56 protein-coding genes and 2 pseudogenes (2 of these 58 cut by a window edge) are annotated in these 57671 nt (G+C 39.6%); 2 read left to right on the plus strand and 56 right to left on the minus strand.

Features of this window, described 5'->3' with window-relative positions:
* The 23 genes and pseudogenes from DXA60_RS05410 to DXA60_RS05545 form a co-directional block, all read right to left on the minus strand.
* Nucleotides 1-1429 carry the 5' portion of a methyl-accepting chemotaxis protein gene (locus DXA60_RS05410; RefSeq protein WP_117920194.1) on the minus strand. 293 nt of this gene lie to the left of the window's left edge, so 1429 of the gene's 1722 nt are visible here — the first part of the coding sequence; the start codon lies at nt 1427-1429; the stop codon falls past the left edge of the window.
* A 210-nt stretch (nt 1430-1639) separates the two neighbouring features.
* The gene (locus DXA60_RS05420) at nt 1640-2575 is read right to left on the minus strand and encodes an ABC transporter ATP-binding protein (protein ID WP_117920196.1); all 936 of its coding nucleotides are present in this window, start codon (nt 2573-2575) and stop codon (nt 1640-1642) included.
* Entirely contained in the window at nt 2562-3653 is a 1092-nt protein-coding gene (locus DXA60_RS05425) for an ABC transporter ATP-binding protein (RefSeq protein WP_117920198.1), read from the minus strand. Before DXA60_RS05425 ends, DXA60_RS05420 begins: the two co-directional genes overlap by 14 nt.
* Nucleotides 3654-3669: 16 nt before the next feature.
* Nucleotides 3670-4740, minus strand: coding sequence for an ABC transporter permease (locus DXA60_RS05430; RefSeq protein WP_117920200.1), 1071 nt, complete (start codon nt 4738-4740; stop codon nt 3670-3672).
* A 1-nt stretch (nt 4741) separates the two neighbouring features.
* Nucleotides 4742-5677, minus strand: coding sequence for an ABC transporter permease (locus DXA60_RS05435; RefSeq protein ID WP_006857403.1), 936 nt, complete (start codon nt 5675-5677; stop codon nt 4742-4744).
* A gap of 217 nt (nt 5678-5894) precedes the next feature.
* Entirely contained in the window at nt 5895-7625 is a 1731-nt protein-coding gene (locus DXA60_RS05445; RefSeq protein ID WP_117920204.1) for a peptide ABC transporter substrate-binding protein, read from the minus strand.
* 398 nt (nt 7626-8023) lie between these two features.
* Complete coding sequence (locus DXA60_RS05455; RefSeq protein WP_117920208.1) at nt 8024-8776, minus strand: tRNA threonylcarbamoyladenosine dehydratase; 753 nt, start codon at nt 8774-8776, stop codon at nt 8024-8026.
* 37 nt (nt 8777-8813) lie between these two features.
* Nucleotides 8814-9623, minus strand: coding sequence for an ATP-dependent sacrificial sulfur transferase LarE (larE, locus tag DXA60_RS05460; protein WP_117920306.1), 810 nt, complete (start codon nt 9621-9623; stop codon nt 8814-8816).
* Between the two features lie 160 nt (nt 9624-9783).
* Nucleotides 9784-10686, minus strand: a complete 903-nt coding sequence (locus DXA60_RS05465; RefSeq protein WP_117920211.1) for a PdaC/SigV domain-containing protein — start codon at nt 10684-10686, stop codon at nt 9784-9786.
* Between the two features lie 42 nt (nt 10687-10728).
* On the minus strand, nt 10729-11382 hold the full coding sequence (locus tag DXA60_RS05470; protein WP_117920213.1) for an HAD family hydrolase: 654 nt from the start codon (nt 11380-11382) through the stop codon (nt 10729-10731).
* A gap of 139 nt (nt 11383-11521) precedes the next feature.
* Nucleotides 11522-12550: an aldo/keto reductase gene (locus DXA60_RS05475; RefSeq protein WP_117920215.1), complete on the minus strand. Its 1029-nt coding sequence runs from the start codon at nt 12548-12550 to the stop codon at nt 11522-11524.
* A 68-nt stretch (nt 12551-12618) separates the two neighbouring features.
* Nucleotides 12619-14559, minus strand: coding sequence for an LTA synthase family protein (locus tag DXA60_RS05480; protein WP_117920217.1), 1941 nt, complete (start codon nt 14557-14559; stop codon nt 12619-12621).
* 219 nt (nt 14560-14778) lie between these two features.
* Complete coding sequence (locus DXA60_RS05485; protein WP_243006768.1) at nt 14779-15543, minus strand: response regulator; 765 nt, start codon at nt 15541-15543, stop codon at nt 14779-14781.
* A gap of 12 nt (nt 15544-15555) precedes the next feature.
* Nucleotides 15556-18414, minus strand: a complete 2859-nt coding sequence (locus DXA60_RS05490; RefSeq protein ID WP_117920219.1) for a response regulator — start codon at nt 18412-18414, stop codon at nt 15556-15558.
* A 217-nt stretch (nt 18415-18631) separates the two neighbouring features.
* Complete coding sequence (locus DXA60_RS05495; protein WP_117920220.1) at nt 18632-18865, minus strand: purine biosynthesis protein PurH; 234 nt, start codon at nt 18863-18865, stop codon at nt 18632-18634.
* Nucleotides 18825-19115 carry an ATP-binding cassette domain-containing protein gene (locus DXA60_RS19530; RefSeq protein ID WP_330418381.1) on the minus strand — a complete coding sequence of 97 codons (291 nt, stop codon included), beginning with the start codon at nt 19113-19115 and terminating at the stop codon, nt 18825-18827. Before DXA60_RS19530 ends, DXA60_RS05495 begins: the two co-directional genes overlap by 41 nt.
* Before the next feature lie 106 nt (nt 19116-19221).
* Nucleotides 19222-20415: an HNH endonuclease domain-containing protein gene (locus tag DXA60_RS05505; protein WP_243006769.1), complete on the minus strand. Its 1194-nt coding sequence runs from the start codon at nt 20413-20415 to the stop codon at nt 19222-19224.
* A gap of 768 nt (nt 20416-21183) precedes the next feature.
* Nucleotides 21184-21999, minus strand: coding sequence for an alpha/beta fold hydrolase (locus DXA60_RS05515; RefSeq protein ID WP_117920222.1), 816 nt, complete (start codon nt 21997-21999; stop codon nt 21184-21186).
* Nucleotides 21980-22612 (minus strand): TetR/AcrR family transcriptional regulator, encoded by a 633-nt coding sequence (locus tag DXA60_RS19115; RefSeq protein WP_243006770.1) that lies wholly within the window; start codon nt 22610-22612, stop codon nt 21980-21982. Before DXA60_RS19115 ends, DXA60_RS05515 begins: the two co-directional genes overlap by 20 nt.
* 99 nt (nt 22613-22711) lie before the next feature.
* Nucleotides 22712-23611 carry an ABC transporter permease gene (locus DXA60_RS05525; protein ID WP_117920224.1) on the minus strand — a complete coding sequence of 300 codons (900 nt, stop codon included), beginning with the start codon at nt 23609-23611 and terminating at the stop codon, nt 22712-22714.
* A gap of 309 nt (nt 23612-23920) precedes the next feature.
* Nucleotides 23921-24736, minus strand: coding sequence for a class I SAM-dependent methyltransferase (locus DXA60_RS05535; protein ID WP_117920226.1), 816 nt, complete (start codon nt 24734-24736; stop codon nt 23921-23923).
* 126 nt (nt 24737-24862) lie between these two features.
* A pseudogene (locus tag DXA60_RS05540) lies at nt 24863-25273 on the minus strand (TIGR04076 family protein).
* Between the two features lie 52 nt (nt 25274-25325).
* Nucleotides 25326-25658, minus strand: a complete 333-nt coding sequence (locus DXA60_RS05545) for a winged helix-turn-helix transcriptional regulator (RefSeq protein ID WP_072522465.1) — start codon at nt 25656-25658, stop codon at nt 25326-25328.
* Between the two features lie 142 nt (nt 25659-25800).
* Here DXA60_RS05545 and DXA60_RS05550 point away from each other — a divergent pair, with 142 nt between their 5' ends.
* Entirely contained in the window at nt 25801-26154 is a 354-nt protein-coding gene (locus tag DXA60_RS05550; protein WP_117920229.1) for a cupin domain-containing protein, read from the plus strand.
* A gap of 166 nt (nt 26155-26320) precedes the next feature.
* On the opposite strand, the gene DXA60_RS05555 is transcribed toward DXA60_RS05550, so the two are convergent.
* The 7 genes from DXA60_RS05555 to DXA60_RS05585 form a co-directional block, all read right to left on the minus strand.
* Nucleotides 26321-27229, minus strand: a complete 909-nt coding sequence (locus DXA60_RS05555; RefSeq protein ID WP_117920231.1) for a radical SAM mobile pair protein B — start codon at nt 27227-27229, stop codon at nt 26321-26323.
* Nucleotides 27217-27906 (minus strand): radical SAM mobile pair protein A, encoded by a 690-nt coding sequence (locus tag DXA60_RS05560; RefSeq protein ID WP_117920234.1) that lies wholly within the window; start codon nt 27904-27906, stop codon nt 27217-27219. The genes DXA60_RS05555 and DXA60_RS05560 overlap by 13 nt, the downstream gene beginning before the upstream one ends.
* Nucleotides 27903-28334, minus strand: a complete 432-nt coding sequence (locus DXA60_RS05565) for a radical SAM mobile pair system MarR family transcriptional regulator (RefSeq protein WP_117920236.1) — start codon at nt 28332-28334, stop codon at nt 27903-27905. The genes DXA60_RS05560 and DXA60_RS05565 overlap by 4 nt, the downstream gene beginning before the upstream one ends.
* Before the next feature lie 121 nt (nt 28335-28455).
* Complete coding sequence (locus DXA60_RS05570) at nt 28456-28899, minus strand: GNAT family N-acetyltransferase (protein WP_117920238.1); 444 nt, start codon at nt 28897-28899, stop codon at nt 28456-28458.
* Nucleotides 28900-29150: 251 nt separating this feature from the next.
* Nucleotides 29151-31085, minus strand: a complete 1935-nt coding sequence (gene bilR, locus DXA60_RS05575) for a bilirubin reductase, long form (RefSeq protein WP_117920240.1) — start codon at nt 31083-31085, stop codon at nt 29151-29153.
* 29 nt (nt 31086-31114) lie between these two features.
* Nucleotides 31115-31867 carry an alpha/beta hydrolase gene (locus DXA60_RS05580; RefSeq protein ID WP_006858440.1) on the minus strand — a complete coding sequence of 251 codons (753 nt, stop codon included), beginning with the start codon at nt 31865-31867 and terminating at the stop codon, nt 31115-31117.
* Between the two features lie 24 nt (nt 31868-31891).
* The gene (locus tag DXA60_RS05585; RefSeq protein ID WP_006858441.1) at nt 31892-33271 is read right to left on the minus strand and encodes an MFS transporter; all 1380 of its coding nucleotides are present in this window, start codon (nt 33269-33271) and stop codon (nt 31892-31894) included.
* A gap of 170 nt (nt 33272-33441) precedes the next feature.
* Here DXA60_RS05585 and DXA60_RS05590 point away from each other — a divergent pair, with 170 nt between their 5' ends.
* Nucleotides 33442-34284: a helix-turn-helix domain-containing protein gene (locus DXA60_RS05590; protein WP_117920242.1), complete on the plus strand. Its 843-nt coding sequence runs from the start codon at nt 33442-33444 to the stop codon at nt 34282-34284.
* Between the two features lie 77 nt (nt 34285-34361).
* Here DXA60_RS05590 and DXA60_RS05595 read toward each other — a convergent pair whose 3' ends face one another.
* The 26 genes and pseudogenes from DXA60_RS05595 to greA all read right to left on the minus strand — a co-directional run.
* Nucleotides 34362-34676: a hypothetical protein gene (locus DXA60_RS05595; protein ID WP_117920244.1), complete on the minus strand. Its 315-nt coding sequence runs from the start codon at nt 34674-34676 to the stop codon at nt 34362-34364.
* A gap of 107 nt (nt 34677-34783) precedes the next feature.
* Nucleotides 34784-36160, minus strand: a complete 1377-nt coding sequence (locus DXA60_RS05600) for a sensor histidine kinase (RefSeq protein ID WP_117920247.1) — start codon at nt 36158-36160, stop codon at nt 34784-34786.
* Nucleotides 36148-36810, minus strand: a complete 663-nt coding sequence (locus DXA60_RS05605) for a response regulator transcription factor (RefSeq protein WP_015559641.1) — start codon at nt 36808-36810, stop codon at nt 36148-36150. Before DXA60_RS05605 ends, DXA60_RS05600 begins: the two co-directional genes overlap by 13 nt.
* Before the next feature lie 14 nt (nt 36811-36824).
* Complete coding sequence (locus DXA60_RS05610) at nt 36825-37565, minus strand: lantibiotic immunity ABC transporter MutG family permease subunit (RefSeq protein ID WP_117510124.1); 741 nt, start codon at nt 37563-37565, stop codon at nt 36825-36827.
* A gap of 1 nt (nt 37566) precedes the next feature.
* A complete protein-coding gene (locus DXA60_RS05615; protein ID WP_117920249.1) occupies nt 37567-38298 on the minus strand; it encodes a lantibiotic immunity ABC transporter MutE/EpiE family permease subunit in 732 nt (243 codons plus the stop codon).
* Entirely contained in the window at nt 38291-39004 is a 714-nt protein-coding gene (locus DXA60_RS05620; protein ID WP_055225704.1) for a lantibiotic protection ABC transporter ATP-binding protein, read from the minus strand. Before DXA60_RS05620 ends, DXA60_RS05615 begins: the two co-directional genes overlap by 8 nt.
* Before the next feature lie 78 nt (nt 39005-39082).
* Entirely contained in the window at nt 39083-39271 is a 189-nt protein-coding gene (locus DXA60_RS05625) for a hypothetical protein (RefSeq protein ID WP_117920250.1), read from the minus strand.
* A gap of 143 nt (nt 39272-39414) precedes the next feature.
* Nucleotides 39415-39642: a DUF6462 family protein gene (locus DXA60_RS05630; protein ID WP_117920252.1), complete on the minus strand. Its 228-nt coding sequence runs from the start codon at nt 39640-39642 to the stop codon at nt 39415-39417.
* 218 nt (nt 39643-39860) lie between these two features.
* Nucleotides 39861-40993, minus strand: a protein-coding gene (locus DXA60_RS05635) for an IS3 family transposase (protein WP_117920255.1) whose coding sequence is annotated in 2 segments (ribosomal slippage) — nt 39861-40726 and nt 40726-40993 — 1134 coding nt in all. Because the reading frame shifts where the segments join, the coding sequence is not laid out codon by codon here.
* A gap of 96 nt (nt 40994-41089) precedes the next feature.
* Nucleotides 41090-41464 (minus strand): annotated as a pseudogene (locus tag DXA60_RS05640) (lysine--tRNA ligase); the annotation flags it as partial.
* A gap of 204 nt (nt 41465-41668) precedes the next feature.
* Nucleotides 41669-42058 (minus strand): hypothetical protein, encoded by a 390-nt coding sequence (locus DXA60_RS05645; protein WP_243006771.1) that lies wholly within the window; start codon nt 42056-42058, stop codon nt 41669-41671.
* Nucleotides 42059-42188: 130 nt separating this feature from the next.
* Nucleotides 42189-42764: a transcriptional repressor LexA gene (lexA, locus tag DXA60_RS05650; RefSeq protein WP_230324266.1), complete on the minus strand. Its 576-nt coding sequence runs from the start codon at nt 42762-42764 to the stop codon at nt 42189-42191.
* A gap of 213 nt (nt 42765-42977) precedes the next feature.
* Entirely contained in the window at nt 42978-43961 is a 984-nt protein-coding gene (locus DXA60_RS05655) for a helix-turn-helix transcriptional regulator (protein ID WP_117920257.1), read from the minus strand.
* A 46-nt stretch (nt 43962-44007) separates the two neighbouring features.
* A complete protein-coding gene (srtB, locus tag DXA60_RS05660) occupies nt 44008-44781 on the minus strand; it encodes a class B sortase (RefSeq protein WP_117920259.1) in 774 nt (257 codons plus the stop codon).
* A gap of 15 nt (nt 44782-44796) precedes the next feature.
* A complete protein-coding gene (locus DXA60_RS05665; protein ID WP_199536191.1) occupies nt 44797-45150 on the minus strand; it encodes a DUF5640 domain-containing protein in 354 nt (117 codons plus the stop codon).
* A 455-nt stretch (nt 45151-45605) separates the two neighbouring features.
* Nucleotides 45606-45860, minus strand: coding sequence for an InlB B-repeat-containing protein (locus DXA60_RS19900; protein ID WP_082241386.1), 255 nt, complete (start codon nt 45858-45860; stop codon nt 45606-45608).
* On the minus strand, nt 45817-49461 hold the full coding sequence (locus tag DXA60_RS05680) for a M64 family metallopeptidase (protein ID WP_070103150.1): 3645 nt from the start codon (nt 49459-49461) through the stop codon (nt 45817-45819). Before DXA60_RS05680 ends, DXA60_RS19900 begins: the two co-directional genes overlap by 44 nt.
* Before the next feature lie 81 nt (nt 49462-49542).
* Nucleotides 49543-50478, minus strand: coding sequence for an IS701 family transposase (locus DXA60_RS05685; RefSeq protein ID WP_117920261.1), 936 nt, complete (start codon nt 50476-50478; stop codon nt 49543-49545).
* A 253-nt stretch (nt 50479-50731) separates the two neighbouring features.
* Nucleotides 50732-51016, minus strand: coding sequence for a DUF6462 family protein (locus DXA60_RS05690; RefSeq protein WP_173022899.1), 285 nt, complete (start codon nt 51014-51016; stop codon nt 50732-50734).
* A 3-nt stretch (nt 51017-51019) separates the two neighbouring features.
* Nucleotides 51020-51478, minus strand: coding sequence for a DUF6462 family protein (locus tag DXA60_RS05695; protein ID WP_117920263.1), 459 nt, complete (start codon nt 51476-51478; stop codon nt 51020-51022).
* 8 nt (nt 51479-51486) lie between these two features.
* Nucleotides 51487-51981: a DUF6462 family protein gene (locus DXA60_RS19905; RefSeq protein WP_370776941.1), complete on the minus strand. Its 495-nt coding sequence runs from the start codon at nt 51979-51981 to the stop codon at nt 51487-51489.
* A gap of 279 nt (nt 51982-52260) precedes the next feature.
* Complete coding sequence (locus DXA60_RS05705) at nt 52261-52887, minus strand: hypothetical protein (protein ID WP_117920265.1); 627 nt, start codon at nt 52885-52887, stop codon at nt 52261-52263.
* Nucleotides 52887-54050 (minus strand): GmrSD restriction endonuclease domain-containing protein, encoded by a 1164-nt coding sequence (locus tag DXA60_RS05710; protein ID WP_117920267.1) that lies wholly within the window; start codon nt 54048-54050, stop codon nt 52887-52889. Before DXA60_RS05710 ends, DXA60_RS05705 begins: the two co-directional genes overlap by 1 nt.
* Entirely contained in the window at nt 54047-55117 is a 1071-nt protein-coding gene (locus tag DXA60_RS05715; RefSeq protein WP_117920269.1) for an adenine-specific methyltransferase EcoRI family protein, read from the minus strand. Before DXA60_RS05715 ends, DXA60_RS05710 begins: the two co-directional genes overlap by 4 nt.
* 179 nt (nt 55118-55296) lie before the next feature.
* On the minus strand, nt 55297-57240 hold the full coding sequence (gene lysS / locus DXA60_RS05720; protein ID WP_117920271.1) for a lysine--tRNA ligase: 1944 nt from the start codon (nt 57238-57240) through the stop codon (nt 55297-55299).
* 58 nt (nt 57241-57298) lie between these two features.
* Nucleotides 57299-57671, minus strand: partial view of a transcription elongation factor GreA gene (gene greA, locus DXA60_RS05725; RefSeq protein WP_015521908.1) — the 3' portion only. It continues 107 nt past the right edge of the window; the window shows 373 of its 480 coding nt (coding positions 108-480); the start codon falls outside the window, past its right edge — the gene reads right to left on this strand; its stop codon occupies nt 57299-57301.

Raw genomic sequence — 57671 nt, forward strand, 5'->3', positions numbered from 1 at the left:
CTACCGCATTCACAGATGTTTCGATCAGTGATGCTGATTCTTTTGCCGCCTGGGCACTCTGTTCAGCTAATAAATTTACCTGATTCGCTACAACTGCAAATCCTTTTCCTGCCTCTCCGGCCCTTGCCGCTTCAATAGAAGCATTCAACGCCAGCAGATTTGTCTGGGAAGCAATTTCATTAATTGTTGCAATAATCTTATCAATCTCTTTTGATGCCTCATTAATCTCATGCATAGAAGCAACCATTTCATGCATCTTACCATTGCTGCCTGAAATGGCATTTCCAAGTTCATCCACTCTTCCACTGATTGCTTTTGCAGATTGTGAATTTTTTTCTACCTGTTCAGAAACTCCGGCAACTGTAGCCGTCAGTTCTTCTACAACCGCTGCCTGATTCGTAGCTCCATCTGCAAGATCATTGGAACTTGATGCCACCTGGTCTGCTGCACTTGAAACCTCACTCGAAACATTTTTAATTCCTTTGATCGTTTCTGCCATACTCTTCTCAAATGACATGAAAGAATTTAAAATACCGACAAAATCTCCCTTCCACTCTACTTCCGGCTGAACATCAAAATTTCCTTCTGAGAACAGTTTCATTGCACGATCAATATCATCTACATAAGTTCCCAAAATACGAATTGATTTGCGCATACTGTGCGCCAGTCTTCCAATCTCATCCTCCGAATGATATTCCAGCGTACTGTGTAAATTTCCTTCTGTCAGTTCCTTTGCAACGTCTTCCACTGCACGTAACGGATCCAGAATTGTTTCAAGTACCTTTTTACTTGTTACCTTAGCCAGTGTGCATGCATAAACCAGACAGATAATAATACACACAATTCCTGCAACAGCAAAAATAATTGTAGTTCTTGCAGACTGCTCACTTACTTCATCTGTGATCTCATCTAATCTTATGGCAATTTCCACAAGTTTATTTAATGCAGGTGTACAACTATTAAAAATTTCATCAATCGCTTTCTCTTTTTCGCCATTTTTAATTTCTTCTATAATCGAATAACCAATGTTTCCCCAATCAGAAAGAGCAGATGCATACTCATTATATTCCTCATCCGGTAAGACTTTGGTTTTCTTTAATATTTCCAGCTGCGAATCCACTTCTGTAAGCTGCTTTTTTACAGTCTGCTCATAACTGTCATAAGCAGATGTATCATTATTTAATGCCATTTCCCTGATATTTCTCGCTGACGCATTCACATTGATCCTGCAGATTTTTACCGCCTGATCCGCAGCATTGACATCATCTATATAATGTAACATATTAGCAAATAACACACCTATGACCACGATAGAAAACAGCCCCGAAATCAACATCATAATAATGACTTTTCTGTAGCCATAGTTTATCCTTTCCTTCAAACGCATATTTTCCAATTTGTTTTTCATTGTACTCTTTTGTGACAACATAGATTGTTATTTCCTTTCTCTTTGAATTTTTTGAATTTTTACTCTTATATACCAAAATCCATTTTCAAAGTCAATAAGGTTTCGGTTTAAATTTTATATTCTATTTTTCACATAATATTCAGTACTCCCATCCCCAAAAAATTCAGCACTTTTACCAAAAAAGGAAACCACCACACCCCGGCTCCCGGTTTGTGATGGTTTCCTATTATATTATTCTGTCCATTTCTTAAATTCTTCATCCGTACATTTCACATAATGTGTCCCGGACACCAGATGATCCGTTCCTTTATTGTAATCAATGCCGGAAGTCTTGTAATCGTAGCTCAATGCCACACGATTCTTTTCCACGACCGGATTCGGTGCAGGTATCGCAGAAAGAAGGCTCTTCGTATATGGGTGGATTGGATTCTCAAAGATTTCCTCCGTTGTTCCGGTCTCTAAAAGATGTCCCAGATGAAGTACCCCGATGCGATCCGAAATATATTTGACCATGGAAAGGTCATGTGCGATAAACAGATAAGCAGTTCCGGTCTCCTGCTGGATATCCTTCATCAGGTTTACAACCTGTGCCTGAATGGAAACGTCCAGCGCAGAGATACACTCATCTGCAATGATCAGTTTCGGGTTCATGATCAGCGCTCTCGCAATTCCGACACGCTGTCTCTGTCCACCGGAAAACTGATGCGGATAACGGCCCGCATGCTCCGGCGCAAGTCCAACCTTTGCCAGAATATTTTTGATCTTTTCCTCACGCTCCGCGCGTGTCTTGTACATGTGATGGATATCTAAGCCCTCGCCAATGATGTCGCGCACTTTTTTTCTTGGATTTAAAGATGCCATCGGGTCCTGGAAGATCATCTGCATCTGTGTGCGCAGTGCCTGGCTGTTTGCCTTATTGATCTTTCCGCTGATGTCCATTCCATTGAAATTGATCTCGCCGGCAGTCGGATCATATAGTCTTATGATGCTTCTTCCGATCGTTGATTTTCCGGAACCGGATTCGCCGACCAGACCATATGTCTCACCCGGATAGATCTGGAAACTTACGTTTTCTACCGCATGCACGGTATATGTATTACTTACCTTAAAATATTGTTTCAAGCCTTTCACGGTAAGAAGAGGCTTACTGTTTTCATTCACCGTCATCGATCTTAGCCTCCTTCTTCATTCGCGCAATACGCTCTTTTAATTCAAGCGGCATCTCTGCCTTCGGTGCCCGCGGATCTAACAGCCAGGTTGCCGCATAATGCGTATCTGTGATCTGGAACATTGGCGGCTCAGCCTTGTCATCGATCTCAAGCGCAAACTGGTTACGCGGTGCAAACGCATCGCCCGGTTTCTCGTTTAACAGGTTTGGCGGCGAACCAGGGATCGTGTAAAGCCTCTCGTCCGCGGTATCAAGATCAGGCATTGCGGAGAGCAGTCCCCATGTATACGGATGCTTCGGATCATAGAATATCTCATTGATCGTACCTTTCTCGACGATTTTTCCGGCATACATGACATTGACGTAATCTGCAACTTTGGCAACCACGCCGAGGTCATGTGTGATGTAAATAACGGAAATGCCTCTCTCTTTCTGTACTCTGCGGATCAGCTCGATGATCTTTGCCTGAATCGTAACATCCAGTGCAGTCGTCGGCTCATCACAGATCAGAAGATCCGGGTTACAGGCAAGCGCGATGGCAATGACCACACGCTGTCTCATACCACCGGAGAGCTGATGCGGATAGTTTTTCATACGTTTTTCTGCATCCTCGATGCCAACCTCTTTTAAAAGTTCTACTGCCTTATCCCAGGCTTCTTTCTTCGGTGTCTTAAAATGCCAGATCATACCTTCCATGATCTGTTTTCCGATCGTCATGGTCGGATCAAGACTTGTCATCGGATCCTGGAATACCATGGCAATTCTTTTTCCATTGATATGGCGTCTGATCCACTTTTTATCTTTTGTTAAAATGTCTACCGTCTGCGGCGTTCCATCCGCATGATGATAGGAAAATTCTATGGTACCGCCTGTTACTTTTGCATTGGATGCCAAAATACCCATGGCAGCTTTCATTGTTACGGATTTACCGGAGCCGGACTCACCAACGATCGCAACTGTCTCACCCTTCATCAGGTCAATATTGACTCCACGGATAGCGTGCACGCTTCCTGCAGTTGTCTGAAACGTAATATCCAGGTCCCGTATTTTTAAAATCTGTTCTTTCGTCTCTGACATATACGAATCCCCTTTCTTACATTTCTTTCAGCTTCGGATCTAATGCTTCACGTAAACCATCTGCTACAAGGTTAAAGCTTAACATCAGAAGCGCCATTACAACGATCGGCGGAATGATCTGGTACGGATGTGTGGTAAAACTGTTAAATCCTTCGGAGATCAGTGAACCAAGTGAACACTGCGGCACCGGAATACCAAGACCTACGAAACTTAAGAACGCCTCGGTAAAGATCGCTGTCGGGATGGAGAACATTACCTGTGTAATGATCGGTCCAATGATATTTGGCAGAACTTCTTTAAAGATAATAAAGAAATTTCCTGCTCCAAGTGTCCGTGATGCAAGTACAAATTCCTGCTCCTTTAATTTGAGCATCTCAGCTCTTGCGATACGGCTCATGCCGACCCACTCTGTCAGCATCAATGCAAAAATAATGGTAAGCATACCCGGCTGCAGTACTAATAATAAAAGAGTTACGATAACAAGACGCGGAATACCGTTCGCGACCTCCAGAAACCGCTGCATGAACATATCGACTTTCCCGCCAAAATATCCGGAGATCAGTCCATAGCTCATACCGATCACCATATCGATGATAGCGGCTGCTACGGCGATAATCAGGGAAACGCGTGCGCCGGACCAGGTACGTGTCCAGATATCACGTCCGAAGTTATCACTTCCGAACCAGTAGTAAAGATCATCTAAGCCTTTTTCTTCATAGTAATTGATCTTTTTTGTTCCGGTCGTTGTTTTCATGCCCTCACTGCCATCGAAGATGCCAATTTTTTCCAGACCTTTTACCCTCGGTGCAAAGTTTTTCTGTGTCAGTGACTGTTCGGAGTAACTGAAATCATTCATCCCCGGGCCAATAATTGCAAATACCGTAATGATAATGATCAGGATCAGACCGATCACTGCACTGATTTTTTTGAAATAGCGGATCAATACGTCTTTCCAGAAACTCTGTGCTGCAAAGTTGTCATCTAACGCAAGTTCGCCATCCGTATGTTTAAATTTAAAATCCGCCTCGACCGGTATGTAGCCGGCAGCATCATTTCCCACATTCATGGTATTTTCCTGTGACACCATATCAGTCTCCTTTCTTTGCCAGACGAATTCTCGGGTCAATGATTCCGTAAAGGATATCTACCACAAGCATGATGGCAATGTACATTGCAGAATAAATAAAGCTTAATGCGATAACCACGTTGTAGTCGTTCGACTGAATGGCATTTACCAGAAGACTTCCGACACCCGGTATTGCAAATATTTTTTCAACAACCAGAGAACCGGTCATCAGATCGACAATCAGCGGTGCAAGCACGGTGATGATCGGGATCAGTGCATTTCGCAGTGCATGTTTAAAAATCAGCGCTGAACCCGAAATTCCTTTGCTCTCCGCAAGCAGCATATAATCGCTGCCGAGTACCTCAAGCATTTCACTTCGTGTAAAACGCGCAATCGACGCCATCGTAAACATCGAAAGTGATATACTAGGCAGCACGCTCGATCCGAAGATATCGCTCTCCGAAAACAGCATCGGGAACCACCCTAATTTAAATCCGAAGTTATAGCTGAGTGCCAGCGCGAACACATACGACGGTACCGACACACCGATAACTGAAATGATCGTCGCTAACGAATCCCATATCGTGTCATGTTTTAATGCAGCGAGAAGTCCAAGCAAAAGCCCGACCACGGCACCAATCAACACCGCATATCCTCCGATACTGATGGAGATCGGAAGTCTTGTCTTTATCAACTGGGAAATTGGTGTATTCTTTGAGATATTGTAACTTACGCCGAGATCTCCCTTTAACATATTGCCTACATATTTCACAAACTGTACCGGCAATGGCTGATCCAGTCCATATTTCGTATACAGCGCTGCTCTCTGGTCTGCATTTAACTTTTCATCGTTGAATGGAGAACCTGGCATCAGCTGCATTAAAATAAACAGAACGAGCAAAATTGCAAGCAACGTAAACAAAGACGTTACAATTCTCTTAAGTGCATATTTTTTCACGTTCTAATCCTCCTTTAGTTTTGCGGAGCAAAATGCGACTGCCTTTGCAGGAGCAGAGGATTTTCCTCCTTGTTTTTCCGTTCACGACATAGGAAATTCCTGCCTCATTTCCTATAGCGTCAACAATATGATGAAATTGCCGCACCAAAGTTTTGCACTTTAGTGCGGCTATATTCATTTTCCTGCAAAACAGAATATTTACTGTTTCAACACTTTTTTATTCGGTCTTTACAGCATCTTTGTATACACGGTTGATAGCTACCGGATGATACTCAACGCCTGTTACTTTAGAAGAAAGCATCTCTGCGTTGCACTGTGTGTAAAGCGGATAAATAACTGCCTCATCCATAACGATCTTCTCAGCATCGTAAAGTCTTGCCCAGCGTCCCTCTGCATCTGTGCAAAGATCACCGGTTGTACACTCATCAATGATTGCATCGTAATCTGCGTTGCTCCACAGACCGTAGTTGTTAGAGTTATCTGTTACCCACATTCCAAGATATGTCATTGGATCTGCGTAGTCCGGTCCCCAACGTGTTAAACCTAACTGGAAGTTACCGTTCTGCATGTCTTCCACACGCTGTTTCTTCGGCTCAACAACCAGGTTTACGGTCAGTCCCGGAAGAGCTGTCTCCCACTGCTCTTTTAATACCTGCGCTACTTTCTGAGGTGCGTCATCTGCATCTACTACCATGTCTAAAGTGATCTCAGATTCACCAAGTTCCTCTAAACCTTTTGCCCAGTAATCTGCTGCTTTTGCAGTATCATAAGCACATACATCAGAGAATTTTGTCTGATCTTCGGAGAAGTCAGATCCGTCCGGACCTGCTGCGAACTGCATTGGAACTGCTGTGTATGTAGAAGCAGAACCATCTTTTAATACATCTGCTGTGATGGAATCACGGTCGATTGCCATTGTCATTGCAAGACGTATATTTAAGTTTGCGAGTTCAGGAACAGAATTCATATTCGGGCTGACATACCATAAGTAGCCTGCACCAACAGTTGTGAATTCAGGATCGTCTTTTACCTGGTCAACCTGCTCACCGTTTACTAATGTTGTATCAAGTGCACCTGTCTGGTAGCTCATTAATGCCTGCTGTGAATCCTGGATTACCTGATAACTTAATCCGGAAAGTTTTACTCTGTCGGTATCATAGTAGTCTGCATTTTTTGTTAAATGGAATGCAGTTGCTGCCGGCTGATAAGAATCCAACACAAATGCACCGTTTGATAATACTGTCTCAGGACTTGTTGCAAATGTATCTCCACAGGAAGTAAAGAACTCCTCATTTACCGGATAGAAAGTCGGGAAATACATCAGAGAAGTGAAATAGCTGACTGGTACATTCAGTTCGACCTGAAGTGTATTGTCGTCTACTGCTGTCACACCAAGTTCACTCTTGTCTTTCTCACCTGCGATGATCTCTGCTGCATTTTTAATCTGACCGATATCGCTTAACATATATGCATACTCAGATGCGACATCCGGATCAACAGCTCTCTGCCATCCGAATACGAAATCTGCTGCGGTAACCGGTGTGCCGTTGCTCCATTTTGCATCGGTACGAAGATGGAATGTATAAGTTAAACCATCGTCTGATAAATCATAGCTTTCTGCGATTGCCGGAACTGCCTGTCCGTCTGCATCCATCTGCATCAGACCGTCGGTGTAATCAGCGATTACCTCAAAGGATGTTCCGTCGGTAGCCTGCTGCGGATCGAGTGACTCGACCGGAGTTTCAAGCATAACATTCATGTCTGATGCGCTTGCTGCGGCATCTGTTCCTGCAGCATCTGTTCCTGCAGCATCACCTGCTGCACTGCCTGTCTCTGTGCCTGTGGTTGTTCCCTGTGTTGCAGAAGAACTGTTCCCGCCACAGCCTGCAAGACCAAGCATCATTGTTCCGGCCATCAAAATAGCCAAAACTGCTTTGGTTTTTTTCATAATAGTAATCCTCCTTGTTTTGCGGAGCAAAATGCGACTGCCTTTGCAGGAGCAGAGGATTTTCCTCCTTGTTTTTGCGAAGCAAAAATCCGAGTCCTCTGACGAGGAGAGGATTTTCCTCCTTAATAAAAATGCGCAAAGATGGCTCTTTTTCTCTGCGCCCCTTTACGCTGATAACACTTTATCACATTGCATTGTAAAATGCAAGTATTATGTTATACATTTTGTACTTTTGTACTAATTTTTTTTATTATATTCTGTTTTGTCTATTTTTTTCTAAAAACAGGCAAATTCACACACAAAAAAATAGGTGAAATACCTTTTCATGTATTTCACCCATAATTTTTTTCATCTTCCTCATGTTCCCTGCATCAATATTTTAAATATTTTTGTAAGAATTATTTTGTAAGGTCTTTTATAACTTCCCCTGCAAGGATCAGACCTGCCACAGACGGTACAAATGCGATACTTCCCGGAATATCACGGCGTTCTGTACATTTATGGACTGTTCCAGGCGGGCAGACACAATGTGAACGGCAGCTGATACTCATATCTTCGATCGGTCTTGTCGGCTGTTCCTTAGAATATACAACTTTTAATTTTTTGACGCCACGTTTTTTTAACTCACGGCGCATGACGCGGGCAAGCGGACAGACTGTCGTCTTATAAATATCTGCTACTTCAAATTTGGTCGGATCTAATTTATTGCCGGCTCCCATACAGCTGATCACCGGTACGTTACACTCTTTTGCCCGCATGATGATCTCTAATTTGGCTGTAACTGTATCTACTGCATCCACGACATAATCATATTCGGAAAAATCAAACTCATGTGCATTTTCCGGCAGATAAAAACATTTTCTTGCTTCCACCTTCGCATCCGGATTGATCTCTAAGATGCGCTCTGTCATCACATCAACTTTATATTTTCCAACTGTCTTTCTGGTTGCAATGATCTGACGGTTAATATTGGTCAGGCAGACCTTGTCGTCATCCACGATCACAAAAGATCCGACTCCGCTTCTTGCAAGTGCCTCCACAACATAGCCGCCAACTCCGCCGATCCCAAAGACCGCAACTTTCGCATTGGCAAGCCGTTCCATATTATCCGCCCCAAGTAATAACTGGGTTCTCGAAAATTGATTTAACATATCCTGTATATCTCCTGTTATCTCTATTGCTATTTCACTATAGTGTCTCATTCATACTTCCCATACGGTATCCACCAAGATCAAGTGTCACATAGGAAAATCCCAGTTGTTTCAGGTAAGAATAAATCTTTTCCCGGTTTTCCCCGGAAACCAGTCTCTCAATCTCATCCGGCAGCACTTCAATACGCGCAATATCCCCATGGATTCTTACGCGCACCTGATGAAATCCCAGATCAAGCAATAACTGTTCTGCCTTATCTACCATACCAAGTTTTTCTTCAGAGATCGTCTCTCCATAAACAAACCGGGAGGAAAGGCACGCAAATGACTGCTTGTCCCATGTCGGCAATCCCATTTCTTTGGAAAGTGTGCGGATCTCTTTTTTATTCAGTAAGGCCTCTCTGAGCGGACTTTTGATTCCAAGTTCTGCTACGGCTACAAGTCCCGGACGATAATCGCCGTTATCATCCATATTCGAACCCTCTGCTACGGCATTGATCTGATATTCATTTGCGATTTCAAGTATTTTTTCAAACAGCTCATGCTTGCAAAGGTAACAGCGGTTCTTCGGATTCTGCCGGAATCCCTCGATATCAAGTTCTTCTGACTTGCACACGATATGTCTGATTCCCTGTTCCTTGCAAAACTGCTTTGCCTCCTCTAACTCCCTTTTCGGAAAAGAACAGGAGGATGCGGTAACTGCGATCACATGATCTGCACCAAGTGTTTCTTTAGCAGCGGCAAGCAGAAATGTAGAATCCACTCCGCTGGAAAATGCAACGGCAACACTGCCCAATGATTTTAAATATTCCTGTAAATTTTTATATTTTTCCTGTACTGACTGCATAACAATCCTTCTTCTTACTGCCTTTTTATAAAAACTATATTTTTCCATTAATTCCTAGTTTTCTCATAGGTTCTATGTATTTTAACATGATATGATGTGAGTGTCAAAAGATATGACAAAGCGGACGTCAAATGCTTCTGCATCCAGCGCCCGCTTCCGTCTAATCCAGTCTTACCACTGCATAATCACCCATAGCATGATTGACATAAAAGATCACATATACTTTCCCATCATGCATGTAAGATTCTCCTGTTGTCTCATCTGTTCCATAATCCTCCGGATCGCCATCAAAATGAGCAAGGCTTGCTGCAAGTGATTCCTCTGTCGGTTCCATCCAGATAAAATTAAATTCCAAAATATCCTTCATCGTGATTTCTGCAGAAGGATTTCCATCTGCATCCAGTACCGTATACCCCTGCGCGCTGCCTCCATCCTCTTTCCCGGCAAATAAAATTTTTGCTGTCTGATCCGGATCGGCAAAATCAGAAAATGTCATTTTTTCGCCGGTCTTCATGTTAATGTTAACGGATGTAAGTGCTGCGGACGGATGTGCCGCTCCCTCATAATTATAATAACCCTGACAGGTCAATGACAATATATCCTGCGTCTGTTCCTGTACGGTGTAGGTAAGCATTACAGAATCGTTTGCGCCAAGGCTCATCTCCTCTGTATCTCCTGTCATTTCCCCGGCAGCCTCTTTCGCAGTAGTTTCAAAGTAGTTATTCCATTCTTCCTGCTTGTCGGTATTACTCCATCCTGTGATCTTCGGGTAAGAAATATCAACCAGCTCTGTTTTTTTATAACTTACCATCTCTACCTGATAATCACTCTGTGCTTCCTGTTCTGCTTCTGTCCCATCGGCAATGTCTGTTGTTTCTGCCCGCTGTGTATCTCCAGAAGATTCTGTGTCATCTGCCTGTGCCTCATTCTGTACCGTGCTTTCACTCGTTTCCTGACGGTCTGCGCTATTGTCCGCACCGATACTCTTATTTTCACCACAGCCTGCTGCAAACATCAATGACAGTGACAATGCTACAATCAATATAAAGTTTCTTTTTTTCATGCAAAATTCCTTTCCTCTGCAGACAGACTAATCTGCCATCCTCTACTGCTCTAAAAATTTTACAATATCCTCTGGTTTCTCTGCAAAATGTGTTGCTCCATGTTCGATCAGAAACTCCTTATCACGGAATCCCCAGAGTACCGAGATACATGGCAGTCCGGAATTTTTTGCTGTCATGACATCCACATCTGAATCCCCGATATAGACGGCTGTATCAGCAGATTTACCCAGTTCTTCCAGTGCAGTTTTTACCATATCCGGTGCCGGTTTTCTCGCCACACCTTCGCGTTCTCCGATCGCAGCCTGCACGATACCTTCAAAATAAATTTCATTCAATTCTTTGACGGCAAAATCAATCTTATTAGAAACGATCGCAAGGGCATAACCTTTTTCTTTTAATTCACGAAGCAGCGGAACCACACCATCATAGGCTCTGGTTTTGTCATTGCAGTGCTCTCCATAATATTTTTTAAATATGGAAAATGTTTCTTCAAATTTTGGATTATCAAATCCTCCCGGAACAGAAAGTTCCATCAGACGACGCACACCGTTTCCAACGAATGAACGCACTTCACCGATCGTGCGCTCCGGCATCTGCATCGTACGCAGTGCATGATTGGTGGCATCCGCCAAATCCTCTAACGTATTCAATAAAGTTCCATCCAGGTCAAAAACGACTGTTTCATACTTTTTCATAATGAACCTCATTTCCAGACAGCTTATATTTCACACTGCCATTATCTTCCTGATATTGACTCTTACGGTTTCCGCAGGCACCTGTTTGTAATCTTCTAATTAGCACTCACGTTCCCCGCAGGCATCTGTTTGTGATCTTCTAATTAACACTCACGTTTCCGGCAAGCACCTGTTTGTAATCTTCATAATTTTTTGCCAGAAGCGCAGGTGTGTCAAGCCCATACGGACATTTGCTCTTACACTTATTGCAATGTAAGCAGTTTTCAATTTTCTTCATCTTAGCCTGAACCTCAGGTGTGAGCTGCAGCGCTGACGGGGAACGACGGAGCAGTAATGACATGCGGGCACAGTTGTTGATCTCGATACCCGCCGGACACGGCATACAATAACCACATCCGCGGCAGAAATCTCCCGCAAGTTCTTTTCTGTCATGCTCGATCAGCGCACGGATCTCATCGGTCATAGCTGGCGGATTGTCAATATAAGAAATAAATTCGTCCAACTCTTTTTCTCTCTGCACGCCCCAGATCGGCAGTACATTTTCATACTGCGCTTCAAATGCATAGGCTGCTGCCGAATTTGTGATCAGTCCACCGGAAAGTGCCTTCATCGCAATAAAGCCCATATTTGCCTTTTTGCATTTTTCCACCAGAGCAATATCTTTATCTGTTGCCAGATAGCAGAACGGGAACTGTAATGTCTCGTACAATCCGGATTCGATCGCTTCCTCGGCAACTGCAAGTCTGTGGTTTGTAATACCGATATGACGGATCTTTCCCTGTGCTTTTGCTTCGAGCATTGCTTCATAAAGTCCTGTTCCATCCCCCGGTTTCGGGCAGAAAGACGGATTGTGGAACTGATAAATATCAATGTAATCCGTTCTTAAATTATGCAAAGAAATGCCCAGCTGCTCCCAGAATTCGTCTGCATTATTTGCCGCTGTTTTCGTTGCAATATAAACTTTCTCACGCATTCCATCAAATGCTTCACCTAACTTTTCCTCGCTGTCCGTGTAGAAACGCGCTGTGTCAAAAAATGTAATGCCCGCTTCATACGCTTTTCTCGCCAGTTTTACCGCATCCTCCGTACTGACTCTCTGGATCGGCAACGCACCGAATCCATTTTTATTTACTTTGATCCCTGTACTTCCTAGTACTACCGCTTCCATAACTCTTATTGTTTTCCTCCTTAAATCGTATTTTAACCACTATTTGCTCCCAGCCTCATCTATGCATTCTATTGTTTTAGATATGGGAAAAATAACTCACTCTTATTTCGCTTATCAAACATATTGTTATACTGCAGTATCTCATAGTTTTTCAGCCATCTGGCATCCTCACCGGCCGCATCCTCCACATGCAAAAATCTTCCCTGTGATTTTGAATAAAAACCTCTGGAATTGACTGCAGGAATTTCTTCCATCATGTCAGCTAAAAACTGGTTATATGCCGGAAGCGTGATGCCCGCACGCTCTAATGCCAATGTAGACAGATAATTAAGACTTGTCAACTCAACATTTTCTTTTTCGCTGTCATAATTTGTCCAGATGAAAAATGGTACTGTATAGAGATTTTCAAGTTCCGACAGCGTCAGTCCCCCCAGACCTTTTCCATTCAGATACGGATAAAAGCTGGATGATAAACTTGGCTGATGATCTCCGAAAAAGACGATCTCCACCGGATCATCCACTTTTTCAAAATAGGAGATCAGATACTCTAATGCAGAATCACTCTCATGAATCAATGACAGATACTGGTTCACATCCGGATAATTGATACCGAGCATCCGTGCCTTTTCATCAAAATTATCATATTTTTCCGTATAACCACCATGATTCTGCATGGAAATACTCATGATAAATAAATCTTCATTGGACTTTTTGCTCTCATAACGGTCAACGATCTTTTCATACAGTTCCTGATCTGTAATATAATCACGTAAGATCTTGGTCTGGTCAAAATCATCTATAAAGTGTGACTCATCAAATCCCATATTCGGATATACAATATTCCTGCTCCATCCGGTCTCATAATAAGGATGCATTGCCACACAGGTATATCCGATATTTTTCAGATCTGACACCAGCGACGTCGGCGTATCGGTAATGTACTGCTGATAGACAACCGAACCGCTCGGAAGAAATGCCATGGAGTTGCCGGTTAAAAATTCCCACTCCGAGTTCGGTGTCTTAGCACCAAATACTGAAGAAAGCGCGTGTCCCTTGATCGTATTATCTTCCAGAGAATCATAAAACGGCGTCAGATCGATATTCGTTGAGAAATTACCCACCACGCTTAAATCCGCATAAGACTCACTCATAACAACAATGATCGTCGGCTTCTTGTCTTTCCCCCCATTATCGGTATCCGTCTCTTTTGCATACTGTTTTTCCAGTTTCTGCACTGCCTCTTTCGAATATCCCTCCGGCTCCGCAATAAAGCAGTCACGGATACTTAACACAAAGTTTAAGATGTAACCGTTTCTATAACTTCCCTTTTGTTCCCATGTTTCTGTCACTACAGTCTGCGTATGTTTTCCTATATATACACAGCAAAGCACGGCAAGTGAAATACAGACGATCGACATTGGAATCCTTTTTTTGAAGGAAACATGCAATTTCCGGATCAGTGCAACATACAACGTGGAAAGAAGTATCACATACCCTGCCCTTGCATCCATGACAAATTCATAATTGCCTGCCACGGATAGTCCTGTCTGAATGGACTTTAAATCACTGAAAATAAATTCATTTCCCCGAAACAAATATACAAAATAGTTGATCCCTGCAAAGGATAAAAGCACAATGTGCGAGATCAGGCAGGTTAAGCCTGTATTATTCGTAAATACCTGGACGACCAGAAAAACTACCAGGCAGCATAATACGTTTAACAGCATTTTGTTATCTGAAATCTTAGCTCTCAGTTCTGCATCCAAAAGCAGGTACTGGATATGATAAGCCGTAAAAATACCGCCGCTTCCCAGCATAAGCGCACTCCACAGCCATGACAGTTTTTCATTTAATTCAATCTTTAAGCTCTTGATTCCAAAATAAAGTACTCCAAAACCAAGCAGCACCCATATCGGAAATCGAATGACTGCAAACAGCACTGCTGCAAACACCATTGCAACTGCAAGCCGGATCAGATTCTCTTTTTCAAAATATAACTTTATCTTCATGGTTTCCTCATAATTCAATCTCTCATAGTCTCTTTTTCAACAAAGTTATTCTATCATTACATACAGATTTGTCAATTTTGTGAAGATTAAACTTTTCTTAGTTTTTTTGATTTTTATTCTTCTGATATTACAGGTCCCGGTAAATGGTGGGTTTTCAATATCAATAAAATACCCCCTGAGCAGATTTATATCATGCCTGCAAAGGAGGTATTTTCCATATTATTTTGTCCGCTTTTTAAAGAAATCATCAATTGATGCATGCAGTTTCTGTGCATCCATGCTCTTTAACAGATAACCGTCCGGCTTTAATGACATCACGTTCATGACTGTCTGTGCATCATTTTTTCCCGTCAGGAAAATGATCGGAATATTCTGAAATTCTGCATCTTCGCGTATCATCTGCATAAACTGCCTGCCGTCGACGATCGGCATTTCATAGTCTAATAAGATCAGATCCGGTATATTTAAGGCAAGGTATTTGATCGCCATTTCGCTGGAATTGACCGGGATCACCTGATATTTATCTTCTAACAGTGTCTTAATATTTCGAAGTATTACCCCCGAATCATCAACTGCTAAAATCGTTCTTTTTTTCATCCTGTAATATTCATCGACCTGCCGTTTGATGTTTTCCACCATCTCCACAACATTGATCGGTCTTATAAAGATATCAGTAAACATCTGTTTTGGAAGTGTTTCCCAGAATTTCTCAAGCTCTTCCACATTTCCCATAACAAATACAGGCGTTTTATGCTTGATCGCATGATCGACGATTACCTTGACACCTACCGCCTTTTTCAAAAGTTCTGCACTTGTACAGATCAGATAGCCCTGTGGCTGTTCTTTTGTGGTAAGCGTTGTTGCCATTGCGATATTTACTACCTTTGCTTTAACCTTTTCTTTTTCAAATGTACTCTCAAATGACTTCATCAGATAACTCTGTTCTTCCATCAAAATAAGAAATTCTCTTTTGTCCTCAAGCATAACATACCTCCTTTAGTCCCGCAATAACTCCGTCATGGTATCTGTCAATTCCATAATCTCTTCCATCGATACATCTGCCACATATACACGCAGCTGATCCATGGATTCTCTTAAACATTCCGGGATCTGATATTCTTCAAGCTGCTGCATGATCAGATCCACTCCGTCAAGATCAAATTGTTCTATGCATTGATGAATCTGCTGTAACGCATCGATCCACTCGCCATCCGAAACTTCTTTTTTGGCAGCTTCCTCCTTATCTGCATAGGGACGGAGTATCGTTTTAAAACCACGGTACATCGTAAGCAGATCCGGTGTTTTTTCCTCAAGCACTGATGTGTCTGCCTGCTTACCACAACTTTCAAGTTCCTTTGCCGCCTCTGATAACGGTACTGCACCGATCAGAAGTGCGGAACTCTTTAACGCATGTACTTCAATGACATAATCATTGATCAGACCTTCTTTCAGGCACTGTTCGATCTTATTTGCCTTGCTGTCGATTGTACGGTAAAAAATCTGGATCGTTTTCATAAGGGCTGCTTTTGAACCACAACGTTTTACCCCCTCTTCAAACGAAAATCCGTCTGTTACTTCCTGTGATCTTTCTGTCTCTGCCGCAGCATCCATATCATCCTCTGTAATAAGTTCTTTTGCCTCTTCCTTAGAAATCTCGTGTATAAGCTCTTTCGGAAGCCATAACTTTAACTGATTACAGATCCGTGTAAACTCAATCGGTTTTGCAACAAAACCATTCATCCCCACATTCAAAAATTCTTTTCTCGCATCTACCATTGCATTTGCAGTGAGTGCAATGATCGGCACTTCTTTTCGTTTTTCATCCGGCAATGCACGAATCTCTTTTGTAGCTTCTATTCCATCCATAACCGGCATCATATGATCCATCAATACCAGATCATATTGTTCCTGCCGAACCATCTTAACTGCCTGCATACCATTTTCCGCGGTATCTATCTGCATCTGAAGCGGCTTTAAAAGCTCCTGCGCAACCACAAGATTCAGATCATTATCATCTACAAGCAAAATATGAGCTTCCGGCGCAATAAACAGATTCTCTGCTTCTTTTTCGATCACACTCTCCTTCTGCTGCTCGTAATTAACAGCAGACATTGGTGTCGCATCAACAATGGTCTGTTCTATCGTAAAGTAAAACTTACTTCCCTTGCCATATTCGCTTTCTACTTCAATGACTCCTCCCATCATATTGACTAAATTCTGGGAAATTGTCAACCCCAGTCCGGTTCCTTCCACATAACGGTTTCTGTCCATCTCCACGCGCTGAAACGCATCGAACAGAATTTTCTGATCTTCCTTGCGGATTCCGATCCCGGTATCTGCCACCTCATAATAAAGCATTACTTTATCCGTATTTTTCTGTCTGACATGCACGGAAAAGCGGACGCTGCCTTTCTCTGTATATTTAATGGCGTTATTCACCAGGTTTATGATGACCTGACGGATACGCCCCATATCCCCTTTCAGCTTACATGGAATATCCTGATCAATATCATAGATCAGTTCCAGACCGGAATGTCCGATCCTGTTTTCCATACTGATCCTCAGATCATGAAACATTGAACATGTATCATACGGTTCATCAAACAGCTGCATTTTACCGGCTTCCATCTTTGAACAATCCAGCACATCATTGATGATTGTAAGAAGCACACGCCCGGAACTCTGGATATTCAGCAAATATTCCTGCTCCTTCGGTGAATGCCGGGAACGCAGTAAGATCTCTGTAATTCCCACAATAGAGTTCATCGGCGTACGTATCTCATGTGACATATTCGAAACGAAGTTGGTTTTGGCACGGTTGGCATCTTCCGTCTGTAATACAAGACGCTTCATCAGATGGTTCTGCTCTATGATCTTTGTCACGTCGACAATTGTCATCATATATCCCTGTATCAGTTCATTGTCCTTTAACACCGTTTCTTCCACCTGATAATGCCGGTCTTTCCAGTCAAAAAAATCCTGACTGCCCTGAATAAATGTATATATCTTATCATCCGTGCAATATCCCTGTTCCTTATTTATAGAAGTAATAATTTTATCCGCCATCGAATTTAAAAAAAGGAAACGGTGATCCGCATCTGTTACAATGACAGCTTCTTTCAGATTATCAATAATATAATTTTTTGCATTTTTTACAGGATCAAACAAGCCGTATTTTACAACGGCAATGCTCATAAAGATACAGGACAACAGAATTCCAAGAGGTGTTGGATCATCTCCTTTTAGAATTTTTAAAATGCGCAGAGACAACAGGAGCATTGGTGAAAGCATCGCTGCGATCATAAGGAAATGGATTTTCCCTTTATTGGGCATACTTCTCTGAGAGCAGTAGGAAGAGATGATGATGCCGATCGTGGTCATGATTTCTGCCAGTAAGAAAGCCATATAGACATAGTACATTGGTGCTGGAGAGATTTCCAGCGTATATCCGTTCAGGTTTGCCTTCGAAGGAGCCAGCCAGTAATCTTTATAGTATAGATGATGATAATCAACGGTTGCGATCATAACATAAAATCCCATGTTTACCACAAGAAGCAGATGAATCGCCCATTGTGGGATTTTTATATTTTTCCAGCGTATCATAAACATGAGAGCGCAGAAATTACCAAAACATTTTCCCAGGTATTCCATTTTCCCGATCACAACCATAGTTTCTTTCTGACCGCCCACAATGTAAATACTTTTTGCCACAAGTGTCACCAGACAGCAGGCAATCGTTAAGATAAGCTCCCCTCTATAGTTTGTATCTTCCTTCCGGAAAACAATCACCAGTAAATCAAAAGCCACAAGAACACCAAATATATGAAGTAACAGCCACAAAACCGCAAATGTCATCACTTACGCTCCCCCTTCTGTTCCTGCACATAACTAGTACATTTTTACCATTATATCATGTCCTGGTGGGTTTGATAACTGGTTTTTCGTAAATTTTAGTTGACTTTAATTTTCAACATCTGCTGCCAAAGCTGCCCGCACTCTCTTTTTTCAAATCCGGCTGCTTTTCAAACGTACATGATGGATTCCTTTTACGAAACTCATTTGATTTTCCTCCTTATCTTCCCTGAGACCCGCAGCCTTCTCTTCCAGGCATATCCTCACTTTTCACATAGCGGGCATTGAACTCCATATTGATCTCGCGCAGTTCTTTTTTCCCATCAATATAATCCTGATACATTTCCACAAGTCCTGACATGCAGCCATCGCAGGCTGCATCTATGTTTCCTAATGATTCTGCCACGATCTTTTCACGTTCTTCTTTTGTTGTCTCGGAAATTAAATATCCCATTGTCATTCTCTCCTTTTTCAAGTACCATGATCGCATTGGAATTTCTTACGGTGGAAAGCCTGTGTGCGATCGTTGTCTTTCCGGCTCCGGTCGATCCGACAAAAGCGATCTTCTGTCCCGGTTTTGCAAACAATGATATTCCGTTCAGCACCGTTTTCTCCGGTACATAGCCGAACACGACATCATGGAAACGCACATCTCCCTTTAACAGTGTCAGTTCTCCTGATGACAGTTTCCACGCATAAGGCAAAAATAAACCTCTTAACTCTTTCGGCTTTACGATTTTGTATACCTGAACGGAACTTAATTCGTAAATAAATGCAAAATATCTATAAAGGTAGCCAATCCAATATATTTCATGCAAGATTCCAAATTTGGTAACCTTGCCTTCTTGCCGAATCGTATACAGGATGCATATTTTTATCCAATATCTTACAGAACTCCTCTCTTGAATTTCCTTTTCGATAAAGTTCCTGATTTGCCCAAATGGAATGTAAATTGTCTCTGTAACAGGCTTCATATAACTTGTGAATTCCAGGCTTTTCATGCATCTTTTCATATAAAATAAACTGATTATCTGCAAACTTAGAAAAAAACAAATCCCATTTTGGGAGCTTGTTATTTTTCCTGGAATTCCAAATGGAATCCATCGGCATGAGATTCCAGAGTTCATCATTCATCACAAATGAGTGTGGAATAAAATGATCCAGATCATATTCTTGTGTATTGATTGGTTCACCCTTAAATACATCTATAATTGGCGTAATTTCCATCACCGCGTCCCAAAGCTTTCTTGCATTTTCCAACTTGCGTATTTTTTCATCTGCGGAGGTAAGTTTATATACCAATCCCGGAACTTCCGGATTATTATTCTGCAGCCACCTAACCTTTTCCAACTGAATCCAACCGAGAATGTTTACGGTATTGTCCCGAATCATTTGAAACCAGTCATCTTGAAAGGTAATCACTCTTTTCAGACTTTTACCATCATTAAATGTATATGGCAATAAGATTTCGGTCTGGCTTAGTTTGTTATAATATTCCATCATTCTTCCGGCACTGCTTTCCAGATTAATCTTCTCGACTCCACGATTTGCAAATCCAGATAAAGCCTTGTAAGGAACATTTTTCGTGAGGTCTTTTTTGTAAGTGCCAAGTTCTTTATCCTCCGAAAACTCCAGCAATTTATTTATGATTTCTACGTCACTTGCATTGTTTGCAAGTCCGCTTAATTTCTGTAATCTTAATACGGCTTTTTCAAGATTATCCTTAATAATTCCTTCCCCATAGATTCCACTTAAGTGGATGTGATACTCAAGAACCGGATACCAGGCATTTGATATCATTTTGTTGATGATTTCATCGTAGGCAGCTTCTTTTTTATTAGCAGATATCAGCTGCACAATTGCTTCGAGCCAATAAAACTTATAGCTGCACGTTGGAGAATTCATCATTTTAGAAAATCCATCTATGTCAAGCTTGTTGTAGTATTTCTTGTCGATGGGTAAATCAGCCAATATCTCACCTTCTCCCTTGATTATCTGTTTCAATTCGTCTTTTAAAATTGTAACTTTTTTTATTACAATTTTAAAATATCATGATGTTGGGGGCAAAACCATAAATAACTTTTCCCCTATTTCTATAGCACCTTGAAAAATTCATAATTTGTAGTATGTCGCCGGATTTTAGAAGATATATGCCGGGGCTTTCCTGCCTTGTTTTATGCAAGTACCGGATTTTGAGCGTAATGTCCTAAGCCCTTCACATAATTGAAGAGTTTCCGGAAATTCAATGCGGCTATTTTGGAACCGAAAGAGAACTTGCCACGCTGTTTTCCACGGGGCATCTTTTCCAAATGGTAATTCTTTCGAATATTTGACGGAACAGTTTCCACTCCATTACGGAGAATGCAGGTGTATATCAGTTCCATCCGGCTTAGTTTGCGGATGTTGGATTCAATCATCATCGGAATAATCAAAAAGCTCTTTGATGATGAGCGCGCCAACGATCACATTTACCGGAGTATTCGGTCTGGATGCCTTATCATTGTATAATACAGAAAAGCGCTTTTCATCAATAGCAGGAAATATTTTATCGGCAAAGATTTTTGCCCAGGATTTTTCCTCAGGATTTTTCCTGTGCTTTCTGTTCTCTGGCAGTTAATCCGGAAAAACTATCTGTAAATGACATTTGCTGGTAAGCGTTTTCCTTAAATGACATAGAGAATACCTTCTTTCTTAAGATATCTCTATTATACAGCAAGTAAACTATTTATGCCTATATTTACTACAAAATAGTGCAATCTGTGAATTTCCTTCCTAATCTACCTCGCTGATAAATTTTTCTATAAGCCTGTTTACTTCATCCGGCTGGTCGGTATTGGAATTATGACCGGCATTTTTTATCCATTTAAGCGGTAACCCTTCTCTCTGATGCCATTTCTTATTATAGCTTTTTGCTGAGCCCGCTTTATCCTTTTCTCCACAGATAAGTAACGCCGGACAACTGATATGATATGGCAGATCTGCTTTGATTGCTTCAGCAAGCATTCTGTACCCGAAGCCGGCAAGCCTTGCGTATTCTTTAGGGTCTGCATCATAGGACATCATCATTTTCCGCATAAGATTCTGACCATAATCCGTCTCAGCGCACCCTCTTGACCCTGCCCTAAGAAGCGCTTTCCATGGATATATTTTATATAATGGCTCTGCTCTTTCAAGAAGCCATATCTCCATTGCAGTCATATAAGACTTTTGAAGCGGTGCAGAATCAATAGAAATAAACCCCTTTATCTTATCCGGATATAATTCCATATGCATTTGAGCCAGATATCCACCCATAGACTGACCAATAATGATCGGATGATAAATTTCTTCTTTTGCTAAGATTTCATAAAGCCATTCTGCCATGTCAGCCAGACTGTAATTATTCGTAAATGGTCTGGATAATGCATGTGATGGTGCATCCCATACAAACACATTCTGTTTATTCTCAAAATATTCTATCTGCTTCTCAAAAAGCCTGTGATCTGCTGTAAGTCCCGGTAAAAATACTAACGTAATTTTCTGCTTGTCTATTATATTTACAAAATAACGGATGCAGCCACAGGATGTCTTATAACTGTTTTCTATCATTTTCCGTCCCCTTTCCATAAACCATTTCCCAATGATTTATCATTTCCAGATATTCCTGCTCAAAAACAGTTACATCATAATTTCCTGTTCTGTACCAATGCTTCAGCATCCCTTCTGAAGCATATAGAATTTCTTTATATATACGAACAAATTCTATATCCTTACGGATGAAATCGAGATTCAAAATTGACAAAAGCATTTCCAATGTCGTTTGGGTAACATCCTGTACATACGGTTGGATAGTTGATTGAATATCCGGCTCTGTTTCAAAGTATGAATTTATGGAAAATAAAGACAAAAATGTGTATTTTCTCATCACTGCACACTTAGCCATCAGACCTCGACGCATCATTTCAAAAAAATCATCTGTTTCATATACCTTATATTTACACATGTACTTTTTTGTTAAATCCGCTGCATGATTCCATAAAAAAATATACAGCTCCTGCTTGTTATGAAAATAATGAAACAAAAGTGACTTGGAAATTCCGGCTTCTGCTGCAATTTCTGAGGTTGGTGCCTTTTTATATTGATTCATTGCAAATACTTTATATGCTGCATTCAATATTTGAGATTGTTTTTCTACAGGCAAAGCATAAAATTTATAATTCATAAGCCACCTCCGTTGACCAATTAGGTTAATGCGAGTATACACCCGTTGACCGATTAACGGAAGACCTCATTTGACCATCACTTCAATGACTAGGCTCCTTTACCTGTTTTCTTTTTCCGGCAGACAAGTCATAAGAAGAAAAATTGCTCCCAATACCACGATACTGCCCGCCATAATTAATATCATCTGTGTTGTATTAACTACATTTCCATGAAACTGCGGATTACAGTCTAACGTTTCCCTTATTGCCGTTATCAGCTCCTCTGGAAGCTTCTCACTCTCCATCTCCTCAAATATGCCACGAAGCATATGATTCTTAATAAGTGAAGTTCCATAAGTCCCCGGAAGATATGACAATGCTTTCTGCAATCCAGAGCCAAAATTAGAGATTGGCATATATGCTCCACAGATAAAGCCATAGCCTGCGCTGACAATCGTTCCTACTGCTGACATCTGCCCCTGCGTAGTAAGCGGATAGCTTATAATACTTGAAAGTGTACTTCCAAATAGCACCAGAAGAATCTCATCAATAATAATCCAAAGCACATCCACAAAGCTTAAATACCAGCCCATTTTTCCTATGTAAAGAAGTCCGATCACAAGTGCCAGCCCATTTACAAGCAATGAATTCAGCACTGTTGCAAGGAAATATCCAAGATATATCTTTGAGCGACTTATCGGTGAAACATTTAAGTCCTTCCTTATACCATTCACCTTGTCCTGAACCATTGTAAGATTCACGCAGAATGTAACTGTTACACAGCTTACTGCTAAGAGAGCGGCAACTAGCTGGGATGCAACTGTCCCATCAATCAACTTTTCCGCAATCGTAAATCCTTCCGGAAATGCTGATGTAAAAGAGTCCTTATAAACCTTTGCTAAAAATGTTGCATACAATACAATCAAAATAAATGGTGTGATAAGTGCAGAAAAAAACATTCCTTTATCTCTGAAAAATAATTTCCTATTCCTGTTCATAAGAGAAATAACTGTCTTCATTCGTTTTCACCTCCCAGCGTCTTGCCTGTTACCGCAAGAAATACATCATCCATTCCGCCCTTTACTACCTCGTAATCTCTAAATATATCCTAATGTTTAACTATAAGCTTTGTTGCTTCAATGTCTATATGAGCATTACTAAGATGCATAATATATGAACCAAGATGCATTAAAACACAAAAAGGACGCAGGATTACTCCCACGCCCCAATTACTATCTGGCTTTATCTGTCCTTACCATTGGCACTTCTTTCGCTGCTTCAACCTTCATATCTGCACCGCCTCTTTACATTCACGTATAAAGACTCTTTCACATGCTTTGATCGTCTTTTTCAAATATCAGAATCTTCTGCGTAACCTTTTTTGCAATCGGTAATAACGACAAAAGTCTGTATGCAGATGAAAATAACTCCATGCCACGAAGAATATTATCATCTTTTATTTTATGATACCCTGTTGTCATATTCCCAAGGTCTTCAAAATGATCTGCACCGAAGACAAATTTTGAGCCTGTTTGCTGTATGGATTTTTCTATTCCTTCTTTCTTTACCCATGCCTTTGCCAGACATTCCATAAGAATACAGGCATTATCAAAGTTGTCCTTTATTATTTTTAATATCTTACCGTTTTCTTCTGCTGTCAGATACATTGATAATCCTTCAATGATAAAAAGCATTTTCCCCCGCACTTTTACTTCTTTTGACCATGCAGGGTCAAGTGCAGAAATTCCTATCGTAGAAACACGTCCTGATTCCTCGAAAATCTGATTGCGGATTGCTATCGTTTCTGGCAGATCCAGATTGTACCAGGTGATTTTACCATTATCCATGCGATAAAATCTCGTATCCAGACCACAGGCAATATTAACCACCGTACAATCAGGATTTTTCTCTATAAAATTCTTTACTAATTCATCAAAAACTATCGTTCTAGCAATTACCCCTTTCCCCATCGTAGAATCCCTAGCCGCCGTAGAAAAATCATAATCAATTCTGTCGACTAATTCTACCGCCTTTGCATCATAGAATTTATTATGCTTACTTTTGGAATATTGGGCTCTGGCATAAAAGCTCTGGAGCATTGTCTCAGCACTGCCACTGATAGTAGGTTTTATTCTTTCACTCATACATTTACCTTTTTTGCAATATAATTAGTTTCGACTAACTTGATTGTAACACATTTTATGAAAATAAACAATTCAAATTGACGTGTCTTGGAGACAGCCCCCATAAACTTCTTAAACTGGAATTTATCAGCCTGTATAAGCATCATTTGCCGTGTTCTCAAAATTCTGCTTTTTCAACCATTGCTTTTCTTCTTCGCTTTCCGGAATATCAATCCGCTCTATTTTGAAGATAACAGGGCGTGTGCCGTCATTGCAGCAGGCGATCATCATTCTGTCGTCATTTGTCCACTTACGCATAATGGAGCCACCCTACAGCGCCGCATAGACATATCGGCTGATGGCATCCCATGCCTCGCCGCAGAATTTGCCGTTCATTAGATGGTAAAAGTCATCCTGCTCCGGCGTTCTTTTCAGAAGGAATGTATCTCCCGCCTTGAAGCAGGGACACGGACCTGATTTCGGATCAGCTAAATACTTTTCCTGCAATTCCGGAAATACCTTTGTCTCCAATACCGTTATTTTGCATTCATGTTGCATTCGTCAACACCTCCAGATTTCGATTGTTCGGGCTTTTCAAATACTAACGTACTTAATTCTGTTCAATAAGTGATTTATAGTAGTTACCAAAGTCAGCAAGTGAATTAACAATTGGAAGCATTTTTGTTCCGAGTTCCGTTAATCCGTATTCGACTCTCGGTGGCTGCTCATGGTAATCGTGGCGATATGCCAGTCCATCACTCATCATTTGTCTTAAACTATCTGTCAAAACCTTTTGTGAAATACCATCTATACTTCGTTGTAGCTCATTGAATCTCCATGGGCGCTCTTTCAAGTTACGCAAAATCAGCAGTTTCCATTTTCCTCCGATGAGAGATACCGCTGTTGCAACTGGGCATTCCGGTAATTCTTCTTTTGCTCGCATAATTCTCACCTCCGAGTCTATTGTAACACATTCAATTTTGAGTGTACAGTTACAAAAAGGTGCGTACTTGTTTTTGTATGTGTCTCACACTATACTAATACCAAGCAACCAGAAACTACAAATCAACTATGGAGGTATTATTATGACAAATTACACAAAAACAACTATTGGAAAGGAAACCCGAATTGAACTGCATGAAAAGTTGTCTTTAACAGGTGCAGAAATCAGTTTAAACGAACTACCTGCAGGAGCAAATGTCCCATTTGTTCATTCTCATAAAGAAAATGAAGAAATCTATGGAATTCTTTCAGGTAACGGCAAAGCCGTAATTGATGGAGAAGAAATCAGCCTTTCAACTGGAGACTGGCTAAAAATCGCACCTGCTGCAAAGCGTCAGTTTTTTGCATCCGATATTTCCGGAATTACTTATATCTGCATACAGGTAAAAGAAAATTCTCTGGAACATTTTACAGCAGAGGATGCCGTAATCGGCTAATTAAAAGTATTTATTTACAAAAATGCACAGTTCCCGATAAGCTAAGAACTGTGCATTTCTTTTTTCTTCAATTTTACAATTTCTCTATTTTTCAAACAAGAACTTCTCGATTTCAAATGGCGATAAATAAATCTCTCCACCATCATCAGTTTAATTTTCGTTTAGATTAACGATTTCTTTTTCCTGTATTCTCTGTCCCTCGGATTTCCTCATGATAGAAATAATCTACGATCACCGGATGTCCCTGCGGGACTCTGCCATAAGGCATTTCATTATCCACAAATGGGCAGTCATACTTCTTAGCCATTTCCTCAGCTTTTACTTCAAGTGCTTCAAAGTAGCTGCGGTTATGCTTGTTATAGATCTCGTCGTAAAGTGGTACAAGATCAGGATATTTTCCGGCGATATAATCCATAATTGTCTTTTTGAAACCGCCTCGAAGATTGAGATTTTCGAGCCAGAACAGATCGCACTGATCCTTTACCCGCTCAAAGATTGCTTCAAAATCCGTGATACCGGGGAATACCGGAGATACAAAACAGACTGTACGGATACCTGCTTCATATACCTGCTTCATAGCAGCGATACGGCGCTCAATGCTAGAAGCAGAGTCCATATCGTTCTTGAAATTTTCATCTAGTGTGTTGATCGACCATGAAACGGTTACTCGTCCAAGCTTCTTCAGCAGATCAATATCCCGTACCACAAGATCCGACTTTGTGCAGATCAGAATATCTGCGTCACTGCCGATCAGCTGCTCCAGAAGTTTTCTGGTATTCCCGAATTGCTCCTCCTGTGGATTGTAGCCATCTGTCACAGAACCGATGACCACCCGCTGTCCGGCATATTTCTTCGGATTCTTAATTTCCGGCCAATGCTTCACATCAAGGAAAGTGCCCCATTCCTCCTTGTGTCCGGTAAAGCGCTTCATAAAAGAAGCATAGCAATACTTGCAGGCGTGTGTACAGCCTACATATGGATTGACCGAGTAACCGCCTACAGGCAGACTGGACTTGGTCATGATGTTCTTTGTTTCCGCCTCATTAATGAGGATTCCATTTATTACTTCTGCCATGATTTCTGTACCTCCAACACTTTATTGAATTCATCCGGCATTTCCTGAATCATATTTTCATTCCCTATGATAGGGACAAGATCTTCCTTCATAAATACCGGAATGTCAAGCACATGCGCCTGATCTGTCAGAGACCATGCCCACTCCGGCTCCGTATGAACCTTCCTGCTCTGAACTCCAGTCATGGTGCCGACAACGATCCAGTTGATCCCGGAAAGATCAACTGAACCTGGATTGTCGAATAGCGGCTCAAAGGTAACATGATAGTGTTTTGCTCTGACATTTTCCCGTAGTGCGTCAATACGCCACAGTTCTGCTTTTCTCGTCACCGTAACACCAAACCATGCGTTTTCCAAATCTGTATCAAAATCCAGCAGATCTGGTCGCTTTGTAAGGAACAGGAACTGATGCTGTGGATTTTCACGGATTTTTTCAAATACCTCGTCTCTCCATTCTGACTTCCAGCCGGAAAGATCGCTCATGCCGGTAAGAAGAAAGTTCTGCGGACGTTTCTTTTCCATCATCTTGAGCTTACCCGGAAAGAATTCAGGGTCAGCAAAGTCATCAATCATATGCCAGCGTTTCACATTATTGCGGGCATAGCAATATGCACACCCCACTGTACATCCGATGACGATATTCATGTTTTGAATCTGATCTTTGATACAAATACTCATGATTTCTGCCACTCCTCAAGATTCTTTCTGATACGGTCGAGGCATTCCTCAAACTGGGTAATTTCTTCCTCCGAAAAACCTTTGTAGTAAATACTGCCCATTTTATCAGATACAGAATCGTATTCGTCCTTTAAGGCGTGTGCTTTTTCAGTCAGAAACAGGAGTGTTTTCCTTTTGTCCGTTTCAGACTGAACACGTCTTATCAGCCCTTGATTTTCCATTCTTTCCAGCATCGTAGTAAGAGAAGTTATCGCTAATCCACACTTAATCGAGAGTGACCTGATTGAGATTCCATCTTCCTGCCACAGTACATAAAGAATACGCCCTTGGGCTCCGTTAAACGCATCAATATTCTTTTCGCTGAGAATCTTCTCAAAGATTCGATCTCCAAGTTGTTTTATTTTGGTAACAAGAAATCCTCCATTCATTTTTACACAAAAACTCCTATATAGTATTTTATCAAATAATACTATATAGGAGTTTTACTGTCAACAGTTTGTATGTCTAAGTAGAAGTAAATTCCGATTTCTCAGTTTCAAAAACTGGAAGTTATAAATATCTTTGCAAATATACCATATCTATTAACTGTACACCACACTCATAAATTGGGTGGTCATAATTGTCCGTAAAGAAATTCGGAATATTGTGAGATCGGACAAATCCGCATTTTTCATAAAACGGTACGGTCAACGGGCTGTCACCTGTTCCAACCTGCAAAATAGAATATTCATCTGCATATTTACTTACAAGGAAGTCAATCAATGCTTTCCCATAGCCCTGACCTTGATTCTGAGGATCAACTGCAATATTTTTAATTTCAAGTATTCCATTATCTTCATCAGTAACGACACATTCAGCTTTTACATTACCATCTTCAAGTACATACATAGTACCTTTTTCAAGATAGTGATCAATCATATTTTCCTGCTCATCAGCTAATAACAATAATGCTATAAATTGCTTTTTATTCTCATTCACTTCTCGGATTTTCATATCTATTACTCCGTCAAACTAGAATTTGTTTATTTCTTCTTTTTCGGTTTTGGAGCTAATATTATCGAGTAATATTTTTTTATCTTCCATTCTTCTTTTCCTCAAATTCCGATTGAGAAAACGATAAAGACGGAATGTAAACGTATGGAGCGTTTACGAACTTTAAACAATAATATTTAAATATATTATAATAAAAATCCATGTTCCTTAAATTGGAACATGGATTTTGTGGTAATGGGATAATTAATAATTTATATTTCACATGCCACATCATATGCTGATTTAATAGCATGATCAATATTACTTGGACGTTCTCCAGCACAATCACCAATATAGTGAAGGGGAAGAGGACAATCAGAAAGCTCTGGAAGGTTCTTTCTTGCACCAACAGCCATTACAACAAAGTCTGAAGCAATTTCTTCTGTTGATGTATTGTCGTCTATTGTTTTTTCAACAACTACAGAATCATCTTTGATTTCTGATAATTTTGCAGATGTTACTATTTGAACATTATAATGCTCTAATTCACTCATTAGAGTAGGTAGAACAGTGTTGCTTTCTTCTTTTGCAATCTGGTCCATCATTTCAATAATTGTAACCTTACATCCACGTGAAGCCAGATATTCAGCTGTCTCAACACCTACAAGACCACCACCGATTACAGAAACATTACCGAATACGATTTCTTTCTTGGCAAGCACATCCCATGCACTTGTAACAGTTGGAAGATCTTTGCCAGGAACAGGGATTATTGCGTTGTTTGCACCTGTTGCCACAATTACTTCATCGAATGAATTATAATCCTGTGATGTGAATTCTTCACCTAGCCTGAACGTAACATCTAATTCAGGAAGTACATTTGCATAATAATTAATACTTCTCATCATTTCTTCTTTTCTTGGAGGTACACTAGCAATAAGTAACTGACCACCAATCTGAAGTGATTTCTCAAAAATGGTTACACTATGACCTCTTAATGCAGCAACACGTGCAGCTTCAAGTCCAGCAATACCAGCACCAATAATAGCTATTTTCTTTGATGATGCTGCAGGAGTTATATGTCGTGTTGCTTCGTAACCGTTTTCAGCATTAAGTACACAACTTAAGAAAGCACGATTCTGAATATTATCTGTACATCCCTTATTGCACATCATACATGTTCTGACATTACAGCAATGTCCATCTGCGCATTTGTTTGCAAAGTCAGGGTCTGTGAGAAGAGAACGACCTAATCCAATGATATCAGCAGAACCATTTGCAATAACTGCTTCGGCAGCTTCTGGTGTAACGATACGGCCTACTACAGATACAGGAATAGATACAAGCTCTTTTATTTTTTTAGAATAAGAAACCATAAATCCGTATGGCTGTGTTCCCATGGCAGGGATTGTATCACCCATATTTCCTGTATGGTTAGCCTGTGCAACATGTAATGTGTCAACACCGCAAGCTTCTAATTCTTTTGCAAAAATGCAAGCCTCATCTAATGGAAGACCACCTTTTCCTCTAAAACTATTTTCTCCAAGAGGAGTAACTATAGGAAGCTTGTAGTCGATAACCATGTCAGGTACGATTGTTTTTAATCTTTTTACAAGTGTTAATGCAAAACGTGTACGATTAGCCAGGTCACCGCCATATTCATCAGTTCTATGATTTAAAATAGGAGAGCAGAGAGAACCAACAAGACGGTCTCCATGTACTTCAATACAATCAACACCAGCTTCGTGTGCTAAGATAGCACAGTTTTCCATATGCTTTATTATTTCATCAAGTTCTTCTGCAGTTACTTCATTTACAAAGTGCTGCATATCATGGTGAAGTTTAGCTCTTGCTTCCTGCATTTTGCCCTGATGGAACATATCGTTTAAAGCTTTAACATTGTAGTCAGGATGGAATAACTGAATTCCAAGCTTTGCACCATTTTCATGACATGCGTCAGCAAGTTTTTTGAAGCTTTGAACCTGCTCAGGTGAATAAAGCTTTGGTGTAGGAGAGAATGTTGGAAGTGGTGCAACATCTCCAATTACTATATATCCGACACCGCCTTTTGCGAGACGCTCGTAAAAACGAAAACTTTGTTCTCCAATAGAACCATCTTTTTCCTCATATCCTGTTGTAAGTGGTGGGAACATAATACGGTTTTTAAATTCAATATTTCCAACTTTTATAGGCTCTAATAATTTCATTGTTCATACTTCCTTTCAAAGTGAATATACTATTTAAGTGGTGTTAAAAACTCTAACATTAATTTGTCTAATTCTGCTCTTGCAAAAGCACTGGCAAAATTGTGGTTAGCGCCTTCAATCGTTTTATAATTGCATTTTCCATTGTAAAGTGACTCATATCTATGGCATGTTGCATCATCTACCAAATCATCTGCAGTTCCTCTTATAAGGAGGACTGGTCCGTTGTATCCTTCTGCTGACGAGAATGGCTCATAGTTAAATAAATCATGATTAAAGGATGTTGGGAAAGTGAGTCCTTCAATATCGGCTTTGGTGATTCCCTGAGCTTCCATGGCTTCAGCACGATCCTTACATCCAAACCACATTCCAGCACCTGGACACATAAGCATGAGAGCATAAGGATTAACAATAGGAGCTGCAGTAGCAGCTGCGTATCCTCCCATACTCTGACCAGATAAGATAATCTTATCTGGATTGGCAAAATCTTGTGTTTTAGTCCAGTTTATAATATCCTCGATATCGTGTAGGATACCTGTAAAGGTCATGTCCTCGAATTCACCATCACTTTCACCATTTCCGTATAAATCAAAACGGACACTGGCAAATCCATGTTCAGCTAAGAATCTGGCTGTGTGAGTATAAATACTTTTGTAACCGCTTTTATTCCCTGTAAAGCCATGTACATTTACAATAGCAGGAAATCTTGTGCCATCTTCTGGAATGTTAACTATTCCGCGTAAGATGTGTCCATCACGGTTTGTAATTTCTACTTGTTTTGTCAATTTAAAATACCTCTGTTTCTAATTTTATTCTGCAGTAGCAGCATTTCGCTTATCAGCTAAATCCTGTAACATTTCAGCTGTTTTCTCTTTTGTAAGAGGGTAGATAAATTTTAATACCAGAACAGCTAATAAATACCCTACAACATATAAACCTGTATATGTTTTCCAAAGACGTCCTGAGAATGCTTCATTCTGGACAGCTTCATTAACCTGGAATCCAGCAATTGCAAGTGCAAAACTACTCATACTTCCTGATACAGCATTAGCAAGTTTACGGAAAAATGTATATGCTGAGTATACAATTCCTTCATTACGTTTTCCTGTCTGAAGTTCCTGATAATCAATTGCATCATTTACAAGTGCCCAAACTAATACTTGGAAACCACTTACTCCAAGATAGCAGATTCCGTTGATGATAATAAAGAGCATAGGATTTTCAAGTGGGAAGAAGAATAAAATAGCATAAACAACAACTGAGAAAGTTGCACTGTACATAATCCATTCTTTCTTTCCAAATTTCTTAGCAACAAATTTTGTGCCTACGAATGCAATAAGTGACCAGATTACACTTAACATACCTGAAACTGCCATGATGGCAACATTTCCAAAATAATCGCGGAATAAATAAGTATTTAATCCGTTAACCATACCTGCTCCAACAATACCGATAAAGCTTGATAACATAACTCCGAGTAATGCTTTGTTTTTAGTAATATCTTTAATTACCTGGAAGTAGTTAAGCTTTTCTTTTTTCTCAACAACTGGCTCTGTAATAATACGCTCTTTACACCAATGAGATGTAAACATAAGACAGATTAATCCAATAACTGCACAGATTGCTGACATAATAAGGAAATGGCTAGGTACTGGCTGGTTATCTTTATATAAGAATAATGGTCCAGCAATAACGATAACTGTCATAAAAATTGTACCGCCAAGACTTCTGAAACGAGAAAGGTCAGTACGTTGGTTAACATCATCAGTCATTACACTTGAAAGACTACCAAATGGAACGCTGACACATGTGTACATAATTTCGTAAACAATATATGTAATGAACATATAAGCAATACGTGCACCATAAGCGAAATTGCTTACGTTAACAAATCCTAATATACAGAGTACTGCAGTTGGAAAAGCAAAGAATTTAATCCAAGGAATGAATTTTCCTTTTCCTTTGTTTTTGTGGCTATCAACAAGTGCACCAATTAAAGGGTCATTTATAGCATCCCAAAACTTTGTAATAAGCATAAGGATTCCTACGTGTACTGGATTAACTTTTAATACCAGTGTATAAAAAATAGCAAGATACATGGCACGGAACTGCTCAGTACAGCAACATCCCAAATCGCCAAGAGTGTAACCAATTTTGTCCTTCATGGAAAAAGGTCTTGTTTCTTTCATGATAATTTACCTCTCAAATTTATATTGTTTTGGTAGCTACAATCTTATTATATTGTGGTTATGCTGATATCCATATACAAATATTGCTTGCAAACTACGAAAAATTGATATATTGTATATTTTGACAAAATAAACAAAAAATATAATAGGAAAGTGTGCAAAATAGACATATGAAAAAGCAAGGCTACAAAATGGAATATTTGAAAATATTGGATAGTACCCAGCGAAGCTTTGGGCAAAAGAAGAGCTATACAATTGTATTTATAACTGGTGGGATAGGGTATATGCACCAGGAGGATGATAATATTGTATGTACTATGGAGGATTTGATATTTATTAAGCCAGGTAATAAAGTAAAGCTTGAATATCGTAAAAATAAGTATCCTCTTGAAGTTTATGTTCTTTATATAGGTGGAGAACTTTTAAGGAAATTGTCAGATGAAGAAACAAGACTTGATGAAGCGTTTGATTTTGTTCCGTATCAAGTTAAGATTGTTCATTCTGAGAGTGAATCGGCTATGCTTATAAAGAATATATCCAAAAAGCTCTATTCGATGAATAATGAGCCGCCTAAATTTGCCCGCTCATTATACGAGAAAAGCCTATTAACTATGATTCTTGTACTTGCACTTCGCTCATCTGTTCAGGAGGATGTACAGATTAAGACGAATAAGAAAAAACACGTTGTAATGGATGATATTTTTATTTATATCAGAGAACATTTGACAGAAGATATCTCGTTGGAGCGCTTGGAAAATGAATTTTATGTAAGCCGTTATCATATAGTAAGAGAGTTTAAAAAAATGACAGGTGAGACACCTCATTCATACATTGTAAAGAGCAGACTTGATTTATGCCGCCATTATATAGAGCAGGGGAAAAGTATTCGTGAGGTATATGCGCTTGGTGGATTTGGAGGGTATAATCATTTTTTTAGAGCATTTAAGAAAGAATATGGTGTTACTCCAATGCAATATTACAATAATTTACAGATTGACAGGAATGAAAAGTAATGATTGTGTTTGTAGAATAAAGCAAATAAGCCCGCAATTAAGCGGGCTTAAAATATGAACGAACACATAGGTGGTTTCTAGTGTAAAATTCCTGTAGACTGTAAGAATAATACAAACATCATAATTGGAGCAACAAAACGAATCATACTGTTGCATATAATTTTCTGCAATGGTTTATAGCAAAATCGATAAAGGAATGTAAAATACTTATAAACAATGATTCCATCTGGAATCACTTCGTCATTTTGCTCACGCAATTTGAAAATAATATTATTATAATTTGCATCCGTATATGTAATGACTAAAACCTTTCTGTATTCCGTGCAAACCTTATTTATTATGTAAGTTGTTTTCCCAGCACCAGCCACTGCTAGCATTAACTTTTTATCCATCTTATAGCCCTCTCAATGTAGTCTGGTACGACTATATCTAGTGCATTCATCAATTGATATGCCGCTTCAGTCTTATTCTTCTTTTACATAGCTTAATTGCGGTCTATTTAGCTTGTTTCTTGACTACTCAGGAAAAATATTTCTACCCTCGCCCCACCTGTATTTTCAGAATTTGAAAGTTTAATACCTCCACCATATTTTTCAGCCACAGTTTTTGCAAAAAATAGTCCCATCCCATAATGGGCTTCGCCATTTCTACTTGTGTCATCCATAAAAAACTGCTCTGTGCCATGCAATAATGCTTCTTTTGTAAATCCTGATCCGCTATCCTCCACAATGAATGTCAGCCGGTCATCCTGCTCCTTTGCGTCAATATAAATGATTCCATTTTCTTTTGTATGCTCCACTGCATTCTGAATCACATTCATTACGGCTCGGAACATTGGATCATAAGCAATCGTTACCTTTTTATCACTTTGTTCCGCCTTCCAATCTATCTTCTGGTGATAGATTTCTACCAGTCCGAGTGCCTGTTCCTTTATATCTGCGAAAAAATCTTCTAACCTCACCGTTGTATAGGTAACATCACTGCAATTCCATGATTTTGTGACATCTATCAACTGTTTTACATAACTTTGTATCTGTGTTGTGCCGTTCAAAACATAAGTGATATTATTCTTCTGTTCTGTGGTCAGTTCAGTCTCTGAAAGTAGTTCTGCATTTCCCCGTACAATCGTAAGAGGTGTTTTAATATCATGCGCCAAAGCAGACATCTGCTGTTTCTTTTGCTGCTCTGTTTTCCACTGCTTTTCTAAAGATTCTCGCAATGCATCTCGCATATCATCGATTGCCGATAAACAGTCATCAAACTCTTTGATACCGGAACAGGATGTCTCATATTCCAGATTTTGATCCTTTATTTGTCCGATTGCGTCTAATACAGGCTGCATCTGCTTTTTGATTCTTTTTCCAAAACGTATGGACGGAATGATGATAATCGCTACCGCTCCAATCACAGACATAATAATCATCACATTCTGTGGTCCTATAAAATGCTCCCTCAAAAAAGCTGAATGATATTGAGGTGTCAGGCGATATTGCAATACAACATATTCATTTTCCCTTACAATTACTTTATAAAAATATTTCCCGGATGCGTTTCCGTACTTTGCAACATTCCATGCTATCTGTTCGTATTGTTCTGACAGATCTCCACCTATTTTCTCTCCATTCTCTGAAAAGATTACATAATCACAAAGTGCAGGAATCATCTCAGCAGTTACTTTATCCGCACGTAAAATCGTATCATATGCTTCATTAATCTTTTGCTCTGCATAATTCGCCGGATAGATACAGCCCACACTAATCAAAAGGTACAGCAGCAGCCAAGCAACAATCACCAAACCTACTAATGATCCAAGCATGACCAGTACATATCTCATAAAAATCCAGCTGAGTGCATTGCTTCTCTTTACTCTTCCCATTTATATCCAATCCCCCAGACTGTTTTTATCGGTGTATAATCATAATCCGCAAATTTTGCTCTTATATTTTTGATATGCGTGATAATGGTACTGTCATTACTCTCACTGTCAAAACCAAAGACCTCTTCTAAAATCTGTTCTTTCGAGAAAACCTGTCCTCTGTTTTTAGCCAGAAATTCACAAATTTCGTACTCCGCTTTCGTAAGAGGAAGTTCCTTATCATCAACCAATAGTTTCTTTTGAGATATTTGAATACAGACCCTCCCCAAAACCATCCGGACAGAATGTTCCCTGTGCTCTCTTCTAAGATGTGCATTGATCCTTGCCCGAAGTTCCATCACTCCAAATGGCTTTGAAATATAATCATCTGCTCCTAAAGAAAGTCCGTTTACCAGACTGTTTTCCTCCGTTTTTGCCGTAAGAAACAAAATCGGACAATCCACAAGTGCCCTGATTCTTTTGCATAATTCGAAGCCATCAATTCCAGGCATCATAATGTCCAGTAAAATCAGGTCATAACGATGTAATTCTTCCATATTAATTTTTAGTGGATTACTTACTTTGGTAACCAGATGTCCATCCTTATTCAAAATGCTTTCTATCATTTCCAAAATTGCCGGTTCATCATCAACTGCCAGTATTTTTGCCATAGTTTCCCTCGATTCTATTCCGATATTCTGTTTCCTTCCCAGTGGTTTACCCACCAAAAATAGTATACCATACTAATCCCTGTAAATATTAAGCAACCTGGTATGAATGACAACCATTCACCTACACTAGTTTCTCCCAATATAGATTGCAGATAAGTATATGGTACTCTACCCGTCCAGCAGACAAATACATATTTCCACACATAATCTCCAAGTCCGGTAAGCATCAATGCACTAATTAGTCCTGATATAATCCCTGCTCCAATGGATACCCCTTTTCCAAACTGAAAAGCCAGAATCAGCTGCCACAGATAAAGTGGAACACTGCTTCCCCACAGCAGCAATGCTGCAAATATACATCCTTTCATGATTTCGATATCGCTTGATGCGATTCTTCCAAATCCAATTCCGAATATGATTGCTGTCAATAGGATAGAGCACAGACACAAAACCAGTAGCATCAACAGTTTCGATAAAAATGCTGCAGGTTTATCCGGTAAAGACAACAGATTTTGAAAATCACCTGCATTTTGTTCCTGTTCCATCACACTTGCTGTAAAAATTCCAATAAGTACCGGAAGTCCTGCTCCTATTGCCTGATAAAATGCAATCACTTTCATATTTTCATTCCATGGTGAAAAAAAGTAATATATTAAAAATATAACGCTGGTTATAATCGGAATCAGTAAGTGTGCCAGAATCACAGATGTTCCTTTCATCTTTCGCAAGTCTGCATTAAGAGATCTTCCAATCATCTTATTTCACCTCTCTTCTCTCAAACCATTTCAAAAACAGAACCGTTACAAAAACAAACCAGATGATTGAGAGACACATTCCCGGAACAATGACTCCCGTATCCAAAAGAGGATTCCCTGCTTCTGCGGCAAGTCCATTTGGTAAAACATGAAGCAACGGGCACATCATTCGCATAGGGATTGCAGAAACAAGTACATACCAGATTCTGGTTTGTGATATTACCACACCGCTGACGGTAATAAACAGGCAGACGAACAGGTTTACAATCATTCCAAATCGTTCACTTAAAAATAAAGCTACCGGAATCTCCCATAACTCAGAAACCGTCAGAAACAATACTGCAATCAACGCTCCTCCAACTGGAACATGTGTCGTTAGAAGAAAGCCTCCAAGCGTTGCTCCTGCAAACACAATCACATTAGAAAACAAAATCATGTACCCAATATAAATAATTTTCCCCAGCAACAATTTTCTTCTGTCTGTGGGAATAGTCATTAAATGATAGTATTTTATCTTTTTCTCCTGCGCCACAGAAAGATAACAAAATAGAGCAATCATCCCCGGCAGCAAAAGTGTATACCACCAGTTCCAAACACTTTCTGCATAAGCATTTGTCATCCCAAGAGTAAATATAAATGCCATGACAAATGTAAGAATAGGAAATCCCCAGATAAACTTTTTTCGCATGGTTCTTTTGGCTTTTTGATGTTCTGCTTTTATAATATTAACCATGGATTTCACCTGCTTTCTGGTTTTTTCTTACCACATTCATAAACAAATCTTCAAGATTATCTCCCTGCTTTAATGCTCCTTCGTATCCTAAGATTCCACCTGAAATAATCCCGACTTTATCTGCAAGTAACTGTACCTCTGAGAGAATATGACTGGAGAGAATTACAGTGATTCCCTGTTCCGGAAAAGACCGGATCAGCTCTCGTAATTCCTCGATGCCTATTGGATCTAATCCATTCGTAGGTTCATCCAATATCAAAAGTTCCGGTTCTCCAAGCAATGCCATTGCAATGCCTAGTCTTTGCTTCATTCCCAAAGAAAACTGTCCTGCTTTCTTCTTTCCGGTGTTTGTAAGTGATACAATCTGCAAGACCTCATCAATTCTGTTTTCATCTGTACCAAGCAATAATTGTCTTACCTTCAAATTCTCTCTGGCGGAAAGATTTTCATAAATAGGCGGATTTTCAATTAACGCTCCTATTTTTGATAAATCTTTCCTATCCCAAAGTTTTCCATCAAAGTAAATCTTTCCTGCAGTTGGTTTCATCATACCGGTCAGCATTTTCAATGTGGTAGATTTACCAGCGCCATTCGGTCCAAGCAGTCCATAAATCTGTTTCTTTTCTATATTAAGTGAAACATTATTTACCGCTTTCTGCTTTCTAAAATATTTACACAAATTTTGTGTCTGCAACATCATTTCCATCTTTACTATCCTTCCTTCCATATTTCATTTCTTACTGAAATATAACCTAACAGAAAAAAATAAAGATTTGATGAAGATTTATTCTCGTATGGAATAAACCATCAATTGAATATCATTATCAGAACTCGGCTTTCCACTGAAATCAGCAAAGTTGTTACAAATACGAAGTCCTAATTTACCGAATATCTCCGTGATTTCATCCAAACTATATAACCTTATAGGATTTCCTTCTTTCATTTCAGGCTTATAAAGTGCTTCTCCATACATATAGTCTACCTGCCCATATATCAGCGTTTTTCTATCCTTCTCCCATTCAAAAGCAGATAATGTAAGTCCCTTTTCTCCTGCATCCCATAACTTGCAAGGGAAGCCCTAATATCCGGCTGTAATTGTGTTACCATCCTTTTCACCTACTTATAAAATTCATCATCAACTATATGGAATGTCTCAAGGTACTCATCAAATATTTTTAAATTCACAAGTACTAGCTGACCTAACTTATAGATTGCTTTGGCATCTTTAGCCATCTGCATAAACTTTGATACACTCATATGATACATTTCTGCTCCTTCGCTATATCTTACAAACTTTGTATTACCATTCTTCTTAAATTCCTGATACGCCTTTGTGTGTTCCATATTAATCTCCTTTCGCTATTTCAGCTGTTCCTATAACGCAAAAAGAGGACATCTTCTAAATTTCTTTAGAAAATGTCCTCTAAGTAATACAATCTTTAATTTTTCAGACTAAGCAATCTGTACTAACGTGTATTGACCTTTATTTGACTATAAGTTTTTTTGGTCAAAACTTGGTCAAATGACCTTGACCAATCAAATTTTGGATTGTCAACACTTTTTCAGACAAATTTTTTTAGGTTATTTTTCCGATATTGTACAGGCGTTTGATACCCTAAGGAAGAATGTATGCGGTGATGATTATACCAGTTTACATAATCCCATAGTTTTATCTTCAGTTCTTCCTGCGTATGGAATGTTTCATTCCATACAAATTCTGTTTTTATAATCTTGAACGTAGCTTCTGCCACTGCATTGTCATAAGGACATCCCTTATGGCTCAGGGAGCGTTCCATATGGAACGTTTCTAACAGTTCTTCAATTGTCTCGTTTTTAAATTCATTTCCACGGTCTGTGTGGAAAATATGGATTTCCGACAGATTTCCGTCTACTTTCATAAATGCCTGTTTTACAAGTTCTGCTGTTTTATGTTCTCCTGCACTGTATCCAATAATCTCCCTGTTAAAAAGATCAATCAGTACACAAATATAATTCCAGCGATTTCCTACCCTTACGTAGGTCAAATCACTTACCACTACATTGCGGTATGGCTGGTTTTGAAATTGTCGGTTCAACACATTCTCTACTTTTGATTCATTACATCTGTCTTTTTGCGGTTTAAACTGTGCTGTAGTATAGCTTGATACCAGACCTTCCTGTTTCATAATCCGTCCAATCCTGCGTCTTGATACCTGTTTCCCGCAATCAGCCAATTCTTTCTTGATCTTTCGTGTACCATAATAGTTCCGGCTTTTTCTAAAAATTTCCTGAATGTCTGCAGTGAGTTCTGATTCATCTTTTTTTGCTGCTGCTTCATAATAATAGGTGCTTCTGTTTACCTGTAGGACGCGGCACATTGCTGATACAGAGTATTTGTGAGCATTTGCTTTGATCACATTTACTTTCGTCCTAAGATCAGCGCCGCTTGTTTTAAAATATCATTTTCCATTCTTAACTGCTGGTTTTCTTTCCGAAGCCGGATCAGTTCTTCCTGCTCCGGAGTCCGGTTATCTTTTTCATGGAAAGAACCGGAATTGGATGCCTGCTTTACCCACTTGTCAAACAGGGAAGTAGCAATGTCATATTCACGGCAGATATCACATCTGCGTTTGCCGGAACGATATAGTTCCACCAGTTGCTGTTTAAATTCATCTGTATATTTGCGAGGTTTTCGTCGTTGTTTTTGTTCGGTCATAAAGAGTGCTCCTTCGTGTATTTATTATAGATTATATGACCTTAAAAAATCTGTCCAGTTAATTGTAACCTATCCATTTAGATGAATTTAATTCTCTTAATACAGCTTAGCTCCAGCAGGAATTGCGTCATCTAACATAAGCAGATTCAGTCCTTCGTGTCCGTCATACTCGTACACTGCTGAAATCAGCATTCCTTCTGATGGGATTCCCATCATCATTCTGGTAGGAAGGTTTGTGATTGCTACACATGTCTTTCCAACGAGCTGTTCCGGCTCATAGTACTCATGAATACCGCTTAAAATCGTGCGTTTCTTGTCAGTTCCATCATTTAATGTGAACTTGAGAAGCTTCTTTGACTTTGGCACTGCTTCGCAGGCTTCAATCTTTACGACTCTGAAATCAGATTTTGCAAATGTATCAAAATCTACAAATTCCTCAAAAAGAGGCTCAATTTTTACTTTTGAAAGATCAAGCTGTACGCTCTCTGCGGACACACTTGTTGTCGGCTCACTTGCTGCAGGAGCTGCTTCGGAAGTCTTAGAAGACTTCTTGTCAGAGTCTAATGACTTCATTGTCGGGACCCTTTTTGTGGTTCTTTCATACTCGACCAAGCTGGTGTTAATACTATTAAATTCTCCATATTCCAATTATCCCCCATACTTCATATTTTTGCTCTACTTTGAGTCACTTTGCGGGCAAATGATGTAAAATAGATGTAAGATATGATGTGACGCTTCGTGTGCCATTGTAAATCTGCGACGTCCCTGCTCCTTTTCAGCAAGAAGAAATTTATCAAGTACGATGGTATCTTTCGGGAAAACAAAGGGAATAATTTTTCCGTCCTGATGTACCAACAGTGGTGTTGCTCCATCTGCCAGAAAGCCAATCCTGCCTGCATCATCTTCTGCGAAAGAAGCGTATTCAATTCGTAACATAAGAAATTCTGTAATGAAATGTTCTATGTCGATGGATTGAATCACTCGATTGCTAAACTTATTAGCATAAGCTGTTATCAAGCCTTCGCTGATTTCTTCCAACTCGGCTCTTGACATATAAATACTCAAGTTGTGTCCATCTCCGACTCCACCTTGTCCGGCGGTGCAACTCCTCCGGCAAAGTTCTGTTGTATTTCCGCACTATCCAAATTGATTAGATAGCGAATTCCTTCAAGTGTTCTCATTCGTCTGTCCTCTGTTATAGTTCTTTGATGATGTGACAAGCCACACCCTGAATGCAGCACTCATCTACAATGATGTCTTTCATCTTCTTATTTTCCGGGTGGAGAATGATTTTCTTATTCTCATCATCTCGGAAGTAGCGTTTCAATGTATTCTGATTATCCACAAGGGCAACTACTATATCGCCATCATTGGCTTCTACCTGCTTTTTAACAACCACAAGGTCGCCGTCATCAATCCCTGCTTCAATCATAGACTGACCGCTTGCTCTTAATATGAAGAAATCTCCTTTGCCGAAAATGGCAGTAGGAAGTGATACATATTCTTCAATATTTTCTTCCTCATACTGAGGACTGCCACAAGGAATAGAACCTACAATCGGTGTCTGTGTCTGTTCGCCACTATACTTACGGGTCACATTGGTACGAATCTCCTGCCCGTCATACTCAATCATATTCTTCTCAGCCATCTCTACCAAGTATTTATATGCTGTACCTCTGGCAATACCAACCGCTTCAGCAATCTTTGTAGTCGATGGGGATTGTCTGTTTTGCAGGTAATAATCCTCGATGTACTTTTTTATCTCACTCATAAGTTCAGGACTCTTGCTTCTCATACCTGCACCTCGCTTTCTTTTCTATCGGAAGCAGTTTGCTTTCGATAGTTTTATTATACATGATACGAAGAAATTTTCAAGTAGGTTTTTCGCAAAAGAAAAGAGGTGTCGCAATTTGCTAACACCTCTCCATTCTTTAATATTGACTTTACGCTTTATGCAGACCATCTACATAAATGCAAATCTGCACTATTCATTCTCTTTCATATCTTCAGTAGCTTTTGTAAGCATTTGTCTGTATTGCTCTTTCAAGTTTTCCGGTGCAAGTATCTGTACCTTGCCATTAAAGCCAAACACCCAACCGAAAAAGGTTAGACTGGCTGATACTTCGGTCTGTACTCTGAAAGACGTCATATCATACGCAAGGGTTGTCACATCTTCTCCGAAACGGTCAACCATTGTTTTCATCAGGCTGTTATCACACCGTAAATCCACAAGGACTTTTTCGCCTGAGAACATAAAGAAAACTTCCTTTGTGTAATTCTCAATATCAAAATCATCAGGCATAGGAATAATGTCCTTATCCAATATCTCCGGCTTGGAAGCAATACGGTCTACCCTGAAATTGATAACTTTGCTTTTCTTCTCTGAATATCCGAGAACATAATAATAGTCCCCACACCAGAGAAGTTTATACGGACTGAGCTTATACACTTCGCCCTTGTTCTTCAGAACCTTTTTCTTTAATCCGGTATAATCGTAATACTGGAAAGAAATCTGTTTACCTGCGTTGATGGCATCGTTTATAGCGTCAATGATATAATATATCTGCTCATTATCCGGCTTAATGCGATTGACCACATAGTTATTACGCTTCAACTTTGCCACCTGCCCCGGACTGGTCATCGTATGTATCTTCTCAATCAGCGTTTCGCTTTTCTTCTTTGTAATGAACTTCGATGACTCTACTGCATCTATCAGCAGTTTCAGCTCCGGCAGTTCAAACTTTCGGCTGGCTACAAAATACTTGCTTTGCGTCGAATGAATGGTTACAATATCCAGTCCATATTCCAAAAGAGCTGCTATATCCTTCGTTATGGTTGTCCTGTGAGCAGAAATCCCATATTCCTCATTCAAAATCCCGATGAGCTGCGTTGTAGAAAGCGGGTGTTCTTCATCAGTACGCTCCAACAAGATTTTCAGTAGATATAGTATTCTTGGTTTTGCTTCCATACATTTATCCTTTCTCGAACAGACTCACCGCAAATTACAGTAAATTTCACCCGATTTCTTTTAAAATACCCATCAGTACAAAACGAGCATTGTCATATTCATAGGAACAGGTAGACAGTGTAAGCAGTCTGTCCTCATCGGATACAGTTGTCCCGGAGGTAAACAAGGAATTATCCAGCGCTGTTTTCAGCAGTCCGCTGCGTTCCTCTTTCGTTTTCTCAAATTCATACACCTTTGAATCTGACGGTGTAACATATCCGGCGATCAGCTTCACTTTATAATTCTGCTTTGGTGTGAGCAGATACAAAACAGAATGTTCTTCGTAATATTCCTGCTTACTGTATTTAGGCAGAGAGCCGAACATCGTGTTGTTTTTCATATTATGACCGTAGATAATGGTATGCAGATCAGAACAATCGGCGGCGTTTCGGTAATCCATAAAAAGCGTTCCCGCTATATTCCAAGTACCGTCAAGCAGTCGGCGAAGATAATACTCGTTATCCTTGCTCTGTACTACCGGATAGTTGATTTCGGTATCCGGGCAATAGAGCCAAGCAATAATGTCCTTGTTTTCTTCCTGCAAACGCTCAAAGTCTACCGTAATTAGTGCAGTTTCAGAAACAGGCTTTATCGCAGATTCTGTTTGTCCATTCTCCGTTTGCTGTGTTTGTGGTGCGGTTTCTACCGCTTTATCAATCAGCACATCATTCTGTCTTTGACTGTCCTGTGTTTCTTTCCAATAATCATAAATGTGATATGCAGATAAAGAAAAAACAGTTATACATACAGATAAAATCAGGATTTTCCATACCTTTTTAATAGCGTAACACCGTCCTTATTTGTCTGCTTTTTTATCATGCACCTTAGTCAGCTCATAAGTGCCGCCGATTGTTCCTTCGCCGCCGATGAGGATGAGGGTATCGCCTTTGACACTAAACTCATAGGTTGCGTCATGTGCCGATTCGTTCACAAAGTCGATATATAGCTGATTGTCCTTGATTTCATAGGTAAAATCATAATCTGCAAGGGTGAGGAGCATTGCACCGCTGCCTTTGCCGTCAAATTCATAGGCAGTAGTCCCATCAAAATCCCATTTGCCGGCAAGCGCATCTGTTCTGCCGGAGCAGCCTTTACAAATCAGCACAATAATCAGAACAACAAAAAGGAGTGCTAATAACGAAACAATCACAGCTCTTTGCCTTTTTCTTCGCTTTATTGCGGTTTTGCGTGTAGGGGAGAGATACCTGCCTTTGCTTGACTGAGCTTGTCTTTTGTATTCTGTTTGATTTGATGTGCGGGCAATCCGTTCGGTGTCAGTTGGTTTTTGGGAAATTTGCCGAGGCTGCTTATTGTTTTGCTATGCTTGATTTTGAACACTATTCTCTGACGAAGGCGAAGGTGCTTTGTCAAATGTTCTGAGTATTTCTTCAATTTCTTTTTCTTGTTCGTCCATTTGATTTCTCCTTGTTCGATTTCTTTCCGAAAATCGGCAAAGCGCTTTTTTTGCCGCCTTTCGGAAAGGGACTTCCGAAGAAATCCTTTTCGTAAGGAAAAGGCGGCAGCGGAAGCTCCGCTACCGCCATCCTTAAATGGTTAGCTATCTGTTATTTCACAGATTTTCTTTTTTAGTATAAACAGTAGTTGTCACAACTCCGAAGCCGCTGACGAACAGCAGAGCGATCCACAGCCACTCATACTGTTGTCGCCGGTCTGCGGATTCTGAACATCATCCGAAGGCTTGGTGGTATCGTCAGACTTGGTAGGAGCGGCAGGTTTGGTTGCCTTCTGACCTTCTTCGATAGTCTGAGTCGTTACTGCAGAGCCACCGGCAGAATCAAAGGTTACGGTATAGTTTTTATTTCTTTGTTGTAACAGCCTTAGCTTTTGACCAGCCTGAATAAATCCTTATGGATTTGCCGTTAATCTTAACTGTCTTATAGGTGCGAACTCTTACATAATACTTTTTCTTGCCCGAAAGCTTTGAAATTTTCTTTGATACTGTTGTATTCTTGCCTACTGTTACGGTCTTAGCCTTGCTGAATTTACTTGAGGCACTGTACTGTACCTGATAGCCTGTTGTCTGTGTAGCCTGCTTCTTCCACTTTACTGTAAACTTCTTTGAACCTGCTTTAAGTGAGGAAATACTTGTTGCCTTTGGCTTGATTGTGAAATAAAGCGTCTTTGTTCCGCTGTATTTACCCTTAAAGGTAATCTTTACTGCGTACTTGCCAACATACTTTCTGCCTTTTGCATAAGACACAGTATAGTCAGTATTCTTAACAAGTGTCTTTCCTGTTCTGTCCTTAACAATAACCTTAGGTGTTCTAACCTTTCCGTTATATGTTAATGATGTTGCTTTAAGCTTTATGCTTGATGCCTTTGTTACGGTTTGCTTTGTGGTGTGGGCAATCTTAGCAATATTGCCCCAAGATGCAAGGTCGGTTATTTCCTTTGTACCGAGTACATCTTCATAGAACTTGCCACAACCTTCGCACTTGTAGTATGCTTCCTTACCGCCCTCTGTGCAGGTGGCAGCTTTCGCAGCAACCAAAGTCAGATTGTGAGTGTGCGGTACAGTTTTGTAATATCCGCAGGTGTCGCAAACATTGTCAGAACCGTAATCGTGAGCCGCTTCGTCCTTTTTGTCGTGGCAACGAGAACATTCATGCCAGTGGTTAGTATCATCAGACTTCCATTCTGTGCCTGCGGTATGTCCGGGAGCCGGAATCTTCACACTGGTTTTATCGGTAATTTCTACCGATCCTGTTGCATCTGCGAACCACTTGTCACAGCCATCGCAGGTGTAGTATGCGGAATTGCCCGCAGTAGTGCAGGTGGCAGCTTTCGCAGCAACCAAAGTCAGATTGTGAGTGTGTTCTTCGTTTTTATTTTTGTAATAATATGTAACAACCGTTCCGTCCGAAACAATAGGCTTATTCAAGCCGTCAACCTTTATAAATTCATAATCATAAAGTGTTTTTGCCGGTGTTAAATCAAGCTTTGTGCCGTATGGCACGGTAAATGTTCCGCCGGCAGTGTTTGGAATTTCAGAGCCGTCCTCAAATTTATACTGAATTGAAACGGTTGTGTAGCGCTGTGTTTCCGTATTGTCGTCTGCAAGCACATTTCCGTTTTCATCGAGCACCTGAAATGCCACGGTATCGCCGCTCTTAAGCTGTGCATCAGACGGAATTTGATAAATAAGCGAGCAACTCTTTAAGCCTGAATTAAAGTCGCTTTTGATGTGATCCAAAGCACCGAGCGGCCAGAAATTCGCCTTATCATTCCAAACAGGAATGTCAAAGGTTTGTACTGTTTGAAGCGGATTCCCCGATGAATCGGTCGCAACGCTTCCGTCGGAGTGCTTAATCCACATTTTGAATTTTAATTGTCGTGCATTTTTATCTGAAATGTTTTGAATAACAGTTCTAAGCTCGATTTTTTTACCGTTCATATTAGTATTAAATCTGCTTTTGCTGTTGCCGCTCAAAAGTCGGTCATTGCGATTATATGTGTAATTATAATATGAACTTGTTTCAAGGTCGGTAAAATCAGACGGCTTTGAATAAGCGCCCGTATATTCCTTAACCTCGGGAGTTGCAACATAAAGGTCTACATCCTTAACAAGCTGAGACATTCGCTTGAAGCCCTGCAAACGGCAAACCTCACAGAATTGATAGTTTGTGTCTCTCATTATGCACTCATAACTTGAAACAAGCATTTTTGAGCCGTAAGCATTGCGGCAGGTATATGTGTTTCTAAAACCTAAAAGCTGTCGCCATTTTATCTTTTCCGGGTCTTCAACCGAGGAAAGATTGAGTGATTTAAGTTCCTTATCGTCAAGCAAATATCCGTCACTGTATTCATCACCGAGACCGAGCAAACCGTGTCCAAACTCGTGTGCAAAAGTTTTTGACGCACGATAACTGTCTGATGGCGAAATGAAATAATGGAAGCCGTATTCACGGTTATTATAAGCACCGCCGAAATCTGATTTTGTGTTTACAACCATAGCGAACTGAGCAATATAATCGTGAACATAATAATAAGGCTCATATTCCGAACCGGACGGAATTGTGTTTGGATCACACTTTTTTTTGATATGAGCATCGTGAATTTTCTCGATAAATTCAGGACCGATACATCTCTCAAAAATATGATTTTTCCACTGACTTCCGTGGAGATTATTAGAAATAACAGGCGAATTATATTTGTCGACTATAACATCAAAGAAGGTGCTTCCACCATTGTCAAAAGTCGATTCGGAAGCTGTGCAAAGAGCGTAAACATTGAATCTGTCGGCATAACTGCGATACGGTTCATATTTCATAGCGTCCTGCCAAAGTCGTTTGACATCATTGATGAATTTGCCCTGCTGACTTTTTGTGTATCCCTCGCCGCAAACGACAACAACCATATTTTCCGTGTCGCTACGTGTTTTTTGGATGGTATAAACAGGGATGGTAGGATTAGAATATTTTCCGTCATTTGAATACCACGGGCCGAGGGTGAGCTGAATGCTTTGCTCGGTGCTGACATTCCAATCGGGATTTGCGTCCTCGGCAGGTTCCGAAATTGTATAATCATCCTCTTGCTTATTTGGAGCAGAGCCGATATAAGGACTGCTTTGTGAGCCGCTGCCGGAAGTTGTAACAAAATATTCGGAATCGAGATAAAATGCAGGTCTTACACCCAAATCGGAATACCACGGAGCATAACGACCGACCTGACCCGATGAACTGATATAACGCATATCGTGATTGCAATCGGTAACAGGAGTGCGAAGCCAATAAGGCCAAGCCATACCGTCATTATTATACGCAACATAATAACCTTTGAGATTTTTCCACACGGCATTAGCCTGCTTTACATCAAGAAGAAAAACCTTTTCGGTTGTAGTTTCAAAATATGAACTGTCGTAGTTTGCCACCGCTTCCGAGATATCGGTGTAGTATAACAAATCCGAATTTGCGTCTCCATCAACTATGCCCTTGTTGTATTCGGGATGAGAAACGAGAGAACGCTGGGTAACGGTTTTCATTGCCGCAATTTCAGATTTTGAAAAAGCGTTGAGAAAACCCGCTTTTTCGTTGTACGCTCCCACACCGCTTACATATCCGTCTTTCGGAGGGTTGCCGCAAAGCCAATCGACTTTGCCTTCAGCTGCGGTCGAATTTAACCAAGAACGCATATTGCTGTCTTTCCAATAGTTAGAACCGTAATCATCACGCTTATAGCTTCTGCTGTGTGATTTTGAATTGCTGTTGTCATTTGTTTTGGCATCATATGCAAGGGTGTCAACAATTTTGTCTGCAAGCATAAGCGGTCCGTTATTGTCAATGCTTACACATCGCCAAAGAATTGAGGCATTGTTATACGCGCCCATTTTAACATAGTCGCCAACTTTAATATCGGGCTTTGATGCCGCCTGAATGGTCATCGGCAAAACGGAAATTGCCATGCACAATGCCAAGAATATTGCGGTTATTTTTTTCGTCATTAAGGAACTTCCTTTATAAGCTATATATTTGCTTTTATTATATTGTAAGGTGTTATATGTGTCAATCACCAGTTTACAAATTTATAAATGATAGACTTGCTGACAAATCAGCTGTTTTAAAGCCTTTGTCATAGCATTTGATTTTATATGTGTTTCGATATTTTTCACGAAAGTGGCAAAAAATATCTGGCTGCGAATGCCCTGACTTAATTCAAACCGAAACTCCTGCACACTTTTTGTGCGGTATTCAGAAAAATGTTCGTTCTGATAAGGCAGAATCTTCATGGCACAGTAACTGATATTGATCAAATTGACCAGCATTTCAATCCCTTTGCAGCTTCGCACCATATAGTTGCAAAAAGACCAGAACGTTTTCTGCTCATAGTAGCTTGTTTCAATATTCCAGCGAAATGAGTACAAAAGTAGCGGTATGTATTTCATCCGATCACTTCCAGTCTGGTTTAATGGAGCTTTTTCCTGCCATGCGCAGAAAATCTGCAGATCTTCCGGGAAAACGGTACTGAAAAACAGTCGTTTTGTACCATGTTCTTTTTCAGTGACAGTGACATAGGCAAGAACTTCTCTGTCGCCGAAGATCTTAGTCAGAACCCGACGGACACCGGTATAATAATCCCCGATCTTTTTATTGGATAATGTAAAATCTGTCTCAACAGAAAGCTGTTTTCCATGTTTGGCAGGACGTCCCCGCCGACCGGTACGTGCAGGTGCAGGATCATACATGACAGAATCAATCCTTGCATTACCGATCAGATCCAGGTTTGGATATTCATCAACGATTGATACCAGGTTCTGTTTTGTATACCAGCTGTCGCACAGGATGATGACATGATCCCTGCTGTGAAATTCAGGCATAACCTGCCGGATCATGGATGCTGCCAGTTCCAGTTTGGATTCTTTTTTCTGCCACATACGATAACCAAGCGGAACAGAAAGATAAGATACCTTATCTCCATTCCAGACAGGTACGCAAAGCATGACACTCCTTCTATATTTCATTTCTTACTGAAATATAACCTAACAGAAAAAAATAAAGATTTGATGAAGATTGCTAAATAATTCGTCTACTCTATTTTTATTCTCGTATGGAATAAACCATGCCCCGTAATTTTACTACCTACAGAAATTCTGTAGTGCAAACTACTTTGCAAATCTGTAACTAATTATTCAATTGTTATGTCCAATCTCTCTTGGACAATTGATATTCTACAATGCACTTTAATTTTACGGAAGTGACACCACTGGTGTATTTTTACGAATTTTCATCAGTTTTTGGTGTATTTGTCATTTCCTTTAATTTGTTCCATGTATGCTTAGGCAGTTCTCTTGCCGGCTCTCTGAATCGTTCAAGATATTTTTCAAATAATTCCGTATTGATTAATGCTGAATTACCGACTTTATAGACTGTTCCTGCCTCTCTCGCAATTACTATGATTCTCGATTTACTTATCCCGTAAATAATCGCTCCTTCCTCTGCATTGACAAATTTTTTCATAAAATCCTTTGTATCTGAATAGCACTTATATGAGTAACTCATTCATCAGTCTCCTTTCACATTTGGCAATGGATGTTTCATTTCTGTTGGCGGTTCTCTGAATTGCTCCATATATTCATCAAACACCTCCAGATTAATCAGAATAGTATTTCCTTTTGCTTCGCCTATCTTATATACAGCTCCAGCTGCTCTAGCCATTTCGATAAATCTATGATGTCCTATGCTGTAAGTCATTGAACCCTCTCCGATTCTCACAAACTTCTTTTCCACAATTTTATTTGAACTAGGAACTCTTGCAGAATGTTTCATAAATTTCATCAACCTTTCCTTATGTACTAATATAATCTTTGCAAGCTGATATCTTGCTCCAGCAGCCAACGCTATATCCATTGCCTCATCTTGTGTTACATCTAATAAAGCCATTACCTCATCAATACGAATAAATCTTGGTTTTACAATTTCTTTTCTATAGGCACAAACTGAACCACTCAATGTATTTACCATAACATCACCTACTTATAAAACTCAGAATCTGTAATATGAAAAGTTTCAAGATACTTATCCAATATTTCTGTATTAACAAGTACAAGCTGACCAATTTTATAACAAGCCTTGGCATCCTTAGCCACTTCTTGAAATTTTGTCATTCCCATAAATATTAAATGATAACCAAAACTTCGCCCCATAAATGCTATGTGACTTACCATAGACATTATTTCTTTAATTTGTTTTGTATCTTTTGACAACGCATAACTAGAAAATTCATCAAATAATAAATACTTCTCGTCATATCCTTTATTACGAATAGTATCAACAAAAGAATTATAAAACTTTCTTAACAAGTCATCACATTCTGTATACTCCGCATATGTTGGTACGATATTGTCCCAATCTCCACCTGCTTTGAAATCACAGATGGAAATATCTACATTGTTATCCAGTATTTGATTAACAATCATCTGGGAACTGACGGTCTTTGAACCGCCAGTTATTCCAGAAATCAACAAATGTGGGACTATCCTTGTATCCCATACAAGATGGTTTTAGACTATCTTGAAATAGACGAAAATATTATTGCTACATGCCATTTTTCAAACTTATGTGCTCCAGAACTTTTTTCTTCTCTATCCTCAAGGAATCAATTAGCTATTATATATTTAATGAAAAATCTACATACTGATTTTTCATTTAACTCACTTTCCGATAATTTAGGTATTGAAGAAACAGGCTTTTAATTTGATATTGACCATAAAAAAGCAGATGAATCAAATCATCTGCTTTCTCCATTAATCCTTTCCTGCAATTTTTTCTAACTGCTTTTCTATTTTATCAAGACTATAGCTCTTTTTCTGTTCCATACGAACATAATCAGAAGTATTTATTATACAGTTTATACCTTTCATCGGTAACTCAAATTGTTCATTATACATCTTGCCATTACTATAATACTGAATATCTATTATTAGCGGTTTCTCACACAATTTCATATAATCGCCTGTTCCGTCCGCTGGTACGCAAATAGAGTAAACATATTTATCATCCGCAGGGAGAAATATTTCTATATCTTTTAATTTTTGCAATGTATCTGCAACACTTGAATTTTTTTCTGTGCTTCTTAAACACTCTAACCACTTTGCCGAAATATTTATTATTAATTTTTCCGCCATTGTCTTTCCAATATTATGAAATGCCAAACAATATAATTGTCCCTCTAATGTTACAAAACGAGGAATTACATGTGCTCTGTTACTTTCTTCAAACTGTCGTTGAGCTTCTTCTGTTTGCCTTCTTGTAGCTGATGCAGACTTTCCATTGAATATACATATAAATATCGTTGCAATAACATATACAAATGTCAGTACTGCCATAACAAATCCATTATTGTTATTCATCCATGTTATCAACTCTTTCATTAACGATTTCCTTTCGCTCTATTATGTGTTTTACAAAGCATTTGACAATTACTAATATCTGTTGCACCGCCATTACTCCATGCCGATACATGGTCTGCATCCATCTCACTTAACTTCCAGATACGACCATGGTTATTGTCAGAACCTAACGCACAAAGCGGACAATTTGATTTATCCGTTCCCTTAACTGCACTTGTCTGTTGTGCATACACACTTTTTTTCGTCGGCTCATCAAAAATACGAATGTTCAGTAATTTTGTTTCTACGCAACCACCAAGAATATATTCATATATACCCTTTTTGTCTTTTACAAAATAGTCTGCAAGATATTCTTGTACTTTCTCTGACACCTCTTGCGGATTATATGCATTTCTGTGATATGTCTCATATAATCTTCCCCAATCAAGACCGACCATAGATGAAGCAACATCAAGAAAAACACTTGATACCCAATCTATAACTGAATTAAAATACGTCTTTAGTTCCGTTATATTATCATCATATCTATGTTGGCTCATATATCCGCTTATATTACCTTTACTAACCCATTGTAAAGCTGTATGTAAATAATCCTGTCTATTTGCACTACCAGATATATATGCACTCCACTTTTGTATATTTGCATTCTGACTGTTACTAAATTCCTCTTTTGCCTTTGTAACAAATGTTCCAGAGTGTATTGCATTTAAAAGTTCTTGTGCGTTAAGTGGTACTCCTGCAATATTAATTGTTTCAAACCACTCTTTTATTTCGCTTTCCTCTCCTTCACAAATATATATAGTTAATAGAGAATCTAATATTTTGCGTTTTTTATCTTCTGCAAGTCCACCAAAATACTGTTCCATACCATTGCTATCTTTAATTGCAAATTTTCCTGTCACAAATCTTCCGAAACTCGTTATTCTTTGCTGTCCGTCAAGAACCTCATACTTATCTTTCCCTACTTTTGTAAAATAAATAAGTCCAAGCGGATAGCCCTTTAATAATGATTCTATTACTGCAACATCCTTTTTACCATCTGCATAGATGTAATTTCTCTGATATTCTGGTTGAATTGTCAATTTACCAGACAATCCAAACAATCCTTTTCCTTCGTAATCGTTATATACAAATCCCTTGCAAATATCTTCAACTGTAATATCCGTTCTTAATGTTGTTTTCATTCATTCTCCCTTCTGCGAATTGCAATACGCTTATAAACCAATTTTCCATCTATTGTCGGTACTGCTAAATCAAAATCCCCATCTTTACCATGATTAAATTCGCCTACTATTTCAAATTGGTCTGGATTATACTTGTCTAAAAAAGTAATCGGCACTCCCATAATTCCTTCATAATCATTCGGTATCGCATCCGTAAACGGAACTTCTATTGCATCAAAATTATCATACTTTTGATACTTATTTTCTTTAATTTGCTTGTGCTTACTATATTTAATATTATCAGCCATACTCATAAGCTGTAATGGTTGATGCCTACGTCCATGGTCAAGATTTGTCAACCACAAACAATTATTTGTAGCAACAATTCTTTTTCCATCTTCTATTCTCGCTTCTGTTCCATATAACTCATAATTATCTGGAACAATAAAACCAGAAATCCAACGACCCATACCATTTCCGAGCCATATCTTATTATCCATAATGTATGGAAAAACTTCTTTGTATAATATGCAATTAATATTTCCAATAATTAAAAATTTCTTATTTGCTTCAATAATCCATGAAAGAAATTCTCTAAACATGCTAAATGGTGGATTAGTTATTATGACATCTGCTTCATCACGAAGTTTTCTTACTTCCTCGCTTCTAAAATCTCCATCCCCTTCTAAATAAGACCACTCTAAATCGTTTATATCAATTCTTCCAGAAGCATCACTATCCTTTTCCAAAACAAAAATCTTTCCATGTGTATCTGTCTTTTTTTCATCATATTGAGGACTATTCATTTCAAAAAGCGTTATTTGATGATATTCTATTTTCTTACTTGCTGATGCATAACTCGTTGATATTAATTTTTTTAATCCTAGCATCTCAAAATTTTGAGCAAAAAACTTTGTAAAATTACTCCACTCTGGGTCATCGCATGGTAACAATACAGTTTTCCCTCTAAATGTATCTGGATTATATTCTAAATACGCATTTACTTCTTTTTGAATATCTACAAACTGCGTATAAAATTCATCATTTTTTGCTGACTTTGCCGCCGTCAATCCACTATTTTCTCTCATATCTCTATCCTTTTCTATATTGTGCTAAAACTATTGTACCAGAAAATGAAAGAAAGCGGTCAAACTTTTTATAAGTTCAACCGCTTCACAATTAACTTCTATGAACGTGCTCTCTTTATAAACTTTTCTCGTAAATTGGTCATAGGATTTAATTCATTATACAATACCACTAACTAATTTTAGTAGAGTTTTGCCCCAGCAGGAATATGGTTATCAACCATAATAAGATGAAGTTCTTCATCCTCCGAATCTTTAAGGTTGTTTACTGCTGAAAGTAACATACCACAAGATTCAATTCCCATCATTGCTCTTGGTGGAAGGTTTGTAATAGCAATCAATGTTTTTCCAACTAATTCTTCTGGTTCATAATATGAATGTATTCCAGAAAGGATTGTTCTATCAACACCTGTACCATCATCAAGAGTAAACTGTAATAATTTTTTGCTCTTTGGTACTGCTACACATTCCTTAACCTTAACTGCTCTAAAATCTGATTTTGAGAATGTATCAAAATCAACTGTTTCCTCAAACAATGGCTCAATTTTTACATTTGAGAAATCAATCTTTTCCTCAACGGTCGCAATCTGGTCGCAATTCTCGGTTGTAGTGCTCTTAGATGCCTTATTTTCCTGCTTATCAGAGCCTAATGACTTCATTGTCGGGAACAGTAATACGTCACGGATTGCTGCGCTGTCTGTAAGCAGCATCACAAGACGGTCGATTCCGTATCCGATACCACCTGTTGGCGGCATACCGATCTCCAATGCATTTAAGAAATCCTCGTCTGTGTGCTCTGCCTCATCGTCACCGGCTGCTGCATTTGCATCCTGTGCTGCGAAACGCTCACGCTGGTCGATCGGATCGTTTAACTCGGAGTATGCATTACACATTTCCCATGTATTGATGAAAAGCTCGAAACGCTCTACCTTTGTAGGATCGCTCGGTTTCTTCTTTGTAAGCGGAGAGATCTCGATCGGATGATCCATGATGAAGGTCGGCTGGATCAGCTCTTTCTCGCAGAACTCCTCGAAGAAAAGGTTGATGATATCACCCTTCTTATGACGCTCCTCATATGCAATATGATGCTCATCTGCAAGTTTTTTCGCTGCAGCATCATCTTCTACAGTATCGAAATCAATTCCGGTATATTTCTTAATCGCATCGTTCATGGTCATGCGTGTAAATGGCTTGCCAAGATCGATCTCGATACCATTGTAGCTGATCTTAGTGCTTCCGCAGACTTTTTCTGCAAGATAACGGAACATGGACTCTGTCAGTTCCATCATTCCCTCATAGTCTGTGTATGCCTGATACAGCTCCATCAACGTGAACTCCGGGTTATGACGGGTATCAACACCCTCATTACGGAATACACGACCGATTTCGTATACACGCTCAAGTCCGCCGACGATCAGTCTCTTTAAATATAATTCCAGAGAGATACGCAGTTTTACATCTTCATTTAATGCATTGTAATGTGTCTCAAACGGTCTTGCTGCTGCTCCACCTGCATTCGATACAAGCATCGGAGTCTCTACTTCCATAAAATCACGGTCTGCTAAGAAGTTACGGATTTCTTTTAAGATCTTGGAACGTTTGATAAATACTTCCTTGCTCTCCTGGTTCATGATCAGATCGATATATCTCTGACGATAACGCATATCTGTATCTGTCAGTCCATGGAACTTCTCCGGAAGGATCTGTAATGACTTAGACAGCAGCGTCATCTCCTCAGCATGGATAGAAATCTCACCTGTTTTGGTACGGAAAGCATATCCCTTTACGCCCCAGATATCGCCGATATCAGATTTCTTGAAATCTTTGTAGATTTCCTCTCCGATATTATCTCTTGCAACATATACCTGAATACGTCCCTTTAAGTCCTGAATATTGCAGAATGATGCTTTTCCCATCACACGTTTAAACATCATACGGCCGGCGATCGATACCGGTTTGCCTTCCATTGTCTCAAAATTGTCGATGATATCGGTTGAGTGATTTGTCACATCATATTTTGTGATGACAAACGGATCTTTTCCGTTCTCCTGCAGTTCATGCAGCTTGTCATAACGTACCTGAAGCAGCTGGTTTAAATCCTGCTGGTTATTGTTCTGCTCTGCCATGTTTATCCTCCACTTGTTTTATTCCCCGGACAGTCTTTCTGCCCGACTATCATATCTCTTAGTTTGCTCTGTGAATTGAAAGCACTTTGTATGAAAACTCTCCTGCCGGTGTCTCAACAGTAACGGTATCACCTACCTGTTTACCAAGCAGTGCCTTACCAACCGGTGATTCGTTGGAAATCTTGCCTTTTAAGCTGTTAGCCTCGGTAGAACCAACGATCTTATACTCTAATTCCTCATCAAATTCGCAGTCAAGGATCTTTACGCTGCATCCGATGCTTACTTTATCAAGATCAGCCTCTTCCTCGACAACTACTTCTGCATTCTTTAAGATTTTCTCAAGTTCTTCGATACGTGCTTCGATGTCTCTCTGCTCGTCCTTTGCAGCGTCGTACTCAGCGTTCTCAGATAAGTCTCCCTGCTCTCTTGCC

This window comes from Roseburia sp. OF03-24 (assembly GCF_003463035.1).
GTDB classification, from domain to species: Bacteria; Bacillota; Clostridia; order Lachnospirales; family Lachnospiraceae; genus Roseburia; species Roseburia rectibacter.

Excerpts from the sequence above, each read along its gene's own strand:
- DXA60_RS05420 (WP_117920196.1), bottom strand. The coding sequence starts at position 2,575 with ATGACGGTGAATGAAAACAGTAAGCCTCTTCTTACCGTGAAAGGCTTG.
- DXA60_RS05425 (WP_117920198.1), bottom strand. The coding sequence starts at position 3,653 with ATGTCAGAGACGAAAGAACAGATTTTAAAAATACGGGACCTGGATATT.
- DXA60_RS05430 (WP_117920200.1), bottom strand. The coding sequence starts at position 4,740 with ATGGTGTCACAGGAAAATACCATGAATGTGGGAAATGATGCTGCCGGC.
- DXA60_RS05445 (WP_117920204.1), bottom strand. The coding sequence starts at position 7,625 with ATGAAAAAAACCAAAGCAGTTTTGGCTATTTTGATGGCCGGAACAATG.
- DXA60_RS05455 (WP_117920208.1), bottom strand. The coding sequence starts at position 8,776 with ATGTTAAATCAATTTTCGAGAACCCAGTTATTACTTGGGGCGGATAAT.
- larE (WP_117920306.1), bottom strand. The coding sequence starts at position 9,623 with ATGCAGTCAGTACAGGAAAAATATAAAAATTTACAGGAATATTTAAAA.
- DXA60_RS05465 (WP_117920211.1), bottom strand. The coding sequence starts at position 10,686 with ATGAAAAAAAGAAACTTTATATTGATTGTAGCATTGTCACTGTCATTG.
- DXA60_RS05470 (WP_117920213.1), bottom strand. The coding sequence starts at position 11,382 with ATGAAAAAGTATGAAACAGTCGTTTTTGACCTGGATGGAACTTTATTG.
- DXA60_RS05475 (WP_117920215.1), bottom strand. The coding sequence starts at position 12,550 with ATGGAAGCGGTAGTACTAGGAAGTACAGGGATCAAAGTAAATAAAAAT.
- DXA60_RS05480 (WP_117920217.1), bottom strand. The coding sequence starts at position 14,559 with ATGAAGATAAAGTTATATTTTGAAAAAGAGAATCTGATCCGGCTTGCA.
- DXA60_RS05485 (WP_243006768.1), bottom strand. The coding sequence starts at position 15,543 with ATGCTTGAGGACAAAAGAGAATTTCTTATTTTGATGGAAGAACAGAGT.
- DXA60_RS05490 (WP_117920219.1), bottom strand. The coding sequence starts at position 18,414 with ATGACATTTGCGGTTTTGTGGCTGTTACTTCATATATTTGGTGTTCTT.
- DXA60_RS05495 (WP_117920220.1), bottom strand. The coding sequence starts at position 18,865 with ATGGGATATTTAATTTCCGAGACAACAAAAGAAGAACGTGAAAAGATC.
- DXA60_RS05515 (WP_117920222.1), bottom strand. The coding sequence starts at position 21,999 with ATGATAGAAAACAGTTATAAGACATCCTGTGGCTGCATCCGTTATTTT.
- DXA60_RS19115 (WP_243006770.1), bottom strand. The coding sequence starts at position 22,612 with ATGAATTATAAATTTTATGCTTTGCCTGTAGAAAAACAATCTCAAATA.
- DXA60_RS05525 (WP_117920224.1), bottom strand. The coding sequence starts at position 23,611 with ATGAAGACAGTTATTTCTCTTATGAACAGGAATAGGAAATTATTTTTC.
- DXA60_RS05535 (WP_117920226.1), bottom strand. The coding sequence starts at position 24,736 with ATGAGTGAAAGAATAAAACCTACTATCAGTGGCAGTGCTGAGACAATG.
- DXA60_RS05545 (WP_072522465.1), bottom strand. The coding sequence starts at position 25,658 with ATGCGAGCAAAAGAAGAATTACCGGAATGCCCAGTTGCAACAGCGGTA.
- DXA60_RS05550 (WP_117920229.1), top strand. The coding sequence starts at position 25,801 with ATGACAAATTACACAAAAACAACTATTGGAAAGGAAACCCGAATTGAA.
- DXA60_RS05555 (WP_117920231.1), bottom strand. The coding sequence starts at position 27,229 with ATGGCAGAAGTAATAAATGGAATCCTCATTAATGAGGCGGAAACAAAG.
- DXA60_RS05560 (WP_117920234.1), bottom strand. The coding sequence starts at position 27,906 with ATGAGTATTTGTATCAAAGATCAGATTCAAAACATGAATATCGTCATC.
- DXA60_RS05565 (WP_117920236.1), bottom strand. The coding sequence starts at position 28,334 with ATGAATGGAGGATTTCTTGTTACCAAAATAAAACAACTTGGAGATCGA.
- DXA60_RS05570 (WP_117920238.1), bottom strand. The coding sequence starts at position 28,899 with ATGAAAATCCGAGAAGTGAATGAGAATAAAAAGCAATTTATAGCATTA.
- bilR (WP_117920240.1), bottom strand. The coding sequence starts at position 31,085 with ATGAAATTATTAGAGCCTATAAAAGTTGGAAATATTGAATTTAAAAAC.
- DXA60_RS05585 (WP_006858441.1), bottom strand. The coding sequence starts at position 33,271 with ATGAAAGAAACAAGACCTTTTTCCATGAAGGACAAAATTGGTTACACT.
- DXA60_RS05590 (WP_117920242.1), top strand. The coding sequence starts at position 33,442 with ATGAAAAAGCAAGGCTACAAAATGGAATATTTGAAAATATTGGATAGT.
- DXA60_RS05595 (WP_117920244.1), bottom strand. The coding sequence starts at position 34,676 with ATGGATAAAAAGTTAATGCTAGCAGTGGCTGGTGCTGGGAAAACAACT.
- DXA60_RS05600 (WP_117920247.1), bottom strand. The coding sequence starts at position 36,160 with ATGGGAAGAGTAAAGAGAAGCAATGCACTCAGCTGGATTTTTATGAGA.
- DXA60_RS05605 (WP_015559641.1), bottom strand. The coding sequence starts at position 36,810 with ATGGCAAAAATACTGGCAGTTGATGATGAACCGGCAATTTTGGAAATG.
- DXA60_RS05610 (WP_117510124.1), bottom strand. The coding sequence starts at position 37,565 with ATGATTGGAAGATCTCTTAATGCAGACTTGCGAAAGATGAAAGGAACA.
- DXA60_RS05615 (WP_117920249.1), bottom strand. The coding sequence starts at position 38,298 with ATGGTTAATATTATAAAAGCAGAACATCAAAAAGCCAAAAGAACCATG.
- DXA60_RS05620 (WP_055225704.1), bottom strand. The coding sequence starts at position 39,004 with ATGGAAATGATGTTGCAGACACAAAATTTGTGTAAATATTTTAGAAAG.
- DXA60_RS05625 (WP_117920250.1), bottom strand. The coding sequence starts at position 39,271 with ATGTATGGAGAAGCACTTTATAAGCCTGAAATGAAAGAAGGAAATCCT.
- DXA60_RS05630 (WP_117920252.1), bottom strand. The coding sequence starts at position 39,642 with ATGGAACACACAAAGGCGTATCAGGAATTTAAGAAGAATGGTAATACA.
- lexA (WP_230324266.1), bottom strand. The coding sequence starts at position 42,764 with ATGAGTGAGATAAAAAAGTACATCGAGGATTATTACCTGCAAAACAGA.
- DXA60_RS05655 (WP_117920257.1), bottom strand. The coding sequence starts at position 43,961 with ATGGAAGCAAAACCAAGAATACTATATCTACTGAAAATCTTGTTGGAG.
- DXA60_RS05680 (WP_070103150.1), bottom strand. The coding sequence starts at position 49,461 with ATGACGAAAAAAATAACCGCAATATTCTTGGCATTGTGCATGGCAATT.
- DXA60_RS05685 (WP_117920261.1), bottom strand. The coding sequence starts at position 50,478 with ATGAAATATAGAAGGAGTGTCATGCTTTGCGTACCTGTCTGGAATGGA.
- DXA60_RS05690 (WP_173022899.1), bottom strand. The coding sequence starts at position 51,016 with ATGAGTTACTCATATAAGTGCTATTCAGATACAAAGGATTTTATGAAA.
- DXA60_RS05695 (WP_117920263.1), bottom strand. The coding sequence starts at position 51,478 with ATGGTAAATACATTGAGTGGTTCAGTTTGTGCCTATAGAAAAGAAATT.
- DXA60_RS05705 (WP_117920265.1), bottom strand. The coding sequence starts at position 52,887 with ATGAAAGAGTTGATAACATGGATGAATAACAATAATGGATTTGTTATG.
- DXA60_RS05710 (WP_117920267.1), bottom strand. The coding sequence starts at position 54,050 with ATGAAAACAACATTAAGAACGGATATTACAGTTGAAGATATTTGCAAG.
- DXA60_RS05715 (WP_117920269.1), bottom strand. The coding sequence starts at position 55,117 with ATGAGAGAAAATAGTGGATTGACGGCGGCAAAGTCAGCAAAAAATGAT.
- lysS (WP_117920271.1), bottom strand. The coding sequence starts at position 57,240 with ATGGCAGAGCAGAACAATAACCAGCAGGATTTAAACCAGCTGCTTCAG.